Below are 56,934 nucleotides of genomic sequence, written 5' to 3' on the forward strand. Positions count from 1 at the left end.
ACGGTGAAGACGTGTTCCGGCCGAGAGGCATGTGGGGCATCGTCCTCGTCTCCGAGCGCTTCAAGCGCTTCGCCGAGCGACACGCCATGAGCCACATGGCGCTCATCCCCATCGAGAAATACGTCTGGGACCCGCTGGGCCTCCTACCGCCGCCACAGCAGCCTGGCGGCGGTTAGCGTCCGAAGCCTCCACACCGAAGCAGCGATGCCCCACCAAAGCCACCAGTCGCAAGAGCGCCACAGAGGACCGCACATGAAGACCACCTGGATGGTCCGCGCCGGGCGCGGCAGTGAGAACATCGACGAGTTCCTGCGCCACGGCATCGTCGCCATGGGTGACGCGAGGCTCGGCCCGCTGTCCCCCTCTCAGTCCAAGGCGGACCTGCTGCGCCTCTACGCGGACAAGTACCCGGAAGAGGGAGAGGGCACGCGCGCCACCTGGGCCAACCAGTCCGCCCGCTTCGTCAGCGAGATGAAGTCCGGCGAAGGAGTCATCACCTACGACAGCGAGCGCCGCCTCTACTTCGTGGGCACCCTGACCTCAGAGTACGAGTGGGCACCCCAGCTCATCGAGTCCAAGCCCCATATGCGCCGCGTGAAGTGGACAGGCCGCGTCTCCCGCGACGGACTGAGCACGGCGGCGCGCAACTCGCTCGGCGCCATCCAGAGCCTCTTCAAGCTGGGCTCCGACGTGGCCGCCGAACTGGTCGAACAGGCGGTCTCCCTCGATAAGGCCCCTGAAGAAACAACCCCTCCTGTCACTCCGCCCGTGGCCCGTGCCGTCGAAGGCAAGCCCCGCTCGGACGCGGAGCTGAGTGCGGAGATGTTCGACAAGGCCGGAGCCTTCGTCGAGGACGCCATCAGCCGGCTGGGCTGGGAGCAGATGCAGCACCTGGTCGCCGGCATCCTGCGCTCGATGGGCTACCAGACCCGCGTCTCCGAGCCGGGTCCGGACCGTGGCGTGGACATCTTCGCCTCCCCGGACGGACTGGGCCTCCAGGAACCCCGCATCTTCGTCGAGGTGAAGCACCGCCCCGGCACGCCCATGGGCACCAAGGAGCTCCGCGCCTTCCTCGGTGGTCGCAAGGCCAATGACAAGTGCCTGTACGTGAGCACCGGCGGCTTCACCAAGGACGCGCACTACGAAGCCGAGCGCTCCAACATCGCGCTCACGCTCATCGCCCTGCCGCGCCTGCGCGAGCTGCTCCTCGAACGATACGAGCAACTCGATGCGCCAACGCGCGCGCTGGTCCCGTTGCAGCGCTTCTACTGGCCGGCCCGGTAGTAGTCCTGGGCCCCGCTGGGCCTCGCCTACCCGGCTGCCGAAATCGCCGCCGGGCAGGGATTGGCTTCAGGAAGACGAGTACGCCGGAGCGGCCCTCGGACGCGACCGCTGTTCCACGTTTCCCAGGGTGGCCAGATGCCAGCACCTCATCATCTTCTCCTGCTCACCTCACTGCTGCTCAGCGGCGGGCCTCTGGAGCTCGACGGAGGGAGCGTCAGCACCGACGCGGGGGCTCCCACGCGTCGCCCCATCATCGCGGAAGGCATCGAGTGGCCAGAGGACGTGAAGCCCCTGGCCACTCTGGATGGGCCCGCGGTCCTCGCGGCCCATGCCGCGCTGCAACGCCTGCTCTCCAGCTTCCCGAAGGAAACCACAGGCACTTGCTCCCACTCGGCGAAGGCCATGGAGGTTGTCGTCGGGCAGGAACGGGGCCTCTACTTCGTTCGCATCAACCAGCGCGTGGAGAAGTGCGGCAACTTCGCCCCCGGCTTCAACCTCACGCTCGACTGGTTCGAGCTGTATGCCGTGTCGCCCGAGGGCAAGGTGCTGGCCCGCTATCCGTACCAGCCCTGACTACCGCCCGTACCCCGCGCTCTTCACCTCGATGAGCTTGCCGTTCTCGAACACCACGACCTGCATCAGACGATTCGGGCCGAAGTTGTACGTCCACTCCTCGAACGTCTTCTGCACCGTCTTCTTCGTCGAGGTGTCCCCGTCCCGCGTCTTCACCTCTTCCGACTCCGTGCGGGACTCCTTCGACACGGGCTCTCCGCACTTCGCCACCACGTCCGACTTCGAAGCCCCGTCCGACACCAGCCCCGTGCCGCAACGCATCGAAGCCGCCTGTCCCACCACGGGAATCCCTACCAGCGACACAGCCACGGCCATCCAGAGAGCACGCATTCGAATTCCTCCGTCCGGCCCATGACGTGGGCCCCTGGACGAAAATTCACTCAGGCGTATGGATTGTAGAACTTCGCGAACGTCGCCCTCGCGAAGTCGCCGAAGGTCATCCCCGGTTGGAACGCGCCCACCTTCTGCTCCTTCGGGTCCGTGCCCTCCGGCGCCCTCAGGTGCGCGTCGTTGTCCGGCTGCATGAACACCGCGAACGTGGAGCGCGAGATGTTCCGGCTCGCCGGATGCGCCAGCGCCTGCACCGCGTGCGGCGTCGCCCTCAACAGCCCGCCCGTCACAATCTGCGAGCTCTCGCCAATCTGGAACGCGAGGCAGTCCTTGGGGATGACCACCTTCCGCTCCTGTCCGTTGCGCGTGCGCACGTACAGGCCGGCCTCGGGGTCCGGCAGCGGAATATCCGACCGCGCCGGCTCGGGAGCGCCGGGCTCCGCCTCGAAGTACATCGCCGGGCAGAGCGCCGTCAGCGAGCCGTGGTCGCTGTGCCAGCCACACCACGAGTCGCGCGTGCGAGGCGTCGCGTCCTCGTTGATGGCGAAGTAGTAGAGCAGCCGCGCCTTGCACGCACGCGACTCGCGAATCGTCTGCGCCAGCCGTGCGTCCGGGAACAGCCTGTCTCCCAGCTTCGCGCGCACGTACCTGTCACACTGCTCGGCGACGAGCACGCCCACGTCCACCATCCGCTGGCCCAGCGTCATGAACGCGGGACGCAGCTCCGGGAAGTCCGCCTCCGGCCACACGTTGGGGTGGTAGTTCTCCGGGTACTTGTCCACCAGCGACGCGTCCGCCTGCGGCACGTCGTACTGGGGATTGTTGTAGTACGAGCCCTTGAACTCATCGAACTGGCCGGGCTTGAGCAGCTCCTTCCCGTGGCTCCAGCCGAAGGAGTAGCTGCTGCGCTGGTGGACATACTTGTCCTTCACCTCGTTGGGGAGCGCCGCGAAGCGGAACCCCAGCGGCAGCAGGCCGTTGCGCAGCTCCACCAGCCCGGGGATGCCCCGCACCACCAGCAGGCCGATGCCATCCGGTCCATAGGCGCGCTCGATGGCGGCCGACAAATCCACACCCGCCTCGAGCTTCGCGTAGTCGAGGACCACGACTCCGTCTTTCGTCTCCACCGCTTCGCTGCTCATCCCGAATGCCTCGTCTTCTCACGGCGCCACACCGGAGTGGGCGCGGACCGGGGGACGCGTAAGCCCCCCGGCCACTGGAGCCGGCGACAATACTGCCCGGTTTCGGAGTGTGACCGCCACCCACGCGTGCTCCCTCCCCTGCTCGCCGGGTGCGTCCGGATTCCACCGGCCGGATGGATGAGTCTCCTCGGGCCGCAATCCCAGACATGCGGCGACCAGGAATCACCGGCCCGCGCGTATCTCCCTCACGAGGAGGACGCGTCATGGGAAAGCAGTTGTACACCGGAGAGGTCCGCACGTTCGGCGAGAGCATGGCCCGCAGCACCACCGAGGCCGGCGCCTTCAAAATCTTCATGGACGAGCCCGTGGAGCTCGGAGGCCGCAACGGCGCGCCCAGCCCGCTCGACTTCATCCTCGCCGCGCACGCGGGCTGTCTGAACTACATGACCTTCTTCATCGCGAAGGAGCTGGGCATCCCCGTGTCCGGGACGGAAATCACCGTGCGCGGCTCGCTGGACCCCGCGAAGTTCGCCGGCACCGACCGCACCGTGCGCGCCGGCTACCAGTCGCTCGAAGTCGTCATCCACGTGAAGAGCACCGCCAACGCGGACCAGATTTCGAAGCTCAAGAGCGAGGTGGAGGCGCGCTGCCCCGTCAGCGACAACCTCGCCAACGCCACGCCGGTGAACATCACCCTGAAGGTCAGCGCGTAGCCGGCACCGCGCGCGGCACGAGGAAGAAGAGCTGCCCCTTCTGCTTCATCATCCCCGCGGCCAGCTCCGCCTCGGGGCCGGGGCCCCAGAAGACATCCACCCGGCCCGCGCCTCGGATGGCGCCACCCGTGTCCTGGTTGAGCATGAAGCGCGACAGCGGCCTCCACTGCACCGTCCCATCCGCGAGCCGCACGGGGTGCTCGGTGTGGATGTAGGCCAGCCCGCCCTTGGGGAACAGCCGCGCGTCCGTGGCGATGGAGCGCCCCGGCGTCACCGGCCTCCCCAGCGAGCCCTCCGCGGGGCCCTCCAGGTAGCGGAAGAAGACATACGACTCGTTGAAGTCGAGCACCCGATTGCACTGCGCCGGGTTCGCCGCCAGCCATGCGCGCAGCGCCTGCATCGACATCTGCTCCTTGGGGATGACGCCCTCCTGGATGAGCAGCGTGCCGATGCTCCGGTACGGCCGCCCGTTCGACGCCGCATAGCCGATGCGGCGCTCGCTCCCGTCCGGCAGCCGCAGCCGGCCGCTGCCCTGCACCTCCATGAAGAAGAGCGCCACCGGGTCCCTCGCCCACGCCAATTCCAGACGCCGGCCGTCCAACCTGCCGCCGCGAATCTCTCCGCGCGTCCAGTACGGCACCACCTTCCGCCCGTCGAGTCGCCCGAAGACGCGCTCCGCCTTGAAGCGCTCCGCGAAGGCCTCCAGCGGAATCTCGAGCAGGTCCCCCGGCGCCCCATGAATGGGCACCGAGTACTCCGCCGTCCGCGTGAGACTCGCCTCGAGCGTGGGCTCATAGTAGCCGGTGAAGAGCACCTGCCCGTCCTCGCCTCCGGCGGACTCCATCGGCTCGAACTCCTCGAACACGCGCGCCGTCAATTCCTCGGGCGACATGCCGTCCACGATGCGCGAGGACAGCCGCTCCAGCGCGGCCCGCAGGACGCCCGCCGTCACCTGACGAGGTCCATAGATGAAGACCTGGTCCGCGGGCCGCGTGCGCAGCCACGACACGCTCTGCGCGATGGCGGCCCGCAGCGCCGCAGGCTCTCCGTCGTCGCGCAGCTTCAGAGAGCTGGAGACGGGGATGAGCGCCTCCTCGGGCTTCGTGATGGGCGCGCGCGTGGGGCGAGGGCAGGCGGTGAAGAGGAGGGCACAGGCCGCCAGCAGGAGGGCTCGGACGTACGGCGTGGACATGAGGCCCTCGTACCTACCTCACCTGCCTCGCGCGCCGAAGCCCCTCGCCATGGCCATCCATGTACCGAGCCGGGCCTTCCACCGTGCGGCATGCGCTGGGGCGCGGCGGACGCTCGCCTGCCCCGCCGCCGGCCTTGGCCCACGGACCTCCCGAGCCAGGAAGTCATCCACAACTTCCGCTGGCGGCACTCTTGCGCGTGAGGGTGGGTTCGCCCGCGCACCAGTCAGGAGGACGACAGCGATGAACGCCAAGAAGCTGGCACGGGGACTCGGGTGGCTCAGCATCGGCCTGGGCCTGACGGAGTTGATTGCGCCTCGCGCGCTCGCCCGGTTCCTGGGTCTGAGCGAGGAGCGCACCGGACTGCTGCGCGTCTTCGGGCTGCGGGAAATCGCGGCGGGCGTGGGCATCCTGCTGTCGCCGGCCCGGCCCGCGCCGTGGGTCTGGGCGCGCGTGGGCGGAGACGTGCTGGACGTCGTGGGCCTGGGCAGGGCCATAAAGGACAACCCGAAGAAGGGCAGCGTCGGCTTCGCGCTGAGCAACGTCCTCGCGGCCACCGCGGTCGATGCCCTCTGCGCCCGACGGCTCAGCAGCAACTTCGTATGACCCGTTGACGCGCCTCCGCGCGTATAGGGGCTGGGCCCCCGAGAAGATTTGATCAGGAAATCGGGGCGCGGCGACATACAGCCGCCTTCGCCCCGCTCCTGATGATGACGCGCTTCCTACCCATCCTCCTCGCGCTGGCCCTGAGCGCCGCCCCCGCCTCGGCGCAAACGCCTCCATCAGCTGTCACCGGCGAGACAGAACAGGCGGCCCCGGACGCCACCTCCGCGCCCCTCGTCCCTCCCACTTTGCGAGAGGACGCGCCCGCGCGCATGCCGGAGGGCTTCACTCTCAGTGCCCCCGTGGTGGTGCAGCTCGAGCTCACCGTCAACGAGGCCGGCGAAGTCACGGAGGCCACCGTCACCGGTGACGCGCCTCCCGCCGAGCTGGCCTCGGTCGCGCTGGAGGCCGCGCGCCGCCTGCGCTTCAACCCCGCCACCTCTAACGGCGCTCCCGTCACGGTCCGCCTGCCCTACTCCTACCGCTTCGAGCCCCCGCCCCAGCGCGCCCTCCTCACCGGCCGCGTGCGCCAGAAGGGCACCCGCAAGCCGATTGCAGGTGCCACCGTGCAGGCAGGTGAGTCCACGGCGGAGACGGACACGCAGGGCCTCTTCCGCCTGGAGCTGGCCCCCGGGAAGACGCGTCTCAAAATCTCCGCGCCGGGCCACCAGCCGCTCTACATCGACGAGACGCTGGAGGCGCACCAGCACCTCGACGTCCTCTACGGCCTGGAGCCGCTGGAGGTGAATCCCTACGAGACGGTGGTGCGCGCGGACCGGCCCCGCACCGAGGTCTCCCGCGTCACCCTGCACGACCAGGAGCTGCGCGAGGTGCCCGGCACCATGGGCGACCCGTTCCGCGTCATCATGCTCATGCCCGGCGTGACGACGCTGGCCTCGGGCCTCTCGTACCCCGTCGTGCGCGGCGTGCAGCCCGCCGCCAGCGCCTTCTACGTGGACGGCGTGCGCGTGCCCTTCCTCTACCACCTGCTCTTCGGCAACGCCGTCGTCCATCCAGACTTCATCGACACGCTCGACTTCCAGGTGGGCGTGCCCTCGTCGCGCCATGGCAGCCTGCTCGGCGGTGCGGTGGATGCGCACGTCAGCCGGCCTCGCGAGGAGGACGGCGTGCGCGGCAGCGTGTACCTCGACCTCATCAACAGCGGTGCCTTCCTGGAGGTGCCCTTCCCCGAGACGGGCACCACCGTCACCGCCGCCGCGCGCATCAGCTACACCGGTCTCATCGTCACGCGCGTGGCCAACGCCACCACCGCGCCCAGCGTGTACACGGCCCCGAACGGAGCGCAGTACCCGGACGAGGGCGAGCCCGCGCTCTACGCGGACTACTGGGACTACCAGGCCCGCGTGGAGCAGCGCGTGGGTGACGAGGGACGGGTGCGGCTGCTCGTCATGGGCTCGTCGGATGCGGTGGGCATCACGGCGCGCCATCCCGACCACGAGAGCGGCGGCGTGGGGCTGCTCTTCCACCGCGTGGACTTGCGCGGCCGCCATCCGCTCGCGGGCGGCGAGGCGGAGGTGGGGCTGACGCTCGGATATGACCGGCTCGGCCTCGCCTTCTCCGAGAGCGGCGGCGTTGCCAGCGGCAAGTACGAGCTCACCCAGGGCAGCATCGCGCTGCGCACCGGCTTCACGCGCGAGCTGTCCTCCTCGCTGACGCTGGAGGCCTTCGGCCAGCTCGAGCGCCGCAGCGCGAGCCTCGAGGCCACGGGCCTCTTCCGTCCCATTGGCCCCATCGACGACCGCGACGCGTACAGCCGGCCGGACATCTTCGGCACCTTCGCGGGCGTGGGCGCGCAGGCGACGTGGCGGCCCACCGCGCGCTGGACGCTGGTGCCGGGCCTGCGCCTGGACAGCTACCACGGCTTCGGACTGGACACGTACCTCGCGCTGGAGCCCCGGCTCGCGGTGCGGCACGCGCTCACGGACGCGCTCACCCTCAAGGGCGGCGCGGGCCTCTACCACCAGCCCGCCACCATTCTGCTCCCCGTGCCCGCGGGAGAGATGCTCGCGCTGGAGCGCGGCCTGCAGCGGGCATTGCAGTTCAGCGCGGGCGCGGAGTGGCGGCCGTCGCAGGACTGGGAGCTGTCCGCCGAGGCCTACTTCAACCCGCTGCTGCGCACGCTGGAGTTCAACTTCGAGGACGTGGTGAGCAACGTGCGCCGCCGCGGCCTGGAGGCCGAGGACGTCCAGAGCCGTGGCTACACCTACGGCGTGGAGTTGATGGTGCGCCGGCCGCTCGGGAAGCACTGGTTCGGCTGGCTCACGTATGGCTTCAACCAGAGCCGCCGCTACGAGCACTACACGCGGCTGGGGCCCAACGGTGAAGAGCTGGGACAAGCGGAGGGCTACCTTCCCTTCGTCTTCGAGCAGGCGCACACGGTGAATGCCGCGCTCAGCTACCGCTTCTCCTTCGCCACGCTCGGCGCGGTGGCGCACTTCAACACCGGCCGTCCGGAGACCGGCCAGTTCGGCTACCGCACCCGGCGCGAGGGCGTGGGCGCGGACGGCAACCCCGAGTGGATGCCCGTGGACCGCGGCGCGGTGGGCCGGCTGCCCGGCTTCTTCCGGCTCGACGTGCGCGCCTCGCGCAGCTGGGTGTTCGACAACTTCGTGCTCGATGCGTACCTGGATGTCTTCAACATCACCGCGCGCAAGGAGGTCCTCTCCTACGAGTACGGCTACGGCAAGCCCACCGGGCTGAAGAAGACGGCAGTGGGCGTGCCGGTGATTCTGCCCACCCTCGGCGTGAAGGGGAGCTTCTGACCATGCGACTGTCGCGACTGCTTCCGCTCTGCCTCACCCTGTCCGGCTGCGCGCTGGAGCCGGATGACCCCATCTACCTGTCCGGCACCGCGCTGGAGGCGGACGGCTCGCCCTGGCGCGGAGGGCCGCTCACGCTGATGCGCCCGCGCAAGGTGGACGTCCACTACAACGAATACAACCAGGAGCTCTATTCGACGCGCTTCGAGCCCTGGGCCGAGGTGACGGCGGACGCGGACGGCCTCTTCCTCCACCACGTCACCGCGCGCGACGTCGGCGCGGACGATCTGAAGCACCCGCACCCGTGGACGTCCGACACCCTCTTCCAGCTCCACCTGCCGCGTGCGGATGGAGGCAGGGACTTCCTCTCCTTCGAGTTCGCCAGCGACATGGACCTGCCACCGCTGCGCCCCTGGAACAGCCGCGTGCACACCGTGGACGAGGCGGGCGGCGTCCGCCTGTCCTGGGAGCCGGTGCAGCCCACGGCGGACCTCCCCGAGCCGGAGTACTTCGTGCGCCTTCTCGGAGAGGACGGCATCGCCTGGCAGGTCCACGTGGGCGAGCGCGAGCCCTGGCTGAGGCCGGAGATGCTGGAGGACTTCACTCGCGAGGCCCGCGTGCAGGCCCGGGCCCGAGGCTCGCGCCACTGGTTCAAGAACACGCTGTATTACGACGCCGTCTCCGAGTCGCCTCCGGTGCCATTGTCCTTCGCACCCGTGGTGCCCGCGAGCCGTGGCGCGGGCTGCTCGGTGACGACTGGGAGCTTCAAGACGTGCCCCTTCACGGATGGAAAGCTCGAGCGCGCCCGGGTGGCCGTCAACGAGAACCCCCTGCCCAAGGAGCTCTTCCTCCAGTTGAAGCAACCCGTGCGGCCCGGGAGGGTCATCGTGCGGGGGCTCGAGGCCTACGCAGACAGGCTCTACGTGGAGGGCTCCGTGGATGGAAAGACGTGGCTGCCGCTGGGGGACGGCTCCATCTCCTACCGTGTCCTGGACTACCCGCCCTACAACGATGACCCGGCGCGGATGTCCGACCAGGAGCAGTACGTGGACGTGACGCTGTCCGCGGATGCGCCCGCGGTGAGCCACATCCGGCTGCGGATGACCGCCACGTACACGAATGGCGAGACGGGCGCGGGCCAGTTCTCATACCTGCGTGAGGTGTCTGTGTTCGGCGCGTCCGGCGCCGAGTGAACCGTCGTTCGTCCTCGAAGGCGGAGCGACATTCGTGGCGCCTCGACCGGCGGGGCAGGCCCGCGTCCGGTGGCGAGAGATGTCATGTGCGGGGACTCCGCACGGCGGCACACGCTGCTTACGCTCCGCGTGGGGGGTTGCGTGAAGCGCAGCCGTTTCGAGGGGGCACGAAGATGCAGGGAAGGTATGGAGAGGAGACGCGGCTGACGCCGCAGGGCATCACGGACACGATGGCGTCGGGGTACGGGGGCACGCCGTCCAGTGGGCGCCGGGGCCTGGGCCGCGGGGAGGTGGCGCGAAAGAGTCCGTCGCCCCGGGCGAGCGGCGCGCGCTCGAAGCAGCCGACGAAGCAGACGTCGGTGAAGTCCAAGGCGAAGCGGGCCACTGGCACCCGCACGACGGCGAAGAGCGCGGCGACGACCCGGGGCCTGGGCACCGGGGCGCGCGGGGCGGAGAAGAGCGCGACCTCGGGCGGCAGGAAGGTGCTGAAGCGGGAGACGGGCGCCGCCGCCGCGCGCAAGGCCGCGGCGACGAGGAACACCGCCATCCGGCGAGCCACGAAGACGGGCGCCACGCGCCGCAAGGTGAGGTCGCGGCGCGGTTGACGGTGGAGCCGCTCCGGTCCGCGCCGGAGCGACGCCCCGGCGACTCAGAGGAAGTAGTCGGGGAAGAGCTCCGCGCCCGGCACCATCTGGTACTTGTCGAAGTCCTTCACGCCCTCGGCGCGGAGGACGTCCTCGTCGATGCAGAAGTTGCCGGTGAACTGGCGGCTCGGCTTCGTCAGGATGGCGTACGCGGCGTCGGCCATGATTTCCGGCGAGCGGGCGCCGCGGATGGTCTCATCCCCGCCCAGCAGGTTCTGCACCGCCGCCGTGGCAATCACGGTGCGCGGCCAGATGGCATTCACCGCGATGCCGTCCGACTTGAGCTCCTCGGCCATGCCGAGCACGCACATGCTCATGCCGAACTTCGCCATCGTGTACGCCACGTGAGGCGCGAACCAGCGTGCCTCCATGTTCAGCGGCGGCGAGTTGTTGAGGATGTGCGGGTTGCTGGACTTCTTGAGGTGCGGAATGCACGCCTGCGAGCAGGCGAATGTCCCGCGCGTGTTGATGCCGTGCATCAGGTCGAAGCGCTTCATCGGCGTCTCGAGCGTGCCCGTCAGGCTGATGGCGCTGGCGTTGTTCACCAGGATGTCGATGCCGCCGAACGTCTCCACCGCCTTCGCCACGGCGGCGGCAATCTGGCTCTCGTCGCGGATGTCCACCATGCAGGGCAGCGCCTTGCCGCCGGCCTTCTCGATTTCCTCCGCGGCCGTGTAGATGGTGCCGGGCAGCTTCGGGTGCGGCTCCGTCGTCTTCGCGGCGATGACGATGTTCGCTCCATCCCGGGCGGCCCGGAGCGCGATGGCCTTGCCGATACCGCGGCTGGCGCCGGTGATGAAGAGCGTCTTTCCCTTGAGGTCGGCCATGTGAGTCTCCATGAGCGGCGGGTGACACGTGTCACTTCACCGTGTGTTCCTGGTGCTTGAAGCTGCTGGCGGCCGACTGTAACCGGGAGTCGCCCGTCCTTCGCTCCGGGAATACGCCATGGAACCCCCTTCGCGCATCCTCCTCGTCGAAGATGATGAACGGCTGGCCCGGCTGGTCAGCTCCTTCCTGGAGGGGCAGGGCTACCAGGTGCGCCGCGTGGGCAACGGCCCGGACGCGCTCGCCGCACTCCGGAGCGAGCCCCCGGACTGCCTCATCCTCGACATCCTCCTGCCAGGCATGGATGGCATCGAGGTCTGCCGGCGGGCCCGCGACCTCTACTCCGGCTGGATTCTCATGCTCACCGCGCAGGACGAGGACATCCACGAGGTGGTGGCGCTCGACACCGGCGCGGATGACTACCTCACCAAGCCGGTGCGCCCCCATGTCCTGTTGTCGCGTCTGCGGGCCCTCTTCCGGCGCTCCACGCGCGGGGCCGCTTCGCCGCAGTCACGCGACAGCCGGTGGATTCCGTCCGTGGACCTGCGCATCGACGGGACGCTGCGCACGGTGAGCCTCGCGGGCGAGCCGGTGCTGCTCACCGACGCGGAGTTCGACCTGCTGTGGCTGCTGGCCCGCCGCGCGCCGGAGGTGCTCACGCGCGATGATTTGCTCTCCGCGCTGCGCGGCATCGAGCACGATGGACTGGACCGCTCCATCGACATGCGCATCTCCAAGCTGCGCCGGAAGCTGGGTGACGAGCAGCCGCCGCACCGAATCATCAAGACGGTGCGCGGCCGTGGTTACTTCTGCGCGCCGGACTGACCGGCACACGACCTCAAGCACGGCGGCAATCCAACCGGCTGGGACAACATCACGGGGGACGTGTCTTCGGCATCGTGGGGGCCCTTTCGCACAGCGAATGGGAGTCCGCGCAAACGAGGCAGCTTCAGCGCGGTGTTTTTCCCCTCGGCTTGAGCGCCACTTCCACGACAGCTTCATCACCGCACGGCTCGCCATGGCGCGAGGCCCATTGCACCCAACAGGTACACCACCGGCCCGGCGCCCTGTCGGACCGGCCGGGGAATCTCTGTCCCTTTTCCCCGCCGGGGGGCCTTCACAGGAGGCGTGTATGCGCATGAAGCGCGGTTGGACCGCCGTATTGCTGCTGCTGTTATTGCCTTGGGTGAGCTGGGCGCAGGAGTCCACCACGCCAGTTGGCGTGGACCTGGACGAGACGCTCGTCCTCGAGCCAGACGCCGAGGCCTTCGCGGAGCCGCCTGAAGACGACCAGTCCGAGCCCGACTCGTTCGCCCCCACGTCAACGCGGCGCCAGCGGAAGTACCTGCTGCGGATGGAGGCCACGACACTGACGCTGCTGCCACGGCATGGCGTTGGTGAGAATGAAGGCTTCCTCCAGGTGGAGCCCACGGCGGTGTTGGACGGCGGCCCGGAGCTGGGCTTCAACCTGGGCGCGCCGGTGCGGCTGCGGCTGTGGGGCGGCGGTGAGGGCGCGGGCCTGGTGCGCAAGGAGGACTGGGACACGCTGTCCGACTGGGGGCAGTGGGTGCGCTTCTTCCGGCTGGGGAATGAGTCGTCCCGGGTGGCCCTTTGGGGAGGCGCGCTGGACAACTACAGCCTGCTGTCCGGGCACCTGGTGCGGCACTACGTCAACCGGGGCAACCCGGACTACCACCCGGCCGGGGCGGTGCTCACCGCGACGGCTGGGCCGTTGTACGTGGAGGCGTTTACCTCGGACGTCCTTGGCGCACGTCTCATGGGTGGGGAAGTCGCGCTGGACGTGCAGCACGTCCTCGCCGGCCGGCCCCGGCAGCCCGGGCGCTACACGCTGGCGCTGTCTGCGGTGCATGACTGGGGACCGGCGGGCGGGACGTCGAAACCCGTGACACTGGCGCACGTGGACGGCACGGCGGTGCTGGTGGTGCGAAGAGGCCCGGGCGGCGCCCTCGATGCGCAGGTGTTCGCCGGGTGGGGAGGACGTCCCGGAGAGGGCGGCGCGTGGGGCGCGGTGGCGGGCCTGGGCGTGGACGCACTCTCTTCGACGCTGGACATGCGTGCGCGGCTGGAGGTGCGCCGTCAGCACGGGGGCTTCCGGCAGGGCTACTTCGGCCCCGACTACGAGCTGGCGCGCTTCCAGGCCGCGGGCACCTCCGGCCTGCCATTGGCGGAGGCCTCCTTCCCCGAGGGGTACTCGGCCTACGGCGAGCTGCTGCTGGGGTGGGACGCGGTGCACCTGGGGGAAGTGGTGCAGCGGCACCTGCACGTCATGCTGGGCGTGGAGGCCTTCAGTTGGGGCCGGGTGGACGCGGACGGGCGCCTCGGGCTGCAACTCTTCAACCGGAACCTGGACGTGGCCCTGCGGGGATTGGCGGTGGGCGCGTGCCAGCCGGGCACTCGCTACCTGGCGGCGGGAGAGGTGCGCTGGCGTTTCCTGGGTGGAAGGCTCTACGCGCAGGGGCAGGGCGGGACGCTGCTGTACCCGACACCCGAGGGAGCGCTGCGCCCGGGCGGCTTCGTCGCGGTGGGCATGGGGGTGGACAATGCGCGCTGAGCCTCTGCTGCTCCGTGGGGCGGGCCTGGTACTGGTTGCCCTGCTCACCACCGGCTGCGCCACGCAGGCCCCGAGGCCCGGTCCGGGTGGCAGCCTCTCGCATCCCTCGCTCCTGTCCCCCATGCGGCAGCTGAGGGACACCGCCACCGCGAGCCTCCCCGAGAGCACCGGGCCCGAGGCCTCCTTTGACACGGAGGTGGGAGGGGGCGCGACGCTGCTCCGCGGTCGCCAGCCAGCACGCGCGCAGGGGGCGGCCGTGGGGGAGGTGTCTCCGCTCAGGGTGTCCGGCACCCGGGCGCTCTTCTGCGGTGACGTGCCCTCCGGTTGGCCACACCTGGACTCGGAGGAGGAGGTGCTGGCGCCCTTCTTCGGGTGTACCAGCCTCGCGGCCTTCGTCGCCCTGCAGCGCGCGGTGGACATGCCGCGCCTGGTGGAGTCCCTCTCCGACTGGAATGCCGTGCGGCTGGGCGCCCTGGGTCCGCTGGACGCGAAGTCCTCAGGAATTCTCAACCGCAAGCGGGCCGCGTTTCTCGTCAGTGCCACCGAGAAGTACGGCCTTCTCCGGGCGGAAGTCTTTGCCCTCTTCGTCCTCCACTCCTCCTTCGACGATGAGCTGCGCCAGCTCCTGCGCCTGCTGACGGATGACAAGCAGCTCGGCGAGACGCTGGGGCAGATGGCCCTTGTCCGTGAGGAACTGCAGCGGCGTGGCCTGAAGCTCGCCGAGTACCCCGACCGAGCAGAGCACGCGGCGGATGTGCTCCGAGGGCTGGGGCGCGCGGGCCGGGACGCACTCTCCAGTTCCTCGCTGAGCGACGGGGCTCGGTACCAAGAGCTCACCGCGAAGCGAGAGCAACTACCGCCCCCCTACCGGGCCGCCCTCGACGAGGTGGAGCGGGCACTGATGGAGCGGCACTACGCGCCCGGAAGCACGGCGCTTGGGGCCTTCGACCACCTGACGTTTGGCGTGCCGATGGGCTTCTACCACCTCGTGGCTGGCGCAGGGCACGGGGCGTACTCGGCGTACCAGGGCAGGTACGAGCAGGCCACGCGAGAGCTGGCGCCGGCCGCATTGGCGGTGGCGTTGTACGCCGGAGGGAAGGGGGCTCGCGCCATCGCGGAGTCCAGCGGCGCCGGGCGAGGCGGGCTGGCGCGACTGACGGCGCTCGATGCGGAAGCACTGAAGGCCGTCGTGAAGGACCTGGAGGAAAGGCTCGGAGGCGATGCGGCTCGCGAGCTCAGCGCGCTCATCCGGGGCGAGCGTGCCATTGGCTATTTCGTGGCGGCCGAGGGACTGGAGGGCGCGATAGCCATCCACGAAACCCGAGGCAATGTGCCGAAGGCGCAGGCCCTGTTGGCGGAGGCGTATCGCGAGCGCCCGAGCGCTCCGTCCGCGCGGGGTGGCACCGGGAAGAGCCGCATCACCGCGTCCGCCCTGTCGCCAGAGTCCGCTGGACTCGCCCCCGAGGTGGCCGAGGCGAAGCTCCGGCAGGTGGAGGCCGAGGCTGGCGGGCCGCGCCTGCCGATGGACGTGGAGGTCCTGAAGCAGCATCGCGAAGCGCTACTCAAGACGGCTCCTCCCGGTGCCGAGGTGCATCCGCTCTGGCCCGACTACCTGTCGTATCTCGAGAGGAGGGCCGTTGAAATCGAGCAGGGCGTAGCGCAGAAGGGGCCACTGAAGTGGGCGGGCTATCAACGGATGCGCGGGGAGTTTGCCCGCGGGCTGGCATTCGAGCGTCGCATGTTCTCCCTCCTGGAGGAGGATGCGGCTCGGCCGCGTGCGCAGCGCCGTTGGCTGAAGGACTTCGACGAGCCCCGAATCGAGACGCACGTGGGCGTGGCGAAGGCGGACATCCGCTTCGCGGATGTGCTCGTCATCGAGGGGCGGAAGGCGGCCGACCGGCCTCCCCGTGTGGAGACGTTCAGCTTCAAGAGCCGGGACCTTTCACAACTCGAAGACAAGGCCCTCCAGGCGCAGATGACCTCGGATGCGACAGTTTCTTTGAGGTACTACGGCGAGACGCTGAACATCCTTCGGGATGGCCTGAGACAGCAGGCCCGCGTTCAAAGGGTCCACCTCATCTACGAGGGCGGCATGCTGAAGTCCAAGGATTCTGATGCTTTCCAAGGAATAGCGAGGGGCGTAGAGAGTGACGTCGCCGGGGTGGAGGTGTCAGTCCAATGAAGGTACTGAAGTTCAACGACTTGGAGGCGGAAGACCGCCTTCGGGTCTTCTTCGACGCAAGCTACGACCGGAATGCGGCGCTTGAATCCGTTCTCGAGCCCTTCCTCCAGGCGCTTGAAGCGAATGCTGGCGAATGGATGCCAGAGGTCGTCGAAGGAAAACGGCGACGTCGATACTCGCGCGTTTCCGTCTTCAAATCGCTGGACGAAGAGCGTGGGGGAAAGAGAGTGATAATCGGGCTCTATCGCGCAAGTCCACCTGCTTTGGACATGACGTTGAACCTTGCGTTTCCGCCTCTTCCTCCCGAACTGGGTATCTCGATTGCGGTTCAACCGCTCTCGACATTCAAAGGGGCGGCTCAGAGCCGCAACCTTGTCGACATGGTCCGTTCATGGGCTGCCTACTTCCCAGTGACCTATGCCGTGGCGCACAGCATGGCCGACCGGCAACTGGCGGACGCCCCCGACTTCGGACGTGATGAGAGAACGTCGCGACGCGATGGCTTCGACAAAGTCTACGAGGTGTTCTGGCTGAACGTCTTCGGCCCCCAATTGGTGGAAGCCATTGGCCGGGAGCGGGTGTTGTCCACTCCGGCCCACCGGGTGGAAGAGCTTCCCAACGGCTCGGTTCTCCTGGTGACGTGGCCCACCGCCGCGGACTTCGCCAGCGAGGAGGCGCGCGTCGCCCAGGCTCGCGCGCATGTTCACCTGCGGCCGGACCTGGACTTCGACACCGTGCTGCGCACCCTACGAGCGCGCAGCGTAGCCCTGGCCCCTGTCGAGCCGCGCTTCCACCCGGACGTTGCGCCACTTCTCTCGCGCTTGCCTGACGAGTTCGTCATCAGCGAGAAGCAGAGCAGGATTGCCGAATTCAACGCGTACCGGCCGCCCGAACCGGACGAGTGGCTCCCTTCTGCTCTGCCGACGGACGTGAAGAACCCGGACGCTGTCCGGAGTCAGTATGGCGACCTCGCGGAGTACCTCGTGGTGGTCCTCCACGCGCAGGTGCCCTCCGTTTTCGAGGCAACGCCCGAGGCGCTGACGGACATCGACTTCCATCTCTGGCGCAACAACATCCCAGAGAGGTACGTGCGCGAGCTCATCGACGAGCGGGTGACACCCGCGGTAGGGGCATACCTGGGCAACGTGCTCGTGCGCAGGCTCGGTGGACAGTGGATACCGCGCAACAAGCTGGAGGAATCCCAGGTGCGCGTCGGCAGCCGAGTCTGGCTGCCCTTCCTCCGTGCCCGCCGTTACATGCAGTCCCACCAATCGCTGCTGGACTACTCCCTCACGCAATTCTTCCGCGAGGCGGAGCGGCACCGCTCCTGAGCAAAGACATCATCCACCCGCACGCTGGGAGTGTCTGCAATCTTCCCTGTAGTTCCGCAGCAGGGACTTCACGTACCACGACAGTGCATTCGTGGCTGAGAGAGGCGCCTTTGAACCACGAGGTGCAATTCCGACCCACAAGACGGGAGTCCCGGGAAGTTTTGAATAGAGGTAGAATCGTTGCGTGCCTGCTATTCAGCCGCGCTCCTCGAACTTCGAGTTCCTGCGCCCCCACGACCCGCTCCTGGTTGCCTTGGGGGCCCAGGCGGAGCGCTACTTCGCGGAAGACCCCAACACCTGCCTGATGAAGCTCCGGCAGTTCGCGGAGGTGCTCGCAAAGCGAGCCGCCGCGAACCTCGGCCTGTTCGCATCCGCAGACCAGAGCCAGGTGGACCTCATCCGGGCCCTGGATTCACGCGGCGCGCTGACCCCTGAGGTCCGTCAGGTCCTCCACGACCTGCGTCGAACCGGGAACGTCGCCGCACATGAGGCCACCGGGACGCACAGCCAGGCCCTCCACGCGTTGAAGCTTGCCCGCGTGCTGGCGGTCTGGTTCCACCGAAGCTTCGGCAAGGAGCGCAGCTTCAGCCCCGGTCCGTTCATCCCGCCTCCCGACCCGGCGCAGGAGTCCAAGGCGCTCGCACAGGAACTGGAACGGCTCCGGGGCGACCTCGAGCAGGTCAAGCTCAGCGCCGAGGCAGCCAGGGCCGCAGCCGAGGAAGAAGCCCGGCGACGCCTCAGCGCCGAAGAGCGGGCACGCAGAGACGCCGAGGAGCGCGAGGTCTGGCAGGCGCTCGCCGAAGAGGCCGAAGCGAAGCTCAAGGCCCGCCTCGATGCGGCGCAGGTCCAGGCAGTGACGATGCCCGCCCAGCAGCTCGACCTGATGGTCAAGCGGGCGCAGGCCGCCGGTACCGATCTGGACCTGGATGAGGCCGACACGCGGCAGCTCATCGACGAACAACTTCGTCAGGCGGGCTGGGAGGCGGACTCGCAGAACCTGACCTTCGCGGCGGGCGCCCGGCCGCAGCGTGGCCGCAACCTGGCCATCGCGGAGTGGCCCACCGCGAGCGGCCCGGCGGACTACGTCCTCTTCGCCGGCCTCGACGTGCTGGCCGTGGTCGAGGCCAAGCGTCGCCGCAAGGATGCGGCGGGCGCCATCCAGCAGGCGAAGCGGTACAGCGAGGGCTACCAGCGCCAGGGCGAAGAGGTGCTGCCCGGAGGGCCCTGGGGCAAGTACCTGGTGCCGTTCCTCTTCGCGACGAACGGCAGGCCGTACCTGCGGCAGCTTGAGCTGAAGAGCGGAATCCACTTCCTCGACGGGCGGCGCCCCACCAACCATCCCCGGGCGCTCGCCGGGTGGTATTCCCCGGCGGGCCTCCGGGAGCTGCTCCAGCAGGACCGGGGTGCGTCCGAAGCGGCGCTGCACGCGGAGCCGACCGGGTACCTCGGCCTGCGCGACTACCAGGTCAACGCCATCCAGGCCGTCGAAGCGGCGCTCGAGAAGGGGCGCCGCGACTGCCTCATCGCCATGGCCACGGGCACCGGGAAGACGCGCACGTTCATCGGCCTCGTGTACCGGCTCGTGAAGACCCGGCGCTTCCGCCGGGTGCTCTTCCTCGTGGACCGGAGCGCCCTCGGGGAACAGGCCATCAACGCCTTCAAGCACGCGCGCCTGGAGAGCCTTCAGACCTTCACGGACATCTTCAACGTGAAGGGCATGGAGGATGTTCGACCGGACCCCGAGACCAAACTCCACTTCGCCACGGTCCAGGGGATGGTGAAACGAATCCTCTACAGCGAGGACGGCGAGCAGCCGCGGGTGGACGACTACGACTGCATCGTGGTGGACGAGTGCCATCGCGGCTACACGCTCGACCGGGAGATGAGCGACTCGGAGCTGAGCTTCCGAAGCCAGGACGACTACATCAGCACGTACCGCCGGGTCCTCGACCACTTCGATGCCGTGAAGATTGGTCTCACGGCGACGCCCGCGCTGCACACGACCCAGATTTTTGGCGACCCCATCTACACCTACAGGTACACGGAGGCCGTCATCGACGGCTGGCTCGTGGACCATGAGCCGCCCATCCGCATCAAGACGGAGCTGTCCGAGAGCGGCATCCGCTGGGCCGCCGATTCGGCGGTCCCGACCTACAACACCCGGACCCAGCAGCTCGACCTCATCCACATGAAGGACGAGCTGTCCTTCGACGTGGACTCGTTCAACACCCGGGTCATCACCGAGAACTTCAACCGGGTCGTCTGCGAGGAGCTGGCCCGGCAAATCGACCCTGCCGGCGACGGGAAGACGCTCATCTTCTGCGCCACGGACTCTCATGCGGACACGGTGGTGTCCCTCCTCAAGAAGGCACTCGACGCTCGATATGGTGGGGTGGACGACAACGCCGTCGTGAAAATCACCGGCAGCTCGGACAAGCCTCTCCAGCTCATCCGCCGCTTCAAGAACGAGAAGCAGCCGAGCATCGCCGTCACCGTGGACCTGCTCACCACGGGCATCGACGTGCCGCCCATCGTGAACCTCGTGTTCCTGCGCAGGGTGAAGAGCCGCATCCTCTACGAGCAGATGCTGGGCCGGGGAACCCGCCGCTGCGACGAAATCGGCAAGGAGGTCTTCCGCATCTTCGATGCAGTGGACCTCTACGGTGCACTGGAGCCATTCACGTCGATGAAGCCCGTCGTCGTGAACCCCTCCTTCACGTTCACCCAGCTCGTCGAGGAGCTGCTGAGCGTCAAGGACGCGGAGGCTCAACAGCAGGTCATCGACCAGCTCGTGGTGAAGCTGCGGCGGAAGCGACGGGTCCTGGAGGACAAGTCGGCCGAGCCCTTCGAGGCGGCGGCCGGGATGCCCGTCGGAGAGGTGCTGCCCTTCCTCCGCAAGAAGTCCCCGGCGGAAGTCGCGGCCTGGTTCTCGGCCCACAAGCAGGTGGTGGAGGTTCTCGACACCGCCATGGGTCCGGCTCCGGTCCTCTACGTGAGCGCCCATGAGGACAAGCTCAAGTCCGTGGAGCGCGGCTACGGGCCCGGTCGCGTGCGGCCCAAGGACTACCTGGACGAGTTCGGGACCTTCATCCGGCAGAATCAGAACGTGCTGCCGGCGCTGATGGTGGTCTGCCAGCGGCCCCGCGAGCTGACGCGGCAGCAGCTCAAGGAGCTGAAGCTCGCGCTCGACAAGGCCGGATACAACGAGGCCTCGCTCCAGACGGCCTGGCGGGAGATGACCAACCAGGATATCGCCGCCTCCATCATCGGCTTCATCCGCCAGCGGGCCCTGGGGGAAGCGCTGGTCTCGTACTCCGAGCGCGTGGAGCGCGCCCTACGCAAGGTGATGGAGTCGAACGCCTGGACGCCACCGCAGCGGCAGTGGCTGGAGCGGATTGCCAAGGCGCTCAAGGCAGAGACCGTCATGGACAAGGACGCCTTCAATCGAGGTCAGTTCGAGGCCAGCGGCGGCTTCACGCACATCAACAAGGTCTTCGATGGCCGGCTGGAGCAGGTACTTGCTGACCTGAGCGACGCCCTCTGGCAACAAGGTGGCAAGGCAACGGGATGAACACGAACGCGAACGACCTCGTACAGAAGCTCTGGAACCTCTGCTCGCTCCTTCGCGAAGACGGAGTCACCTACCACCAGTACGTCGCCGAGCTGGCCTTCGTGCTGTTCTTGAAGATGGCGAAGGAGACCCGGCGTGAGGACCAGCTCCCCAAGGGCTACCGCTGGGATGACCTTGCCAGACGGGATGGCATGGAACAGCTCCGGTTCTACCGGGAGCTGCTCCTCCACCTCGGCACCCACGGCAGCGCCCGCGTGCAGGACATCTACGCGAACGCCAACACCTCGCTCCGGCACCCGAAGAACCTGAACGCGCTAGTGAAGTCCCTCGATGCGCTCGACTGGTACGGAGTGGAACGGGAGAACCTTGGTGACCTCTACGAGGGGCTCCTGGAGAAGAACGCCACGGAGGTGAAGTCCGGTGCGGGTCAGTACTTCACGCCCAGGCCCCTCGTGGACGCGATGATCGCCGTGGTGAAGCCGCAGCCGGGTGAGACCGTGCAGGACCCGGCAGCAGGCACTGGCGGGTTCCTCATCGCCGCCGACCGGTACGTCCGCGCGCAGACGGACAACTACTTCGACCTCCCGGAGAAGCAGCAGGAGTTCCAGCGCCGGAAGGCGTTCTACGGCGTGGAGCTGGTTCCGGAGACTCGGCGTCTCGCCCTGATGAACATGGCCCTGCATGGCATGGAGGGAGACCTGACGCTTGGCGACACGCTCTCGCCCGTGGGGCGCGACTTGCCGAAGGCGGACATCATCCTCACGAACCCGCCGTTCGGAACCAAGAAGGGCGGCGGCAAGCCCGAGCGCGACGACTTCACATTCCCCACCTCGAACAAGCAGCTCGCCTTCCTGGAGCACGTCTACCGGGGCCTGAAGCCTGGAGGCCGCGCGGCCGTCGTCGTTCCGGACAACGTGCTCTTCGAGGAGAACGTCGGTCAGGAGATCCGCGCCGACCTCATGGACAAGTGTGACCTGCACACGGTCCTTCGTCTGCCGACGGGAATCTTCTACGCGCAGGGAGTGAAGACCAACGTGCTGTTCTTCACCCGGGGCAAGACGGACAAGGGCAACACGAAGGCCGTCTGGTTCTACGACATGCGGACCAATGCTCCTGCTTACGGGAAGCGGACGCCGTTCCTGCGCGAGCACTTCGAGGACTTCGAGAAGGCGTTCGGCGATGACGCCCACGGCAAGAGCAAGCGCAAGGACCAGGGTGTCGAAGGTCGGTTCCGGAAGTTCACGCGCGAGGACATCAAGGCCCGGGGCGACAACCTAGACTTTCTCTGGCTCAAGAACGAGGGACTTGGAAACGGCGATGACCTCCCTGAGCCAGAGGTGATCGCTGGCGAGATCATGGAACAGCTTCAGGTTGCGCTGGGGGAGATCGAAGCGCTCACCGCTCTGATGGGTCGATCGGAGGGGCGCCCATGACGAACCTTCCCCACCTTCCGCCCGGGTGGGCGTGGACTACAGTTCATGCCCTCGGCGAGGACGGCGAGCAACCAGTCCTAACCGGACCGTTCGGTACGAATCTCTCGAAGGATGCTTTCGCGAAGCACGGGATCCCGGTCCTAACAATCGGATGCCTCACCGAAAATGGCATCGACTTAGGAAAGGCGATGTACGTGAGAGAGGAGGCCGCCAACGACCTCTCCCGCTACCAGCTCCGCGAAGGCGATTTCCTTTTTTCACGTATGGCGTCGGTTGGACGAGCGGGATTCGTTACGGCTTCGCTCGAAGGCGCACTCTTCAACTACCACTTGATGCGGTTACGACTCTCCCGCCGTCTATACGAACCGAAGCTGTTCCTAGCTTATGTTCGGGGTGCGCCCAGCGTTCGACATTACCTCCGTCATGTGAATCATGGCGCAACACGAGATGGCATCAACACCGCACAGCTTTTGGACATGCCAGTCGCAGTGCCACCGCTAAACGAGCAGCGCCGCATCGTCGCCAAGCTTGAAGCCCTCCTGGCCCGCAGCCGCCGCGCGAAGGAAGCCCTGGACGCCATCCCGGCGTTGCTGGAGCGGTTCCGGCAGTCGGTGCTCGCAGCCGCGTTCCGGGGCGACCTGACTCGGGATTGGCGAGAGAAGAACCTCGATGTGGAGCCCGCCTCGACGTTCCTGGAGCGGCTCCGCACCGAGCGCCGCCACCGCTGGGAAGAGGCAGAGCTGAAGCGGATGCGGGCCAAAGGCAAGGTGCCGAAAGACAATCAATGGAAAACGAAGTACGAAGAGCCGGCACAGCTCGACGAGAGCGACTTGCAGGAACTGCCCAGCGGTTGGGCCTGGGCATCAATCGAAGAGGTTTGCCCGCTCAATGCACCTGTAGTGTACGGAATCATCCTCCCAGGTGATGATGTGCAAGGCGGCGTGCCGTATATCCGGCCCGTAGACATGAACTCCGACGGGACGATCGACTTCACGTCTATGAAGAGAACGTCACCGTCAATTGCGGCGCAGTACCAAAGGGCGAGCCTTCGAGGCGGTGACATCGTGCTTTCAATTGTGGGCACGATTGGCAAGGTGATTGTCGTACCGGACGAACTGGACGGCGGAAACATCACCCAGTCGTCCGCACGGCTTCGGCCGCCCGATTGGCTATCAGGTGAGTACCTTCGCCTTGCACTTCTTTCGCCCATTCTCAGGAGCCAGTACGACAAGTTCAGGTTCGGGAACGCGGTCCAGCGCTTGAACATTGAGCACGTTCGCAAGTTGGCCATCCCGATTGCACCAGCGGAAGAGATGAAGCTCATGGTGACACGGGCTGCTGCCGCTCTTGCCCGCGCAGACAAGGTCCAGACTGTCGAGCAGCGCCAACACCTCGACAAGTTGGAGCAATCAATCCTCGCCAAGGCCTTCCGAGGGGAACTTGTGTCCCAGAACCCGACTGACGAACCGGCATCGGTACTCATCGAGCGCATCCGAGCCCAACGAGAGCAGGCCGAACAACAGCAGACGCCAGCCCGTTCGAAGCGGCGCCGAGACACCAAGGTCGCCTGACCATGCCCATCCCCGACTTCCAAAGTGCGATGCTCCCGGTCCTCCGGCTCGCCCAGGACGGCAAGGACCACACGCTCCGAGAGGCTGTTGAAGCCCTCGCCGTGGAGTTCAAGGCCACCGCGGAGGAGCGCAACGAGCTGCTCCCCAGTGGCCGCCAGCGGCGGCTCCACAACCGAGTCGGCTGGGCGAAGACCTACTTGCAGAAGGCCGGCCTCATAGAGCCAAACGGGCGCGGACGCTTCCGCATCACGCCCCGTGGCCAGGAGGTGCTCCAGAGCAAGCCGAGCCGCATCGACATGAAGTTCCTGGAGCAGTTCCCGGAGTACAACGCCTTCGCGGCACTTCGGCATGACGCCGCTGAGGAAGAGTCGTCCGCACCAGAGCTTCCGTCAGCCACAGAGACTCCGGAGGAGATTCTCGAAGAGAGCTATCAGGCCCTGCGGAAGCGCCTCGCGGATGAGCTCCTGGACCGCATCAAGGCCTGTGACCCGAAGTTCTTCGAGAAGCTGGTGGTCGATCTCCTTGTCACCATGGGCTACGGCGGCTCCCGCAAGGACGCAGGGCAGGCCGTCGGGCAGAGCGGCGACGAGGGCATCGACGGAATCATCAAGGAAGACCGCCTCGGGCTCGATGTCGTCTACATCCAGGCCAAGCGGTGGACGAACACGGTCGGCAGGCCCGTGGTTCAGGCGTTCGCGGGCAGCCTCGAGGGTCAGCGGGCCCGGAAGGGCGTGCTCATCACGACCTCGGACTTCAGCCGGGAAGCCCGCGACTACGTGCGGCAGATCGAAAAGAAGATCGTCCTCATCGACGGCGGAGAACTGGCCAAGCTGATGATTGACCACGGGGTTGGGGTCACCGAGGTCGCCACATACACGGTCAAGAAGCTGGACCTCGACTACTTCGGCGATGAGGAGTGAGGGTCTGTCACGCGCTCAAATGACACCCCCAACGAACCAACCCGTTCGAGAGCATCCTTGACCTCCTCTGAAACAATGAATGCAGGCGTGAATCGAGCCGGTCGGAAGACATGCGAGCCCTCTGTCTTCGAAGGGTCAATCCGCAGTCCGTAAATCCAACGGTAGTTTCCTCGTCGCTCGGGGATTGAGTCCTCCTTGGAATGGACGTGCACCTCTCGGCAATGAGCCTCGTCGATGCAGTCTGGCGTTTTGGCGACATTGACAATGAAGTACGGTCCGTCCTCCCCCTCAATCTCTACAGGGAAAAGCTGCACGTCGTCAGGCGCCAGCTCCCGGAAAACGCTAGCGACCTGCGCATTTCCGACGGGGATGCCTTCTGCCCCAACGAACATGAAGCTGCGTCTCTCGCCTTGCTGCTTCACGGCAGCTTTGGTGGGCCCCGGGTCCGGAAGGCGGCGCCCCCCTCTGAACATCTGTGGCACCTTGAGCTTCTCACCGGATGCCAGCGTAGGTGTTGCGATGAACCACTGCGGAACACTTGCAATCTCTACCCAATAGTAATGACGCACCGTCTCGCCCTCCTACTTCACCAGGTAGCCCCGCAGTTCTGAACCCTGGGTAAGCAGCTCGCTTGCGATTTTCGCCAATTCCTCCGTCAGGGCAACCCGACACGCCTCCGTGGTCTCGCAACTCTCAACAGCCGCTTGTAGGCGGCCCATGATTTTTCGGTGGTACGTTTCAGGATGCGGCCCCTCGTGTCCCCGGAGGCGCACCTTGTTTGCAACGTCTTCGAGGCTCATGCCTGCCTTTTCAAATATGGCCTCGCAGATTGGCGTCCAGGGACCACCGGACGCCGCGGATTTCGTGTTCTTGTTCGTGCAGATGTGGTGCACCTGCCCGTCTGCATCACCCGGAATCTGATTGTCCGCATACATCGCAATCGCTGCGACGGCTCCCGGAGCGAGCGCGACGTTGAGGACACCGGTAGCCGACACGGAGATCGAGCGCACCCCGCCGTTCAGCGCAGCCGCGAGCTGAAACCCACCTTCGGCCTGCGCGCGCAGAGCCGCCTGGGAGAAGCCGGGGAGCTTGGGGCCCTGGGCCGCCATCGCGCTCTTTCCGCCAAGGGCCACGGTGACAAGTAACACCAGCACGCGCGCGCCGTTCGTTCCCAACACGCGCCCGAACCGGTGTCCGATGGTCTGCAACTCGATGACGCTCGTCGCAGTCCCCGCCTCGTCCCACAGCCGACCGAAGCCTTTGCCGATCTCCCAGACCGGAATCACACCGAGGTAGGCCACCATGGCCGCGGTCAACGCGACCGTGAGGACTTTGGTGACGGGCTCGGGCAGGGCCATCGTAAGGAGAATGGTCAGCGCAGCAGACGTCAACAGCGCCTTGAGCACCGCCGGGTTCAGCATCTTGCCGACCTCTGCCTCGACGCTCTCCCAGACGATATCGAGTGCGAAGGATAAGGCCATCAGCGTCCGGTCCTTCCGCCCGAACGGTAACCCCGTCCCCCCTACCAGGGGGAGGCATGATTCCGAGTCAGGGCAGATGCGCGCGTACAACGACTCGGGGGAGCCCTCCGTCCCCGAGTCAACGATGCCCTTCGAGATTGCGAGGAGCGTTCTGGACCTGGCCCATCCTCGTTCGTCCGCCTGCTCCGTCTCGCGGAACGCGACGTCCATACGCATGTCGAGGATGAGCCGCGTGAGTGCCGCCTTGAACGCGTCCTCTCCAATCTCGACTGGATTGGTCTCGACCGGGGTATAGGCGAGCTTGCCTTGCCCGGTGTCGAGGTGGATGACCCGTGTCGTCGCGCATCCAGACAGGAGCGCGAGCAGCAAAACGATTTCGTGAATCCGCATGAAGCCCCCCAGAGGCGTAGCTCCCCACCGGGGAGTGGGACCGCCACCTATCAGCTTTATCCGGAAAAACGGAATACCAAGCGCCCGGCATTGCTCCCAGCGCCAGGGACTCATCGGTCATGGAGGGGCGTTCACGCACCGGCGACACGGAAGGCGTCAGCTGCGGTCCATCGAAGAGCAGGTGCGCCAGCTTCCCGAAGAGGAATGGACGACGGTGCGCTGGAAGGCATCCGCAGCCAGCAGTCCTCGCGGTTTGCCGCCATCACCTGCCGCGACTAATAGAGGAACGCGCGCAGGTTGGTGCCCTGCTCCACGTACACCTTCAGGGCCAGGAGCATCTGCGACCAGCCCATGCAGTTGCCGTAGGAGTTCTTCAGCCCCTCCGGCGTCTTCTTCCAGCCGGACTCGGCGATGCGCACCAGCGTCGACGTGTCGTCGAGCGCCTCGAACTCCATGCGGACCCGAGTGAGGTAGTCGCCGTCGCCCGCCTTCCACTCCAGCTCGATGAAGCGGTTGCGCTCCACCTTGCGCACGTACACGGGGAATGCGCCGGGAAAGTCCGCGAAGTCCCACGTCACCGTGGTGCCCGCGTCGAGCGGGGCGCTCGCTCCGTTGGTCGTGAAGTAGCCGCTCAGCTTCTTCGGGTTGTAGACCGCGTCGAACACCTCGGAGACCGGCTTCGCGACCTTGGCGTAGACCTGGAACTTGAGGTCCATCCCTTCCTGCGCCCACGCCTTCTCGCTCTGTTCCTGTGCCATGCGTGCCTCCGAAGCTCGTGCGTTCAAGGTCAATATGTTATAGATTTATAACATGTCAAGCGACGAGGCCCATGACGCGGTCTTCAAGGCACTGGGAGACTCCCGGCGTCGGGCCATGCTCGACCTGTTGAAGGTGCGGCCGATGACGACGGGCGAGCTGGTGGAGCACTTCCCGGAACTGGACCGCACCACGGTGATGCAGCACCTCGGCGTGCTGGAGAAGGCGGGGCTGCTCATCGCGAAGAAGGAGGGGCGGCAGCGGTGGAACTACTTCAATCCGGTACCCATCCAGGAGATTCATGACCGGTACATCAGCCGCTATGCCCAGGGCGCGGTGCACCTGCTCGCTCGGCTGAAGGCGGACCTCGAGGAATGAATCCGCGCGTCCGTTCGCTCCGCCGGCTGGGCGGTCTCTTCTTCCGGATGTACGCCGGAATCATCGTCGCCATCGTCATCGCGCTCCTGGTCATGGTGCGGATGTCCACGCAGCGGCTGCCGCCCCAGTCGCTCGACGCGGCCGAGGCGGAGGCGCATGCGGAGACCTCGGGCCGTGAATTGGAGGGGCTCACGCAGGGGCTCCAGTGGCTCATCGAGCGTGAGCTGCTCTCTCAACCTCGGGAGCGGTGGGAGGAGACGGTGACCGGGTGGCGGGAGCACTTCGACTATCCCATCCTGCTGCGTGCGCGTGACGACGTGCTGCGGATGAATCCGCCCGGGCGCGTGCGTGAGCGGCTGACTCGGGGCGTGCCGTCCGCGTGGCTGAAGTCCTCGGGGGTGACGGGGGACGAGGTGTACCTGTTCCTCCCGCTGCGCGGCTCGGAGCAGGTGTTGGTGCAGGAGTTGAGGCTCGGCCCGAGTCCGCGGCGGGCGCTGGAGTTCCTCGCGCCGGAGACGTCCGTGCTGCTGGCGGTGCTTGGGCTCGCGGTGCTGGTGCTCACGTGGCCGCTGTACCGGCACGTGACGCGGCTGGCGGCCACCGCGAATGCATTCGGGCAGGGGGACTTCCAGGCTCGCGCGGAGGCTCGGGCACCGGAGCCCATCGGGCATCTGGCGCGGACGTTCAACGACATGGCGGAGCGCATCCAGCGGATGAGCCAGGAGCAGCAGGCCAGCCTCCAGGCCATCTCGCACGAGCTGCGCACGCCCATCTCCCGGCTGCACTTCGCTCTGCACCTGGCTCGCGAGACGCCGGACGTGGCCGCGCTGCATGCGCAGCTCGCGGACATGGAGCAGGACGTGGAGGAGCTGGACCAGCTCACCGAGGAGCTGCTCACGTATACGCGCCTGCACCGCGATGCTCCGCCGCTGGAGTGGGAGCGCGTGGACCTGACGGAGCTGGTGACGGAGCTGTTCCGCCAGCTCTCCGTGCTCAGTCCGCACCTGCGGTTCCAGGTGCATGGCTCCGGCACCGTGGAGGTCGAGGGCTCGCCTCGCTACCTGCGCCGGGCCATCAGCAACCTCATCCGCAATGCGCAGCGGCATGCGAAGGCGGAGGTGCACGTGCATCTGGCGCGGGATGCGTCGGGGCACACCGTCTCCGTCGATGATGATGGGCCCGGCATTCCCGCCGCCGAGCGGGAACGACTGTTCCTCCCGTTCACCCGGTTGGATGAGAGCCGGGACCGGAAGACGGGCGGACATGGGCTGGGGCTGGCCATCGTCCAGCGCGTCATGCAGGCGCACCAGGGGCAGGCGCGGATGACGGAGGCACCACTCGGAGGCGCACGCGTCGTCCTGTCCTGGCCGCGACTCCCGGTGCGCGAGCGGTGACAGGCGCACCGGATGCAGGCGCTGGCGATGAATGCGCGCGCCAATAATACCTGACATTCCCCTGTCACTGCGGGCGTGCAGATTCCTCCCATCAACCCGATGCGGTCCAGGAGGACTGCCATGAAGCTCTATTTCCATCCCTTTTCCGGAAACTCGCGCCGCGTGCTGCTCGTGGCCACCCACCTCGACGTGCCTCTCGAGCGCATCGTGGTCGACCTGCCCAAGGGCGAGCAGCGCGGGGGGCCGCACCTGGGGCGCAACCCCAACGGGCTCGTCCCGGTCCTCGATGACGACGGCTTCGTGCTGTGGGAGTCGCGCGCCATCATGCAGTACCTGGCCGAGAAGACGCCGGGGCAGACCCTGCTCCCGACGGACGCGCGGGGCCGCGCCGATGTGAGCCGCTGGCTCTACTGGTGCACGGCCCACATGTCCCAGGCGAACAACATCCTGGTCCGCGAGAACTTCGTGAAGCCGCTGACCGGCGGCGCGCCGGATGCCGCCGAGGTCGCGCGGGGCGCGGCGCTCTTCGCGCAGTACGCGCCGGTCCTGGACGCGCACCTCGCGGGAAGGACGTGGGTCGCGCAGGAGCGCCTGACACTCGCGGACTTCTCCCTGGCCGCGGGGTTCGCCCTCGCCGGTCCTGCGCGCCTGCCGCTCAAGGACTACTCGAACATCCAGGCCTGGCTCGGGCGCGTGCAGGAGCTCGAGGCGTGGAAGCGCACCACCCCGCCCGCGCCGCCAGCCGCCCGCGGCTGACCGCCATCGGTGCCCCGCGGCGGCATCCGGGGACGCGGGAGCGACGAGGCCACGCATGGCTTCCCGCGAGCGCGATGACAAACGGTGACAATCGCTGACGCGACTCCCACGGCCGTGTGCACGGCGCGATGTGAAGAGTCCCCGCGAGCCCGATGTACGGGCCACGGGAGACACCGATGCACCACGAACGTTCCGACACAGGGCGGCACACACGCCGCTGCCTCCTGGCGCTGCTGCTCACCTGCGCCTTCGCCTCCGCCTGCGATGACGACGACCCGCCCTCTTCGCAGGGCGCGGACTACTCCGAGCTGAAGCGCGAGCTCGGGCGTGAAATCCCCCTCGCCCTACAGCAGGCCGGAGTGAAGGGACTGAGCCTCGCGCTGGTGGACGGCGACGAGGTGGTCTGGGCCCGGGGCTTCGGCATGGCGGACGCGGAAGCCAACATCCAGGCCTCCGAGCACACTGTCTACCCCGTGGGCTCGGTGGCCAAGGTGTTCACCGCGTCCGCCGTCATGCAGCTCGTCGAGCGGCAGCGCACCAGCCTGGACCGGCCCATCGAAGAGGTCATCCCGGGCTTCAGCATGCAGGCCCGCTTCACCAGCGAGCCCATCACCCTGCGCAACCTGCTCACGCACCACGCGGGCATCCCCGAGCAGCTCGAAGGCGGCTTCTCGCCCCGCCCCCTCACGCTCGCCGAACGCGTGGAAGCGCTCCGCGACGAGTACCGCGTCTGGCCCGTGGGCACCGTCTACGCCTACAGCAACACCGGCTTCGTCATCGCCGGCCGCGCGGTGGAGACGACCTCCGGGAGCGACTTCGACACGTATATGCAGCAACAGGTCTTCCAACCTCTGGGCATGCGACACTCCGCGTTCCGCGTGACGCCCGCCATCGCCGAGCGGCTGGCGAAGGGCTACGGGACGCTTCCTTCCGAGAGCCTCCCTCCCTACTGGCTGGAGAGCGAAGGGCCCGCGGGCGGCCTGCGCAGCTCCGCGGAGGACCTGAGCCGCTACGTCCGCATGCTCCTCAACGAGGGCCGCTTCGAGGGACAACAGGTGTTGCGCCCAGAGTCCCTCCAGGAGCTGTGGCGCGAGCAGAACGCCGGCAACCCGCTCGACGTCGGCACGCGCATCGGCCTCACCTGGGACCTGTTCGACTTGCCGCTGGAAGGCGGCGGCACCGTGCGGCGGGTGGAGCACGACGGCGGCGCCTACCAGTTCAACGCGGACATGGCCCTGCTGCCGGAACACCGGCTCGGCGTGGTGGTGCTCTCCAACACCGACAGCTCCGGTGGGCTCGTCAACGGCCTCGCCCGCGAAGTGCTCGCACGGGCGCTCGAAGCGAAGACGGGCCGGAAGGTCGCCGCATCGACTCCCATCAAGGCGGAGCCGGAGCCCCAGACTCCCGAGGCGCTCGCCAGATGGGCGGGCCTCTATGCGACGGACGCGGGCCCCATGGTCATCGAAGTGCAGGGCACCACGTTGAAGGCCACTGCCGGAGACCTCGTGCTGGAGCTGGTGCCGCACCAGCAGGGCTACTTCAAGGCCATGGTGCAGGACTCGCCGCTGTGGCTCTCATTCCAGCAGGCCGGGAGCCACACCCTGCTGCTCGGCTACTCGGAGACGCAGGGCGTGGGCGTGCTGGGCACGCACATCGACCCCGTTCCCATGCCGGAGCCCTGGCGCGCACGACTGGGGACGTACACCGCTCCGCCGGGCGCCTCGCGCGAGCTGCTCGATGCCTTCGTGCTGAGCGAGGAGAGCGGCCTCCTCGCCATGGCCTACACGGGCGTGCTCTACGCCGGACAGGTCGTGGCCGTGCTGAATCCCGAGGGAGAAGACCTCGCCGTGGTGGCGGGCCTGGGCCGAGGCCGGGGTGATGCCGTCCGCTTCGAGCACACGACCGACGGCGACTGGCTCACCTTCAAGGGCGTCCGTCTGCGACGAGAACCGTGACGGGCGCACCGCAGCCCCCTTCTCACTTACCGCGCCGCTGCATGCGCTCCATCTCCTCCACCAGCAGCTCGGACACCTTCCTCACGCGGGGGATGTCGAGCGCGGACTTCGCGCACACGAGGTGCGTCTCGCCCTTCGCGTACGGCCCCAGGTCGATGTCCAACGGCACCAGCCCCCTGTCGCGGCAGAAGCGGTGCCCGAGCCTGGCCAGCACCATGGCCCCCACGCCCGACTCCACCGCCGCCAACATCACCAGGAAGTTGTCGGCGGTGAACACGGGCGAGAAGCCCGGGATGAGCGACTCGAGCTGCGGGTTGGGCGGCACCGCCTCGAACGGCGGCGCCCACGCCACCCAGGGAAGCTGCTGGAGCGTCGGCTTCTTCGGCAGCTTCGCCTTGAGGGACTTCGACACCATGACGGCGTTCTGGGAGTGCAGCGTGTAGACGAGCTTCAGGTCCGCGTTCGTCGGCGGCTTCGTGCGCAGGGCGAGGTCCGCCTCGCCTCGCGCGAGGTCGAGGTACTGAATCGTCGACAGCACCTCCAGCCGCAGGCCCGGGTGCTTCTGCCAGACGTGGGCCGCGAAGGGCGCCAGGAAGTCGAAGCAGGCGAAGGGGCTCCCCGTCACGCGAACCAGGCCCCTGGGCGAGTTGTCCGCGGACTCGGCGGCGCGGTGCAGCTCGCCCGCCCACTCGGCCATCTTCTTCGCGGGCAGCACCAGCCGCTCGCCCGCCGCGGTAAGCGCCGCGCCGTCTACGCTCCGGCGGAACAGCGTGGTGCCCAGCGCGTACTCCAGCGCCGCCAGCCGCCGGCTCACCGTGGGCTGGCCCACGCGCAGCCGCCGCGCCGCATGGCTCAGGCTGCCCGTCTCCGCGATGGCCAGGAACAGCCGCGCGTCATCCCAGGAGATATCCATGAATGCATGACCCCATGCCGTAATCGCCGTTTTCCATCCATTCTGGCATCGATACCTTGCGCATGTCTCGACGTCACGGAGCACGCCCCATGCGCCCCAGGTACATCGCCCTTTCCATCGTCGCCGCCCTCGCCGGCACCCTCGCTGTCGCCGGTGCCGTCGGCTTCTCGGCCACCAGCCACGACACCCAGAAGTCCGCGCTCGGCGTGGCCCGTCCGACGAAGGACCTGCTCGCCCTGCTGGACCAGCCCGGTCCGGTGGAGCTGGAGACGGTCAACTCGGCCGACTGGGCGGTGGAGCGCGGCGGCCTCATCAACCTGAACCACCCCACCGCGAAGTCGGCGGGCCTGGCGAATAGTGACGAGCCCATCCAGGTCTACTTCCACGCGCTCCGTCATCCCCAGCAGGGGCTGTTCATCGTGGACACGGGCGTGGAGAAGGCGCTGCGCGACGCGCCCGAGCAGTCGGCGATGAGCGGGCTGGTGCGGAGCGCGATGCACATGGAGAAGCTGAAGGTGCACCTGCCGCTCGGCGAGTGGCTGGCGAAGCAGGAGCAGCCGCTGAAGGGCGTGTTCCTCACGCACCTGCACCTGGACCACATCACCGGCATGGCGGACGTGCCGGCGGGCACGCACGTGTACACCGGCCCCGGCGAGGCGGCCGCGCGCATGTTCCTCAACGCCGCCGTGCAGGGCAGCACCGACCGTTCGCTGGAGGGCAAGCCGGCGCTCTCCGAGTGGTCCTACTCGGCCGAGGCGAATGGCCTGTTCGACGGCGCGGTGGACATCTTCGGCGACGGCTCGGTGTGGGCGCTCTGGGTGCCCGGCCACACGCCCGGCAGCACCGCGTACCTGGTGCGCACGACGAAGGGCCCGGTGCTGCTGACGGGTGACGCGAGCCACACGCGCTGGGGCTGGGAGCACGACGTGGAGCCCGGCACCTTCACCGCCGATGGCCCGCGCAGCGTGGACAGCTTCAAGAAGCTGCGTGACTTCGCCAAGGCGCACCCCAACGTCGACGTGCGGCTGGGACACCAGCACTGAGTGATGCGCGGCACGGCGGCGGCACCAGGTGGAGCATCGGCTTCCTGCTCCCCGGAGCCCGCTGCCTGAAGCGAGCGAAGCACTGTCTCACCGCGCCCGCGCGCCGCGCACCAGCGACGTGGGCGTCACGCCGAGCACGCGCCGCATGCACCGCGCCATGTGGCTCTGGTGCGAGAAGCCCGCCTCGAGCGCCACCTGGCTCGCGGGCAAGTCCCCGCGCAGGAGCAGCGTCCTCGCGCGCTCCACGCGGCGCTGGACGACGTACTCGTGCACCGGCAACCCCGTGGAGCGCTTGAAGAGGGCCCGGAAGTGCGACTCGCTCACGCCCGCGACACCGGCCAATCGCACCAGCGAGAGGTTCCGGTCCAGGTGCTCCTCGATGTACTCCGTCACGCGCTTCAACTGTGACGAGGACAGGCCGCGCACGCTCTCGCCCGGCGCCGGGTAGCGGCCCAGCAGGTGGAACGCGAGCGCCAGCCCCAGGCTCTCCGTGTAGAGCAGCCCGCCCGGGTGGCCCTCCTCGCGGTCCGACTCCAGCGCCCAGGCGATGTGCTCGATGCGCGCGTCGCGGAAGTGGTGGCGCGGCTCCAGCCCGGCGCGGTCGGGATTCATCCCCATGTCCTCCGCCGCGCGGCGCAACAGCGTGGGAGACAGCCGCACGAGGAGCGACGTGTTCTCCGTCTCCTCCTGCCAGACGTCCGACTCTCCGGCCGGGAAGATGTCGATGTCGCCACGCGTGTAGACGAACCGCGTGGTGCGGCATGCGCCCCGGGTCGGAGCGCCCGCATGAATCTTCAGGCGGTGGTCCGGCAGGGCTTCCAAGGAGACCGTCCCGGGAGGCGTCGTGCGCAGGTCCACGCGCAGCCCGACCCGGGCCCGGGGCTCGTCTCGCGGTGGCACCGCGTCATCGTTGAAGGGCGGCGCGAAAGCGGCCTGTGTCCTCATGGCGTGCACTCCTAACGCCGAGTCTCCCCCAGCGCCCGCACGCCGTCGATGGCGTCGTCATCGGAACGTGTCCGGCGGTCATCGGTTCGTGCGCGAACGTCCGGAGCGCCGGAGGCACTGTGCGCGGGCTCGAACGCACCGGTGACTCCACCGGTTCTCCCGAGGACCGACGCATGAACACGAATACCCAAGCAACCTCCCAGGGCGCCCGCGAGAAGCGTGCCCCCGTCACCGTCATCGGCCTCGGCCTGATGGGCGCGGCGCTGGCGCGCACGTTCCTGAAGGCCGGCCACTCCACGACGGTGTGGAACCGCTCGGCGAAGAAGGCCGAGGACCTCGTCGCCCAGGGCGCCACCCGCGCGGCCACCCTCTCCGAGGCCATCCGCGCGAGCCCGTTGGTGGTGCTCTGCGTGCTGGACCACGACGCCGTCCGCGACGTGCTCCAGCACGCTGGTGACGCCTTCCAGGGCCGCATCTTCGTGAACCTCACCTCCTCGACTCCGGCGCAGGCTCGCGAGACGGCCGCGTGGGCCGCGGCGCGCGGCATCGACTACCTCGACGGGGCCATCATGGAGATTCCGCAGGGCATCGGCCGGCCCGAGGCCACGCTGCTCTACAGCGGCTCGCGCTCGGCCTTCACGGACTGGCAGCCCGCGCTGTCGTGCCTCGGAACCGGCACGTACCTGGGCGCGGATGCCGGGCTCGCGGCGCTGTATGACCTGGCCCTGCTGGGCATCATGTGGTCGACCCTGAGCGGCTTCCTCCACGCCGCCGCCCTGGTCGGCACGGAGAAGATTCCGGCGACGACCTTCCTGCCCATGGCGACCGGCTGGATCTCCGCCATGGCGGGCTTCCTGCCGCGCATGGCGGAGCAGGTCGACAGCGGCGACTACGCGACGGACGTCTCCACGCTCGGCATCAACGCCGTGGGGCTCGGGCACCTCGTCCACGCCAGCGAGGAGCAGGGACTCACGTCCGACGTGCCGGGCTCCCTCAAGGCCCTCTTCGACCGCGCCGTCGCGAAGGGCCATGGAGGCCACGCCCTCGCGAGCCTCGTCGAGGTCATCCGCCGTCCGAAGCCGTAGTGACACCTCACACCCAACCCATCAACAGGAGACACCATGGACAACAGGTACGCAGGGAAGAAGGCCGTCGTGACGGGCGGGACGATTGGAATGGGGCTCGCCACGGTGAAGGCGCTCCTCGCCGGGGGCGCCGAGGTGCTGCTCACGGGGCGCAACGAGAAGAACCTCGAGGCGGCGCGCCGTGAGCTCGGGCCCCGGGCGCACGTGGTGCGCTCGGACACGTCGAGCCTCGCGGACATCGACGCGCTGGCCCGCGCCGTCGAGGAGAAGCTCGGCCGCGTGGACTTCGTGTTCATCAACGCGGGCATCGCGCAGCTCACGCCGCTGGAGAAGACCTCCGAGGCCGAATACGACGACATGTTCGACGTCAACACGAAGGGGGCCTACTTCACGGTGAAGAAGCTCGCCCCGCTGGTCCGCGAGGGCGGCTCGTTCGTGTTCACCACCTCGGTGTCGAACGTGATGGGCTACCCCGGCATGAGCATCTACTCGGGCACGAAGGCCGCGCTCCGCTCGTTCGCGCAGACGCTCGCCGCGGAGCTCCTGCCCCGGAACATCCGCGTGAATGCGGTGAGCCCGGGCTTCATCAAGACGCCGACGCTGGGCGTGGCCAAGGCCACCCAGGAGGAGCTCGTCGCCTTCGAGAAGGAAGGGAACATCGTCACCCCCATGGGCCGCATCGGCACGTCGGAGGAGGTGGCGAAGGCGGCGCTGTTCCTTGCCTTCGAGGCCACCTTCACCACCGGCGCCGAGCTGCCCGTGGACGGAGGGCTCGCCTCCGTGAACGCTCCGCACCGGTAGCACGCCTCGACACCGCGCGTGCCCTCTGGTACGCGCGGCGCCCTGGTGCGCCCCGACAACTCCAAGCCCTCCTCCGCCCCCACCTCGCCACGCCTGCCCTGGTGGCCGCTGTTACTCATCGCGGCAGCGGCCTGGCTGGTACGGGCCGCGGGCTTCTTCCACCGGAGCGGAGCCTTCGGCTATCCGGTGAGCTACGACCAGGGCGTCTACTTCAGCGCCGCCGCGCTCCTGTCGCACGGTGTGCTGCCGTACCGGGACTACTTCTTCGTCCACCCGCCCGGAATCGCGGTGCTGCTCGCGCCCGTGGCCGCGCTCACGCACGGCTTCGACACCACGGCGGCCTTCTCGGCGGTGCGCTGGCTCATCCCCGGGTTCGGCGCGCTGAGTACGTTGCTGAGCGGCCGCATCGCCCAGGAGCGCTGGGGCACGCGCGCGGGCGTGGTGGCGGCGCTCGTCTATGCCCTCTATCCGGAGGCCACCGAGTCCGAGCGGAGCCCCTTCCTGGAACCACCGCTCAACCTCGCCTGCCTCGCGGCGGCGTGGGTGTGGCTGCGTCCCGGAGAGGAGCGGCGGCGGGACGTGTGGGCCGGAGTGCTGCTCGCCACCGCGTGCGCCGTGAAGCTGACGGCCGGGGCGTGGGTGCTCGCGGCGGTGTGGGCGCGCGGTGGGGCGGGTGAGTGGCGGCGCGTGCTGCGCGTCGTGGGCGTGGCCGCGGGCGCGGGTGTGCTGTGGCTGGGCCCCTTCTTCGTGCTCGCTCCGGAGGCCATGGTGGAAGGCCTGCTGCGCTTCCAGTTGCTGCGTCCGCCTGACGGAGTGCTGGACGTGTGGCAACGGCTGCTCGCGGTGGTGGGAGGGCGCCACGTCGGCGTCTCCGTGCTCGGGGCCGTGGGGCTCGCCGTGGCCCTGGCGCGGCTGCACCGGAGGGAGGCCGTGGCCGAGCGCCTCTTCAGCGCGGCCTGGCTGCTCACGCTCGCGACGTTCCTGTCCTCGAAGAGCTACTGGCCCCACTACAACGTGCAGCTCGCGACGTCGCAGGCGGTGCTCGCCGGGCTGGGAGCGTCGTGGGCGCTGGGCCTCGTGGAGCGGTACTCGCGCAAGGCGGCAGCGGTGGCGGCGCTCGCGGTGGCCTTCGCGGTGCTGTATCCGGTGCCGGCCGTCATCGAGCTGACGAAACAGAAGGACCCGGGACTGCTCGCGCTGGGAAGCACCCTGCGGGCCTCCGTCCCGAAGGACGCCACGCTCTGCACCTTCGAGGCCTCGTGGGCCCTCGCCGCGGAGCGGCTGCCCGGAGTGCCCCGCGGTACGCCCGCGCTCGTGGACTCGTATGGGCTCATGCTGCACGACGCCCTGGAAGGCCCGGAGCGCTTCTCCCACGTGCGCGCCGCGTTCGACGATGAGCGCTCGCAGCGCTCGGTGCTTCCGCTGCTCGCGCGCTGCGACTACCTCGTCCTGAGCGACCGGGGAGAGATGCAGCTCACCGCCGAGAGCGAGCGCTGGGTGCAGGAGCACTACACCCGCGACGGTCTGCTGTGGAAACGCAGGAGCCCGTAGGTGCGCCCGCTACGCGCTCGCGAGCGGTTGCCGCAGCGCCGCCTCCAGGTTGTCCAACTGGATGCGTGTCCCCTCCTCCCGCTCCTTCGGAGAGGCGAGCCCGTCCAGGAAGGCGCCCTGCTCGGTGAAGACGAGCCGCGTGCCCGCGCCCTCGCGGTGCAGCTCCACCGTGGCCAGTGAGACGGAGATGCGCTGGGCATCCAGGTGCATGTCATACGTCCAGACGATGCGCCGGTCCGGGACGATGTCTTGATACACGCCGTTGAACGCATGCACCGGCCCACCCGCCGGGCCGGTGTGCAGCCGCTCGCGCCCGCCCACCCGGAAGTCGAGCTCGTAGAGGCTCGGCTGCCAATCGTCATGACACGCGAACCAGCGCGCCTTGAAGGCGGGGTTCGCCCACGCCGCGAACACGCGGGCAGGTGACGCGGCGTAGGTGCGCTCGATGACGAAGGTGGAGTGCGTGACGGTGCGTTCACTCATGGCACGCGGGTTCTACTGCGGCCGGAGGATGGCGTCCCGCGGCCAGTACCCCACCGCCACCCAGGGGAAGGACTTGTCGTCCAGCCGGAACCCTCGCAGCGTGTCCCCCACGACGAGCTGCTCGGGCTCCCAGCCCGAGGAGCGATGCTTGCGGTAGTAGATGGACCTGGAGTTGCCCTCTTGCCGCTGCCACGCCACCCACGGCTCCCGCATCGAGTCGATGACCAGCCGTGGCGACTCCATCTCCAGGTAGAAGGAGGGAGTCACTCCCTGCAATTGCTCCGGAGGCGTCCAGTTGCCACCCAGGGCACCTGACTTCCAGAACGAGGCGAACACGTAACCATCCTGGATGTTGGACGCGGACTCGTTCCACACGACGACAGGGCTGCCCTCGAGGCCCCCGCGTAGCGCGATGGCGCTCTTCCCCGTGCTGCCGTCGGGCAGGCCCGAGAGCGGCTCGCCCAGGGGCTTCCAGCTTCCGCCCTGGGACTCCCAGAACTCCATCACGAAGACGCGCCGGCCGTTCCCCTCCAGAGGCGTCTCCGACCAGGCCACCACCACCCTCGATTCGTCGACGGCAATGGCCGGGTACTGCGCGGGAGTCCAGGCCGTGGAATTGCCATTGAGGACTTCCCCGAGGTACCGCCACGCGGAGCCGTTCCACCGCGCCACCCTCACGTCGAGCTCGCGCTCCACGTAGACGAGGGCGGGGCTCCCGCTCGAGTCCAACTTCATGTCGAAGTAGACAGAGCGCCCGCCGGTCTCGAAGGGTGCTCCCAGGGGCGTCCAGGCGGTGCCGTCGAACCGGGAGACATGAATCCGGTCCAGCTCGGTACGGGTGTCGGTCTCGGTCCAGGCGAGCACCAGGACTCCGCCCCTCACCTCGAGGTGCAGGTCCCTTGGCGAGCCCGAGCGCGCGTCCTCCGCCCGGGGCGGCGGGAGGCGCTCCCACGCGCTCCCCGTCCAACGCGACACGGCCAGCTCGCCCGTGGTCAACCGGGTCTGGGCGTCATTCTCGAGGAAGGCGACGACGGGCGTGGAACCCTCCATGGCGAAGGCCATCCAGCCACTGTCATTCCTCGCGGTCATCGACACCGGGCTCACGGCCCGGACGAAGGGCCAGTAGGTGACCTGCCGCTGGTAGTAGGACTCGGCGACCTCCGTGACGAGCGGATTGCCAGCCCGGTCGGTCATGTCCCGCTGGACCAGCTCCGCGTGCAGGGTGACGGGTGGACGGAGCGGCGATGACGGCACGAGCCGCAGGACACGCCCGTCCTCGCTGAGCACCGCCTGATGCGCCACCGTGAAGCCATTGCCATCTCGTAGCAACGTGGGCGCGACCAGGAGCGACTCGGGCAGGAGGGGCTCGGAGAAGACGAACTCCACCGGCGAGTCCGTGCTGGGGAAGAGCTCCGGCGGGTACTGGGACTCCAACCCAGGCGGGTCGCGGTCCACCACCACCGAGGTGCTCGCGCTCTCGAAGGTCTGCCCCTCCTGCACGGCCCGCACGACGAAGGAGAAGGTCCCCTGCTCATGGGTGGTGCAGTCGATGGTGTGGTGGTACGGGGCGTCGAGCCGCGTGGTGTCCCGCCTGTTCGTGACGAGCTCCACTCGCTCCGGATTCCCGCCCTCGACGTTGATGAAGAGCGTCCACTCGCCCTCGCGGCAGAACCCCGGCCCCCTTGCCGCCACGGAGACGCGGAGCTCGGGGGGAATCGGGTCGACAGCCATGGGCGGCCACCCGTGCGGTTCCGACTTCAGGAAATCACAGGCGGCGAGCCCCAGGCAGAGCAGCAAGGACACCCAGGAGCGGGAACGGCGGGAAGGCATGAGGGCCCTCGTGGAGGGGAGGCGTGTGACATGTCCTTGGACACGCGAGGCAGCACTCCTGGGACTTCAGTGCAACCAGCCGAGGCCAACACTTCCACCCAGGGACGGCGCGCCTCGAATACCCTCTTCCCTCCGCACCCACGTATGGCCCGCGTTGCCCAGCAGCGACACCGCGAAGGGCCCGCCCACCGGCAGCCACACCCCGCTCGCCACTCCGACGTAGGGATGTAGCGCGAGGCCCGTCTCGCCATTGCTGTACTGCCGCTGGCTGGACAGGGTGGCGCCAGCCTCCACGGCGAGCTGGAGGTGCAGCCCATGCCAGTCGCGCACGAGGTGGCCCACGCCCAGCCGCAGCGAGTGGTCGTTCTGCACGAGGTCCCCGGTGGGGTGACGTCCACGACGCACGTCGAGCGTGGCCGTCGCCAGGTTCACCGGGGACGCCGCCCAGGCCCGCTGGAGCGCGATGGTGCCGCCCACCATCGTCCCGAAGGAGTCGATGAGGGGCACGCCCACGCCGGCGCCGAGATGAGCCATCCACTGCGGGGACAGCGCCCCCTTGAGCGCGTGGGCCGCCAGCTTCTGGGGACGGAGCTGGGCGCGCGTCACCTCCGCGCGGCCGGCGTCGGGCACCTGCACGCGCGCCACCAGGGCCGAGTGCTCGCCACGCATGGTGAGGATGTAGCTGCCCGCGGGAAGCGCCAGCGTGGCGGAGCCCGCGCCCTTGCGCACGTGTCCGAGGATGGGCTCTCCCGCGAGCGTGGACACCGTCCAGTCGCCGGGCTCGTCGATGGCGAGCGTCAGGAGCGACGTGGCGCGCGCGGGCGCGGAGAGGACGAGGTCTCCCTTCCCCTGGAGGTCGAAGTGGAAGGAGGGGTGCTGCGTGCCCGCGCGGGACAGCAGTGAGGACTCCACCGTCCGGGCATACGAATACGTATAGGCCTCCGCGAGCGTGACGCGGCCGTCCCCGGACACGTCCGCCGCCCCGCGCAGCGCGGCCACCAGGTGGTGCGTGAAGATGGAGCTGGCGAGCGAGTCCGACTCCTGCGCGGACTCGTCCGCGGCGGACGCGGTGATGATGACGCGCCCGGCGAGCTCCGGCCGCTCCAGATTGACGAGCACGCCGGGAATGGGCTTGAGCCCCTTGAGGCGCGCCGCCTCGCCGGACTGGCACGAATCCACCACGAGCAGGGCGACACTCACGGGGGCGCTCTCGAGGAAGCGGACGATTTCTCCCAGGGGAAGGCGCGTGCCGCCCAGGTGCAGCTCGCCCGCGTCCGCGTGGCTGGAGACGTAGACGAAGAGCTGGTCTCCGGGCCGGGCGTGCTTCTGGAGGTGGCGCTCGAGGCGGGCCAGCGCGTCTCGCACCGCGTCCGCGTCGGTGCCGAGCACCAGCAGCGCATCCTCGCGACGAAGCCCGCCCACCTCTTCCAGCACGCCCAGCACCGTGCGCGCGTCGCGCTCCGCGTAGCGCAACCGGGCATCCGCGCCGGTGCCCCGGTTGTTGCCCACCGCGATGGCGAACCGGCGCGGCGTGGTGTGCACCTCCCGCGGCGCCTCCTGCGCCACGGGCTGCGCCGCCACCACGGCCGCGAGCAGCAACGCGAGCGTCACGGCCGCGCCTCGACCTGGAGCGACACCGCCGCGTGCGCGGCTCCCGGGGGAAGCCCGGCGGGCTCCTGGCAGGCCGCCGTGCCCGAGGCGCCGGAGCACTCCGGCGCGTGCGTGACCAGCCAGTCGCGGACCTCGTCGAGCCGCAGCGGCGTCTCCGAATAGATGGCATGCACGGCGAAGTCCCCTCGAGTCACCTGGAACAGGGGCGCGGGCTGACCGGCGTCCAGCTCGCCGCTGCGCACGGCCCCCAGGGGCCACAGTGCCTCCACGCGTCCCCCACCGTCCATGGAGACGACCAGCGCGTAGCGGCGGCCTCCGCTCCTAAGTCGCAGCGCCACCTCGTCTCCTTCGCGAAGGACGGAGTTCACCTCGCCATCCACCAGCCGCAGCAACTCCACGCCGGGCGGGCCCTTCACGCGGAGGTCCGGATGCGGCGGTACCGCCGACACCGGGCTCGCGGTGTCCGCCGCCAAAGAGCCGCGGAGCACCACCACCGTGGCCAGGGTGACCAGCACGGGGACGAGCAGCCATGCGGCGAATCGTGACGCCTGGGGCCGCGAGGGCCGTTGTGCCGCCGCCTCCGAGAGGACGTGGGCACGGGCGCGGGAGAAGCGGAGCGAGGTCCGGACGCCCTCCGCGTGGGTCCGCAGGAGGGACTCGCGCTCGCGGCAGGCGTCGCAGGTGTCCAGGTGCTGGGGCCTCGGGCCGCCGTCCAGCACCTCGTCCAGGGCGAGGTCCGACAGGTGTTCACTCATCTGCCACCTCCTCGCACGTTCCTGGGTTCACCCAGGGCACGGGCCAGGTCGCTGATGCGCTGCACGTCGCGCACGATGGTCTTCCGGGATAGCCCCAGCACCTGGGCAATCTCCTCCTGGGACAGCCCGTCCAGGTAGTACAGCGCCGCCACGGTGAGGCCGCGCTCGTCCAGCTCGCGCGACAGCTTCCGCAGGAAGTCGCGGCACTCGGTGGAGGCGAGCGCGTCCACCGCGCCCTCCGGCGCCTCCTCTTCCCCGGCGGCCACGTCGCGCAGGGCGCGCGAGCGGAGCATGTTGAGGCAGACGTTGGTGGTGACCCGGTAGATGAAGGTCATCGGCCGGGCCTCGCGCCGGAACTCGGAAGCGGACTGGATGAGGCGGATGTACGCCTCCTGCACGGCGTCCCAGGCATCCGCCTCGCGCTGGAGCAGGGAGATGGCCCTCCGGTACATGCCTGGGGCATACCGGTCATACAGCTCCTGGAGCTCCGCCGCGCTCAACGCCTGGGACATCGCTGCCACATTGGACACGTGGGCCACGAAAGCTGGGACATCAAAAGGTGCGGAAAAGGCGTCCGGCGCACTGAGCCGCACCGGACGCCCGCAGTCCATCAGGGATTGAGGATGTGGACCTCGGAGGATGCCGGAGCATTCCGGTTGATGGCCACGAGGTCCGGCCCGTTCCCGAGGAGCTCGAAGCCGAGGATGCTCGGGTCATCCCACCGGACCATCTCGAACGTCCAGTTCGCGTTCGTCGGGTGGAGCGCGGTGCCGGCCTGCAACACGAAGTTCGTGAAGCCGCTTGCGCCGGACACGGCGTGAATCTCGGTGGAGTTGGTGGCACCGGAGCGGAGGATGCCCACCAGGTCCACCGTGAGGTCGCCGTCGACTTCGGCCAGCTCGTACTCCCAGCTTCCCGCGCTGGGGAGCGCGGTGGTGGCATGCAACAGGAAGGTCTGGAACTGGTCCGCGCCGTTGAGGATGTGGATGTCCACCAGGCCCCCTGCCCCCAGGATGTTGATGGCGACCAGGTCCAGCGAGCCGTCCTTGTTCCAGTCATTCAGCTTGAAGTCCCAGTCACCCGACGTCGGATGCAGGCCGGTATTCGTCTGGAGCAGGAACGTCTGGAAGCTCGAGGCCCCGGAGAGGATGTGGACCTCCGACGACGCAGACCCTGCCCGGTTGATGGCGAACAGGTCCTGGCTCCCATCCTTGTTCCAGTCGCCCACCTCGAAGACCCAGGACGCGTTCGTGGAGTACAGCCCCGTCGCGAAGTGCCCCAGGAACGTCTGGAAGCTCGAGGCCCCGGAGAGGATGTGGACCTCCGTGTTCCCGGACTGCCCCACGGGCTTGACGTAGAAGAGGTCCGGCCGCTTGTCGCCGTTCCAGTCCGCCGCCTCGAAGTGGGCGTCGTTGCCCACCGGAGACAGGGCGCTGTTCACCTGGACCAGCCAACTGTCGATGACGCCAGTCGAGAGCAGCCGGTCGGGAGAGCCGGCCGTCAGCCCCGTCAGCTTGCCAGTCGTGGCGTTGTTCACGAGGAAGTCGCGCACCTCCTGCTGGGTCGCATTCCGGTGCACCTGGAGATAGAGGGCCGCGGCGCCCGTGACATGCGGGGCGGACATCGACGTGCCACTCTTGAGGCCATTCCCATTCACGGGATTCGCCAGGGTGGAGCGGATGCTGTCACCCGGAGCAAAGAGGTCCACGCAACTTCCCTGGTTGGAGAAGCCGGCGACCGCGTCCGACGAGGTACTGGCACCGACGGTGATGGCGGCGGACAGCCGCGCGGGGGACTTCGTGCAGGCATCCGCGCCATTGTCGTTGCCGGCGCTGACGATGGTCACCACACCCGAGTCGATGAGTCCCTGGACCGCCTCGTCGAGGGCCTGACTCGCGCCGCCGCCCAGGCTCATGTTGGCCACGGCGGGAAGCAGGCGGTTCTCCGCCACCCAATCCACGCCAGCGATGATTTCCGCCGACGAGCCGGCGATGCAGGGGAACACCCGCACCGGGTGGAGCGTCACGGCCTGGGCCACGCCGAACTGCTGCCCGCCGACAGTGCCCGCCACGTGCGTGCCATGGCTGGCATTCGCGCCCACGTTGCCACAGTCCCCCGTGCCTCCCACGTCACCGACGGCATTGAACCCCGCCGCGAGCTGCCCGGAGAAGTCGCTGTGCGTGCTGATGCCCGTGTCGATGATATAGGCATGCACCGCCGCCCCTCGGGCATTGAAGCCATACTGCTGATTGAGCGGCAGGGCCGCCTGGTCGATGCGGTCCAGGCCCCAGATGTTCTGGGTCGACGGAGGAGTCCCCACCGTCGTCGACCGGGTGGCGTCCGGGTGGATGACCGTGGCCTCCTCCACGTACGCGACCCGAGGGTCCTCGCTGAGGCGCAGGGCCTGCGCCTCGCTCATCTTGACGGAGTACCCCTGGAGCGCCGCATGGAACACGCGCTGCGTCTTCCCTCCATGGCGCGCGTCCAGTTCCTTCGCGAAGCGGCTGACGGCGTCCCGGGCGCTCTCCTGCGAACGCAGCGCCTCCCCGACCGCGTCCTTCTTCAAGACGACGATGTACGAACCGGGCATCGCCTCCTTGACCTTGAACAACTTCTGGCGCGGCGCGACCTCCTTGGGACTCGCCGCGTGCGCGGTCATGCACGTCAAGGCCAGAACACCCGCGGACAGCAGACTGCCTTTGAAACGCCTCATGTCGTTGTCTTCCCTGGTTGTTGTCTGACGACTGGAGTGCCCAGGCATGCCAAACCAGACGCGCGGCCAGGAATCGCCTGCGCGCTCGATGCCTGGGACGTCTCCGCCGCATTGGACACGCGGGCGACGAAAGCTGGGACATTCGAGAGGAGGTGGTCCATGCTAGCGGGTGCCCATGCCCGACCCGAGCCACCCGGAGCTGGAAGCCGCCATCCTTCGTGCACCGAACGACGCGGAGGCCTACCTCGTCTATGGCGACTGGCTCCAGGGCCAGGGACGGCAGGGGAATGCCGAGCCTTCGAACGCTCAAGCTGCACGACCTGGGGTTCTCGGACGTGCTCTGCAAGCAACTCCCTGACTCGGAGCTCCTCCTACAACTGCGGGAACTGATATCGAGGGCTGACCCGAATCATCGAAGCGCTCAGCGTGGCCCGCCCAGGGTCCGCACGAAGAACAGGAGCACGTCTTCGAAGTAGTAACGGTCCGCTGGCGGCACGGGGCCATGGGGCTGGCCCGGCATGATGAGCAGCTCGAAGCGCTTGCCCTCGCGGATGAGCGCCTCGGCCATGCGCATCGTCGTGGAGAGCGTCGCATTCACGTCGCTGGTGCCGTGCATCATCTTGAGCTGTCCCTGGAGCTTCCCCGCGAGCGCGACATTGGAGCCCGCCTCGTAGGCCGCCGGATTCACGCCCGGCAGTCCCAGGTAGGGCTCGTTGATGATGGCCTCTTCCTCCAGCGCGCCTGGAGCGCCGGCGTAGCCCGCCTTGAAGAACTCCGGCGCCGTCAGCATGCCGCGCAGCGCGAAGTATCCGCCCCACGAGTGGCCATGGATGCCCACCCGCTCCAAATCCATCCACGGGCGCGTGGCGGCGGCCTGCTTCAGTCCCGCGACGTAGTCGGGAATCTCCGTCTGGCCCACGCGGCCGTAGTTCGCATCCTGGAACGCCTTGCTCCGGCCGGTCGTCCCCCGAGGGTCCAGCATCACCACCACGAAGCCCATCTGCGCCATCGAGGCACAGAGCGACCCAGGCCAGCTGACGTAGGTCCAGGGCACGACCGTCATGAACGGTCCGGCATAGATGTATGCAATCACCGGGTAGCGCTTCGAGGGGTCGAAGTCGCGCGGCGTGTAGAGCACGCCATGCAACGGCGTCACGCCGTCGGCGGCCGTGACGGTGAGCGCCTCCGGAGGCTTGTAGCCCAGCTCCCCGAGCGCGCTCACATCGGCCGTCGTGAGGCGCACGCGCGTCTTCCCATCCGTGGAGGCCACGTCCCGCAGACGCGGCTGCGTCCGAGAGGACCACGAGTCGACGAAGTACTTCCCCGACGGCGCGAGGATGATTCGGTGCATCCCCGAACCCGATGACAGCCGCTTCAGCGCACCACCTTTCAGGCTGCCCCGGTAGAAGAGTTGCTCGTACGGCGCGCCACTGTCGGCGGAGGCCAGCACGAAGACCGCGTCCCCCTCCACGCCGAGCACCTCGTGCACCGGAAAGGCTCCACGCGTGACCTGCCGCACGAGCCGGCCCGTCACGTCATACAGGTACACGTGTCGCCAGCCGTCGCGCTCGGACATCCAGAGGAAGCTCTTGCTGTCCGGCAGGAGGCGGACCTGCTTCGCGAAGCCGCCCGCCTCCAGGTCCAACCCCACCACGAACGTCTCCGGCCGCTCCTCGCGCAGCACGCGCCGGCGCTTGCCGGACATCGGCTCCGCTCCGGTCAAATCCAACCGCTTGCCGTCTCGCGAGAGGTGGAGACTCAGCGCCTCGCCACTGTCGGGACGCCAGCCGATGAAGAAGTCGTGCGTCTCGCCCTCGGCGGGAGTGACGCCCGTCACGCGGCCCGTCGCCACCTCGATGATGTGGAGCTCGCGCTTCGGCAGCGGCGTCCCCGACTTCGCATAGGGCACCCACGTCACCTTCTCCAGCGCGGTGGAGTAGTCCACCACGGGCACCTTGTGGACACCGCGCAGGTCGTCGCGGAAGACCGCCAGGAAGCGGCCGTCCGGTGACCACGGGTCGTCCGGAATGCGCCAGCCGTAGTGCTCCTCACCACCGCGCTCCACCACCACGCCCCCATCCGTGCGGCGCACGGCGAATCCTCCGTCGCGCTGCTCCGCGACGGCATCTCCCTTCGGCGAGACGAAGTGACTCGGCGACAGGGCCAGCGCGGACACGTCGTCCGGAGCAACGGCGATGACGCGGCCATCCGTCAGCCCCAGTCCGAAGACCTTGCCCTCGTGGCGGAACACGATGCTGCGCTGGTCCGGAGCAATGGCAACGTCGGTGAACCGGAGCGAGGTGACCGGGTGCCCCACCAACCCGGAGAGCTGGGCCCGCAGCTCGGCACCGGGGAGCAGCGGCTTCATCGCTCCCGTCCGTGCATGGAAGACAACCCACGTCCCGGAGTCCTCCGACCAGAACACCAGCCGGTCTCCCTCGCGGAACCACTTCGGCGGGACGAAGCTGTCGCGGATGAGCTCCGGCATCCGGATGAACCGGTCGGCGAGCTCCAACCGCTCCTGGAGCTTCGCGTCCGGAGTCTGTGACGTCGCGACAGGCGCGCTCGCCAGGGTCGTCACCAGGAGACCGACAGCAAGGAATGGGCTGCTCATGCTCCAAGGGTACGGAGCCGGATTCTGTAATACCAATATCTCTTTCGACGCCCATCGAGACGGATATCGTCTCGATATGGAATTCCGTCAGCTCCAGCTCTTCATCGCCGTGGCGGAGGAGCTTCACTTCGGCCGGGCCGCCGCGCGGGTGGGCATGGCGCAGCCACCGTTCAGTCAGCAGATTCGCAGGCTGGAGTCGGAGCTGGGTGTGCAGCTCCTCGCCCGGACGAGCCGGCGCGTGGCCCTCACGCCCGCCGGGAGCCGGCTGCTGGAGGACGCTCGCGCGCTGCTGGCGAAGCGCGCGGACGTCATCACCACCGTCCGTCAGGCGGCGCGCGGAGAGACGGGGACGCTGCACGTGGGCTTCTCCGCCTCGTCCGCCTTCGGCGTGCTGCCCGACATCGTGCTCCGCTTCCGGAGCCGGTTCCCCGCGGTGAAGCTGGAGCTCGATGACCGCGGAGCGCTGAACGTCGGCACCGCCCTCACCACCGGCGAGCTGGACCTGGCCATCGTCCGCGCGCCCTTCCAGCACGAGGGTGTGACGGTGGAACGACTGCTGCGCGAGCGCTTCGTGCTCGCGCTCCCGACGAGACATCCCCGAGCACGTCAGCAGACCGTGGCCCTGTCCGCGCTGGCGAATGAGCCCTTCGTCCTCTTCCCCCGGAGCTCGGCGCCCGGCCTGCACGATACGGTGACGAGCATGTGCCTCGCCGCGGGCTTCTCTCCGCGCATCGTCCAGGAGGCCACCGCGTGGACGTCCGTCATCGGCATGGTGGAAGCGGGACTCGGGCTCACGATTGCGCCGATGTCCGCCCAGGCGCTCCGACCGAAGGGCGTGGTCTTCCGCGCGCTGCGAGATGCCTCGGGCCACGCGGAGCTGTCCATCGCCTTCGCGGGGAAGCAACCCTCTCCCGCCGCCGCGCACTTCCGCGCCGTGGCACACGAGGCCGCGGCGCGCCGGCAGTGAGGAGCCCCGGACCCACCGCGCCCGAGGCACCCCATTCAACACCTGGCTACGGCATGGGCCGCGAGCCCGCCGATGGCGCGGACGGAACCGCGGGCCAGCCATTGGGCCAGGTCATCGCATCCACGAGCATCACCCGCGCCGTGTGGGCGCTGTTCCACGCGTGGTAGACCATGTACGTCCCTCCGCTCGGCCCGGTGACAACGGAGTTGTGTCCCGGCCCCGTCCAGCCGCCGGCCGTCTTGAGAATCGGCGAGCCCAGCTTGGTGTACGGGCCCAGCGGGCTCGTGGCCCGCGCGACGCCCACGGCGTAGGTGCTGTTGTAGTACGCGTTACCGCTGTAGAAGAGGTAGTAGTAGCCGCCCCGAGCGATGACCCACGGCGCCTCGATGACGCCACCCTCCCACGAGAGGTTGTTGGTGATGAGCGTCTGGCGCGTGCCCACCAGCGACAGGCCATCCGCCGACAACTGCTGCCCGTAGATGGGCGTCGGCTGCCCCACGGCGTTGCCGTCCGCCTTCCACACCAGGTACGGCACGCCGGTGGTGCTCGTGAAGAAGGTGGCGTCAATCATCCCCATCCCCGTGTCGTGCACGAGCGGCCGGCCGAGGTCCGTGAAGGGCCCGAGCGCACTGGCCGACGTCGCCGCGCCGATGGACAGCTTCCCGTCCGAGTGCCGCGCGGTGAAGTACGCGATGAAGCGCGTCCCCACCTTGTGGATTTCCGGCGCCCAGAAGTCGCCCGTCGCCCACGTGGGCTTCGCCGCGGACGGGAAGATGGAGCCCGCGCTCGTCCACGTCACCAGGTCCGTCGAGGTGCGCAGGGGAAACGCATTGGCCGCGCCACCCGACGTACACGCCGCGACGTACCGCGTCCCATCATGGATGACGCCCGGGTCCGCGCAGTCCACGGGGACCACCGGGTTCACATACAGCCCGCCGCAGCCCGTGTAGCGGAAGGACATGCCGCACGCGTTGTTGCCGCTGAAGTACGGCGCCCACCCGTTGGAGAGCGTCGCGTACGAGTTGGTGCCCGAGTTCGTGCAGCCCCGGTCCCAGAACACGCGCCCGCCCACGTCGTCGTACTGCGCGGTGTGCCCCGACGGGTGCAGCCACGACGCGGCATAGGTGACGCGCGTCGAGCACGCGGTGGCCCCGGAACAGTCCGTGTCGAGCGCCATGACACACGCGTTGTTGCCGGTGAAGTACGGCTTCCACCCGTTGGAGAGCACCGCGTACGAGTTGCTGCCCTCGTTGACGCAGGTGCCGTCCCACGTCACCAAATCACTCGCGATGTCGTACTGCGCGGTGTGTCCCGAGGGACGAATCCACCGGTCGCCGTAGGTGATGCGCGTGCTGCACGCGAGCGGCGCGCTGGCGGTGCCGGCCGCGGTCTCCTCCGCGAGCGGAGTGTCGATGCGCTCGTCGCCACAGCCGGATGCAAAGGCAGAGACGGCACAGACCAGGGTGAGCGCCAGGATGCGAGGGAACTTCCTCATGCGAACCACCTCCAGATGGAGGGGCGCGAGCTAGCACGAAATTCAAGACAGGTCAGCCAGACACGCTTTTCGTGACCCGGGCAATGACCGTCAGTTGACGCAATATAACAGCGCTTATATATCTTCCCGCATGAGCACCGGGACCCGCACGCTTGGCACTTTGCTGCGCAACCTCATCGAGCAGCTCGACGGCGCCGTCGAGCAGGCCTACCAGAACGCGGGGCTGGACTACCGCCCGCGCTACACGCCCATCATCCGGACGCTGATGGCGCAGGGCCCGGTCTCCATCCGCGCCATCGCCCAGCAGGCGAAGGTCAGCCACTCCGCCGTCAGCCAGACGGTGTCGCAGATGGTCAACGCGGGACTGGTGGAGCTCCAGCCCGGCGCCGACGCCCGCGAGCGCATCGTCGCGCTGACGCCGCAAGCCAAGACCATGCTCCCCGCGCTGGAGCGCCAGTGGGCGGCGACCAACGCGGCGGCGGAACAGCTCGACAAGGAGCTCTCCGCGCCGCTGTCCCGCGTCCTCGTCGAAGCGCTGCAGGCCCTGGAGCGCGAGCCCTTCGACGCGCGGCTGGAGAAGGCCGCCGCGAAGCTGAAGCCTCCTCGCAAGGGCAAGGCCCGCGAGTAGGCGCCGCACTCCGAAACCGCTTCCAGAGGAGCCCGCAATGAAGTCCCGACGCCTGACCGCCACACTTCCCGCACTGCTGCTCACGCTCTCCAGCGGCCCCGTACTGGCCCAGGCCGAACCCCCGCGTGCGCCGCGCATGCCCCCGCGCACGGCTCCGCCCACCGAGCGTCCCGCGCCGCGTGCCCTCTCGAAGGCGGACCGCGACGCCGCGCTCACGGCCATCGCCGCGGCCCTGCGCGAGTCCTACGTGTTCCCGGAGAAGGTCCCCGCCATCGTCGAGCGGCTGGAGCAGTCGCGGAAGGCCGGGCGCTATGACGTTGAGGACGCGGGGATTCTCTCGGAGCGCATCACCGCCGACCTGCAGGCCGCGAGCGCGGACCGGCACCTCTACCTGAACCACGACCCGGTGCAGTACGCCGCCGAGCAGCGCAGGGCCGAGCAGGCGCCCCCGGACGAAGGCACGGGCGAGGCCCCCGACGCGCTCCTCCGCCGCGAGGCCCTGAGAGACCACCACGGCCTCGCGGAGATGAAGCTGCTGCCCGGCAACCTCCGCTACCTGCGCATCACCGGCTTCGAGTGGGTCCGCGACGAGACGGGCGCCGTCTATGACGACGCGATGCGGTTCCTGAAGGATGGCGACGCCATCATCATCGACCTGCGAGGCAACGGCGGCGGCGAGCACGCGGCGGTGCGCTACCTGGTCAGCCACTTCCTCGACCCGGATGTTCTGGAGCTGACCTTCCTGGCGCACTCGAATCCGCCGGTGCAGTCGCGCACGCTGGAGCACGTCCCCACGGGGCGGCTGAAGGGCAAGCCGCTCTACGTGCTCATCGACGGCAACGTGGCCTCCGCGGGTGAGGCCTTCGCGTATGACGTGTTGCAGTTCAAGCTGGGCGAATTGGTGGGCGCGAAGACGGTGGGCGCGGCCAACAACAACCGCTACGTCCCCATCCGCCCCGGCTTCGTGCTGAGCGTCTCCTTCGGCCGCCCCGTCCACGCCGTCAGCAACACCAACTGGGAGGGCGTCGGCGTCCCGCCCACCGTGGAGGCCCCGCCCGCGCAGGCGCTGGAGACCGCCCAACTGCTGGCGATGAAGCGCCTGTCGAAAGCACCGGGCGTGGAGGCCGCGGCCCTCGCGGACTACGAGTGGGCGAGGCTCGACATCGAGGCCCGCCTCCATCCGACCACCGTCTCCGCGGCGCAGCTGAAGTTCCTGGCCGGGCGCTACGGCGACGTCGAGGTGGCCCTGCGCGAGGGCTCGCTCTGGATGCTGCGCCCGGGCCGGCCGGACCGCCGCCTGTCACCGCTGACGGCGGATGGCCTGTTCTCCGTCGACGGCTCCGACAGGCTGCGCGTGCGCTTCACGCCGAAGACGCTGGAGACGCTGTGGCGCGGCGACCCGGCTCCGCGCGTGTACCCGCGGAGCTGAAGCTGAGCCACCGCCGTGCTCGAAGACGCGCAGGCGCAGGCCCTTGGGGACGCGGATGGAGGAATACGCGTCGTTACGGGTCCAGTGCGTGGCAGCTTGAGCAAGCCGCGCGCCACGGTGTCACCGCATGCCTTTTCAGAGGGGAGCCGGAAGCGGCGCTCCACACCCCGGCGTCCGGGGGGAACGCGAGCGCGTCCTGCATGAACGGGCGCGACTCACTCCGCGGCCGTTACACGACAGAGTGCATCAGTCGAGCAGGTGCGGATTGCGGACGATGAGCAACCCGGCCTGCACGGTGGCCGTGTAGTCGTTGAGGTGGCCCGCGGCCATGAGCGCGGACACGTCGCGGCTGCCGCCCTTGGCGAGAGCCTCGTCCACCTTCTTGTCGCCCTGGTTGTAGGCCGCGAGCGCCAGGCGCCAGTCTTTATAGAGGGCATGCAGGTCGGACAGCAGGGCCGCGGCGGCCTGCGTCTCGCGCGTCACGTCCAGGCGCTCGTCCTTGGTGGCGCTGACCTCCAGGCCGTAGCGGCGCGCGGTGTCGGGGATGAACATCCACACGCCCGCGCCGCGCAGGCCCGGGGCCAGCGACGGGCGGCCGTCCGTCTCCGGCATGTTCGTCACGGCGGACTCGATGACCGCCACCGCGAGCAGTCCCTCGGGCAGGCCCTTCGCCTTCAGGCCCGCGAGCAGCGCCGCGCGATTCGCGCCCAGGTTGGTGAGCGCGCGCTTCATGAAGTCGCGGCCCTTCTCCGTGCCGATGAGGCGGTTGAGCTGCTCCACCACCTTGGCGTCCACCACCACGGGCACGTCTCCCGCGGGCTGGCTGGACTCGGCGAGCGCCTTCGCCTCGGCGAGCGTCACGGTGCGGCCTCGAGCCGCACCCTGCGCCACCGTGGCGAGGGGAAGGAGGACCAGGGAGAGCGCGGCCAGCAGCGCCGCGGCGCCGTGGGCGCGAAAGGGACGGGGTTGGAACAGCATTTCGATTCTCCTCGCGGTGGGGTGGGACATGCCGGTGGCTCCGGCGGGAAGGGGCGGCGCTCCCGGAAGGGTGAGCGCCGCTTGCAACAGACAGCGGGCATACGCGTGCGCCTGGGCTCGGCCGCCAGCGACCAGCGCCTCGTCACACGCCAATTCCTGAAGTGAGGCGAGCCAGCGCGACAGCACATGCGCGGCGGGGTGCCAGAAGAAGGCGCCGGTGAGGATGAGGCGCACGAAGGCCAGGTGCGTGTCGCGCTGGCGGTGGTGCTGCAGCTCGTGCAGCACCGTGAGGCGGAATGAATCCGCGTCGACGAGCACGGAGGGAGGCACCACCACCCAAGCGGAGGCTCCTCGCAGGCGCGGGAACCACGCGGAGAAGGCGGGCGTGCCCTCGTCGCCCAGCACCACGCGGACGCGGCCCACGCTCCGCACCTGGGGCAGGGATTCCAGACGCCGCAACAGGCGGCGGTGGCGCACGAGGGCGCGAGCCGTAAAGACAGACGCCCCGGCGGCAATGACAAACGCGGCAATGGGAAGCACGGGGATGGACGTCGGCGCTGTCTCACGAGGGCGCGCGGCGGGCTTGGACGCGGGAGCCTCCCACGCGGGCCCGGGGATGCGCCCCGCGTGCCTTGCCATGGAGCGCTCGAAGGTGAAGAGCGGCCCGGCCGGGGACACCGCGTGCGCCACCGTGGCCAGCAGCGGCAGGACGAGCGCCAGGAGCATCGCGCCCCGTCCCACGCTCAAGGACTGACGGGAGGACAGCGGCGCCCCCACCCCGGCGAGGAGGGCCAATGCCAGACGCGCCAGCAGCAGCGCCACGGGCAACAGCAGCGCCACGGCCATATAGAAGGATGCGAGCTCTCTCAGCGCGGCACTCATGACTTGTCCCCCTTCCCCCTGAGCAGCTTGCGGATCTGCTCCACCTCGTCCGGCGCCAGCGGCACGGCCTCCACCAGCCGGGCCACGAGCGCGGACGGCGTGCCCTCGAACAGGGTGTCCACGAGGTGGCGCACGCTCTGCGCCTCGTACGCCTCGCGCGGCAGCACCGCCGAGTACAGGTGCCCGCGCCCCTGCTTCCGGCTGCGCACCACGCCCTTCTGCTCCAGAATCCGCAGGACGGTGGACACCGAGGTGTACGCCAGCGCGCGCTCCGCCGGCAGCGCGGCCAGCACGTCCGCCACGCTCACCTCTCCCAGTTTCCACACGAGTTGCATCAGCTCGAGCTCCACCGGCGTCAACGTCCGGGGAGCCTCGGGCTCGGGTTTGTTGGCCACGTGAGTACCTCCGTGGCCAACAAACTACTAAGACCTTAGTTGCTCGTCAACTAAGGCCTTAGTTGATTTTGGGGGCAGAGGCGGCGTCGGGCATCAGACGCCCAGCGCCTCGCGCAGCGCGGGCAGGCGCTCCGCCTTCACCGCGCCGAAGACGAAGCGGTCCGGGCGCAGCACGACGATGTCCGCGGCCTGCTTGGAGAACCACTCCGTCAGCTTCCCGGTGACGTCCACCAGGGACATGGACTCGGACTTCGGGGCCCCCGCCTCCGGGCGGAACGTCACCAGACGTCCGCCCAGGGACTCCGCCAGCTCGCGCGCCTTGGCCAGCTCCGCCTCGGGCGCGTCCCAGCGGCACATCACCGTGAAGTCGTGCCCCAGCGCGTCGTCGAGGAGCACCTCTTCGCCCGACTCCAGCTTCACGCGGGGCTGGATGAAGTACGTGCCCTTGCCGCCGAAGTAGAAGCCCGTCTCGTGGACCGGGGGCTGCTTGAACTTGAAGCCCTGGATGAAGTCGCGGACCTTCGGAATCTTCTGAATCGTGCGCATCAGCGCGTCGCGGGCCGCGGCCACCAGCGGGTTGCGCGCCAGGAAGAGGTGCCCCACGCTGACGCAGAGCTTCTGCACGTCCGCCACGTGCGGGCGGCGCTCCTGCTCGTAGGTGTCCAGCAGCGCCTCCGGCGCCTGTCCGTGAATCACCCGCTTCAGCTTCCAGGCGATGTTGGCCGCGTCGCGCAGGCCGGACACCAGCCCCTGCCCCATGAAGGGCGGCATGGTGTGCGCCGCGTCGCCGAGCAGGAAGACGTTGCCCTCGCGCCAGCGCGCCGCGCTGAGGCAGTGGAACGTGTACACCTGCGCGCGCTCAATCTTCACCCGCTTCGGGTCGACGTACGGCTCGATGAGCTTCAAAATCGTCTCGTGCTGCTCCAGGTACTCGCGCGTCTCGCCGGGCAGCATCATGAACTCCCAGCGCAGCTGATTCACCGCGCCGGTGGCCACGAAGGCGGGGCGCTTCGGGTCGCACACGAAGCGGCAGATTTCGGGCACCGGCCCGTCGATGGTGCCGGACACCGCCAGCCAGGGCTCGCCGTACGCCTTGCCCGACATGGGGATGCCCAGCGCCTTGCGCACCGAGCTTCGCGCGCCGTCGCAGGCCAGCAGGTACCGCGCGCGAACCTGGTGCTCCTCGCCGCTCTCCACGTCGCGGTAGCGCACCGTCACCCCGCCCTCGCGATGCTCCACGGACTCGAAGGCCACGCCCTTGCGCAGCTCCACGTTCGGGAAGCGGCTCAGCCCGTCGCGCAGTGCACCCTCCAGCAACGGCTGGTGGAAGAACCACAGCGGCGTGTGCCCGAAGCCGAAGTCCGCGTCGCCCGTGTGCACCTCGGCGAAGCGCTTGCCGGAGCCGCCCACGTACTCCGCGAAGCGCGTCTCCCGCATGTCCTTCTGGAGCAGCTCCAGGAGGCCCGTGGCCTGGTAGATGCGCAGCCCCTCGTCGTCACACGAGAAGGCGCGCGGCTCCCCGTGCGGCGCCACGTCGCGCTCCAGGAGCAGCGTCCGGATGCCCATCTGCCCGAGCAGATTGCCCGTCAGTGCACCCACGGGACCGCAGCCGCTGATGATGACATCGACCTGCATGTCGGACTGTTGGCTGTCGCACCCCATGGGGGCCTCCTCGGGCAATAACTCGCATATTGATTAACCAAAGGGTGTGACCACGCTGTGACCGCGTTCACAGCCTGTCACATCGTCCGCCCAGAGTGGCGAGCTGCCGTATAGCGGGAATCCACATGACAAGGATTGTCAGTCCTGGGGCAATCCCTACCCGTGACGGAGGTTACGGCCCACCGTG

Annotated in this window: 47 protein-coding genes and 1 pseudogene (1 of these 48 cut by a window edge); 28 read left to right on the top strand and 20 right to left on the bottom strand. The window is 68.6% G+C overall.

What is annotated here, in order from left to right:
• The 3 genes from ACVTJA_RS51500 to ACVTJA_RS51510 form a co-directional block, all read left to right on the top strand.
• A protein-coding gene (locus ACVTJA_RS51500) for a hypothetical protein (protein WP_465832171.1) crosses the window boundary here: on the top strand, positions 1-176 show its 3' portion. Its footprint begins 361 nt before the window's first position; only the last 176 of its 537 coding nucleotides appear in the window; its start codon lies off the left edge, out of view; its stop codon occupies positions 174-176.
• 76 nt (positions 177-252) lie between these two features.
• A complete protein-coding gene (locus ACVTJA_RS51505; RefSeq protein ID WP_465832173.1) occupies positions 253-1,284 on the top strand; it encodes a restriction endonuclease in 1,032 nt (343 codons plus the stop codon).
• 135 nt (positions 1,285-1,419) lie between these two features.
• On the top strand, positions 1,420-1,857 hold the full coding sequence (locus ACVTJA_RS51510) for a hypothetical protein (protein ID WP_465832175.1): 438 nt from the start codon (positions 1,420-1,422) through the stop codon (positions 1,855-1,857).
• Here ACVTJA_RS51510 and ACVTJA_RS51515 read toward each other — a convergent pair whose 3' ends face one another.
• Together ACVTJA_RS51515 and ACVTJA_RS51520 are read right to left on the bottom strand one after the other, a co-directional pair.
• Entirely contained in the window at positions 1,858-2,187 is a 330-nt protein-coding gene (locus ACVTJA_RS51515; RefSeq protein WP_465832177.1) for a DUF2845 domain-containing protein, read from the bottom strand. It lies immediately after the preceding gene.
• A 50-nt stretch (positions 2,188-2,237) separates the two neighbouring features.
• On the bottom strand, positions 2,238-3,329 hold the full coding sequence (locus ACVTJA_RS51520; RefSeq protein ID WP_465832178.1) for a 2-oxoglutarate and iron-dependent oxygenase domain-containing protein: 1,092 nt from the start codon (positions 3,327-3,329) through the stop codon (positions 2,238-2,240).
• Between the two features lie 263 nt (positions 3,330-3,592).
• Here ACVTJA_RS51520 and ACVTJA_RS51525 point away from each other — a divergent pair, with 263 nt between their 5' ends.
• Positions 3,593-4,042 carry an OsmC family protein gene (locus ACVTJA_RS51525; RefSeq protein ID WP_465832180.1) on the top strand — a complete coding sequence of 150 codons (450 nt, stop codon included), beginning with the start codon at positions 3,593-3,595 and terminating at the stop codon, positions 4,040-4,042.
• Here ACVTJA_RS51525 and mltA read toward each other — a convergent pair.
• Positions 4,032-5,234 carry a murein transglycosylase A gene (gene mltA / locus ACVTJA_RS51530; protein WP_465832182.1) on the bottom strand — a complete coding sequence of 401 codons (1,203 nt, stop codon included), beginning with the start codon at positions 5,232-5,234 and terminating at the stop codon, positions 4,032-4,034. The genes ACVTJA_RS51525 and mltA overlap by 11 nt on opposite strands.
• A 241-nt stretch (positions 5,235-5,475) precedes the next feature.
• On the opposite strand from mltA, the gene ACVTJA_RS51535 reads away from it, so the two are divergent.
• The 4 genes from ACVTJA_RS51535 (at position 5,476) to ACVTJA_RS51550 (ending at position 10,413) form a co-directional block, all read left to right on the top strand.
• Positions 5,476-5,838, top strand: coding sequence for a hypothetical protein (locus tag ACVTJA_RS51535; protein WP_465832184.1), 363 nt, complete (start codon positions 5,476-5,478; stop codon positions 5,836-5,838).
• Positions 5,839-5,942: 104 nt separating this feature from the next.
• Positions 5,943-8,618: a TonB-dependent receptor domain-containing protein gene (locus tag ACVTJA_RS51540; protein ID WP_465840729.1), complete on the top strand. Its 2,676-nt coding sequence runs from the start codon at positions 5,943-5,945 to the stop codon at positions 8,616-8,618.
• Positions 8,619-8,620: 2 nt separating this feature from the next.
• Positions 8,621-9,808, top strand: coding sequence for a hypothetical protein (locus tag ACVTJA_RS51545; RefSeq protein WP_465832186.1), 1,188 nt, complete (start codon positions 8,621-8,623; stop codon positions 9,806-9,808).
• Positions 9,809-9,981: 173 nt separating this feature from the next.
• Positions 9,982-10,413: a hypothetical protein gene (locus ACVTJA_RS51550; protein ID WP_465832188.1), complete on the top strand. Its 432-nt coding sequence runs from the start codon at positions 9,982-9,984 to the stop codon at positions 10,411-10,413.
• A 44-nt stretch (positions 10,414-10,457) separates the two neighbouring features.
• Here ACVTJA_RS51550 and ACVTJA_RS51555 read toward each other — a convergent pair whose 3' ends face one another.
• A complete protein-coding gene (locus ACVTJA_RS51555; RefSeq protein WP_465832190.1) occupies positions 10,458-11,279 on the bottom strand; it encodes an SDR family oxidoreductase in 822 nt (273 codons plus the stop codon).
• Between the two features lie 118 nt (positions 11,280-11,397).
• Here ACVTJA_RS51555 and ACVTJA_RS51560 point away from each other — a divergent pair, with 118 nt between their 5' ends.
• The 8 genes from ACVTJA_RS51560 to ACVTJA_RS51595 all read left to right on the top strand — a co-directional run bounded on the left by ACVTJA_RS51560 (position 11,398) and on the right by ACVTJA_RS51595 (position 24,857).
• The gene (locus tag ACVTJA_RS51560; protein ID WP_465832191.1) at positions 11,398-12,102 is read left to right on the top strand and encodes a response regulator; all 705 of its coding nucleotides are present in this window, start codon (positions 11,398-11,400) and stop codon (positions 12,100-12,102) included.
• 307 nt (positions 12,103-12,409) lie between these two features.
• Positions 12,410-13,849, top strand: a complete 1,440-nt coding sequence (locus ACVTJA_RS51565) for a hypothetical protein (protein ID WP_465832193.1) — start codon at positions 12,410-12,412, stop codon at positions 13,847-13,849.
• Positions 13,839-16,031: a hypothetical protein gene (locus ACVTJA_RS51570; RefSeq protein WP_465832195.1), complete on the top strand. Its 2,193-nt coding sequence runs from the start codon at positions 13,839-13,841 to the stop codon at positions 16,029-16,031. The genes ACVTJA_RS51565 and ACVTJA_RS51570 overlap by 11 nt, the downstream gene beginning before the upstream one ends.
• The gene (locus ACVTJA_RS51575; RefSeq protein WP_465832196.1) at positions 16,028-17,362 is read left to right on the top strand and encodes a hypothetical protein; all 1,335 of its coding nucleotides are present in this window, start codon (positions 16,028-16,030) and stop codon (positions 17,360-17,362) included. The genes ACVTJA_RS51570 and ACVTJA_RS51575 overlap by 4 nt, the downstream gene beginning before the upstream one ends.
• Before the next feature lie 184 nt (positions 17,363-17,546).
• Positions 17,547-20,933, top strand: a complete 3,387-nt coding sequence (gene hsdR / locus ACVTJA_RS51580; protein WP_465832198.1) for a type I restriction-modification system endonuclease — start codon at positions 17,547-17,549, stop codon at positions 20,931-20,933.
• On the top strand, positions 20,930-22,366 hold the full coding sequence (locus ACVTJA_RS51585) for a class I SAM-dependent DNA methyltransferase (protein ID WP_465832200.1): 1,437 nt from the start codon (positions 20,930-20,932) through the stop codon (positions 22,364-22,366). Before hsdR ends, ACVTJA_RS51585 begins: the two co-directional genes overlap by 4 nt.
• On the top strand, positions 22,363-23,937 hold the full coding sequence (locus ACVTJA_RS51590) for a restriction endonuclease subunit S (protein WP_465832201.1): 1,575 nt from the start codon (positions 22,363-22,365) through the stop codon (positions 23,935-23,937). The genes ACVTJA_RS51585 and ACVTJA_RS51590 overlap by 4 nt, the downstream gene beginning before the upstream one ends.
• 2 nt (positions 23,938-23,939) lie before the next feature.
• Positions 23,940-24,857, top strand: coding sequence for a restriction endonuclease (locus tag ACVTJA_RS51595; protein ID WP_465832202.1), 918 nt, complete (start codon positions 23,940-23,942; stop codon positions 24,855-24,857).
• On the opposite strand, the gene ACVTJA_RS51600 is transcribed toward ACVTJA_RS51595, so the two are convergent.
• The 3 genes from ACVTJA_RS51600 to ACVTJA_RS51610 all read right to left on the bottom strand — a co-directional run bounded on the left by ACVTJA_RS51600 (position 24,836) and on the right by ACVTJA_RS51610 (position 27,486).
• A complete protein-coding gene (locus ACVTJA_RS51600; RefSeq protein ID WP_465832204.1) occupies positions 24,836-25,426 on the bottom strand; it encodes an imm11 family protein in 591 nt (196 codons plus the stop codon). The two genes, ACVTJA_RS51595 and ACVTJA_RS51600, sit on opposite strands and share 22 nt — an antisense overlap.
• A 12-nt stretch (positions 25,427-25,438) precedes the next feature.
• Positions 25,439-26,728, bottom strand: coding sequence for an AHH domain-containing protein (locus tag ACVTJA_RS51605; RefSeq protein WP_465832205.1), 1,290 nt, complete (start codon positions 26,726-26,728; stop codon positions 25,439-25,441).
• Between the two features lie 275 nt (positions 26,729-27,003).
• Positions 27,004-27,486 (bottom strand): SRPBCC domain-containing protein, encoded by a 483-nt coding sequence (locus tag ACVTJA_RS51610; protein WP_465832207.1) that lies wholly within the window; start codon positions 27,484-27,486, stop codon positions 27,004-27,006.
• A gap of 52 nt (positions 27,487-27,538) precedes the next feature.
• Between ACVTJA_RS51610 and ACVTJA_RS51615 the strand changes: the two genes are divergently transcribed.
• The 4 genes from ACVTJA_RS51615 (at position 27,539) to ACVTJA_RS51630 (ending at position 31,967) form a co-directional block, all read left to right on the top strand.
• Positions 27,539-27,862: an ArsR/SmtB family transcription factor gene (locus ACVTJA_RS51615; protein ID WP_465832209.1), complete on the top strand. Its 324-nt coding sequence runs from the start codon at positions 27,539-27,541 to the stop codon at positions 27,860-27,862.
• Positions 27,859-29,256 carry an ATP-binding protein gene (locus ACVTJA_RS51620; RefSeq protein WP_465832211.1) on the top strand — a complete coding sequence of 466 codons (1,398 nt, stop codon included), beginning with the start codon at positions 27,859-27,861 and terminating at the stop codon, positions 29,254-29,256. Before ACVTJA_RS51615 ends, ACVTJA_RS51620 begins: the two co-directional genes overlap by 4 nt.
• A 120-nt stretch (positions 29,257-29,376) precedes the next feature.
• On the top strand, positions 29,377-30,012 hold the full coding sequence (locus tag ACVTJA_RS51625) for a glutathione S-transferase family protein (protein ID WP_465832213.1): 636 nt from the start codon (positions 29,377-29,379) through the stop codon (positions 30,010-30,012).
• Between the two features lie 176 nt (positions 30,013-30,188).
• Positions 30,189-31,967, top strand: a complete 1,779-nt coding sequence (locus ACVTJA_RS51630) for a serine hydrolase domain-containing protein (protein ID WP_465832214.1) — start codon at positions 30,189-30,191, stop codon at positions 31,965-31,967.
• A 22-nt stretch (positions 31,968-31,989) separates the two neighbouring features.
• On the opposite strand, the gene ACVTJA_RS51635 is transcribed toward ACVTJA_RS51630, so the two are convergent.
• Positions 31,990-32,880, bottom strand: coding sequence for a LysR family transcriptional regulator (locus tag ACVTJA_RS51635; RefSeq protein ID WP_465832216.1), 891 nt, complete (start codon positions 32,878-32,880; stop codon positions 31,990-31,992).
• A gap of 89 nt (positions 32,881-32,969) precedes the next feature.
• Here ACVTJA_RS51635 and ACVTJA_RS51640 point away from each other — a divergent pair, with 89 nt between their 5' ends.
• Positions 32,970-33,923 (top strand): MBL fold metallo-hydrolase, encoded by a 954-nt coding sequence (locus ACVTJA_RS51640; RefSeq protein ID WP_465832217.1) that lies wholly within the window; start codon positions 32,970-32,972, stop codon positions 33,921-33,923.
• 87 nt (positions 33,924-34,010) lie between these two features.
• On the opposite strand, the gene ACVTJA_RS51645 is transcribed toward ACVTJA_RS51640, so the two are convergent.
• The gene (locus ACVTJA_RS51645; protein WP_465832219.1) at positions 34,011-34,868 is read right to left on the bottom strand and encodes a helix-turn-helix domain-containing protein; all 858 of its coding nucleotides are present in this window, start codon (positions 34,866-34,868) and stop codon (positions 34,011-34,013) included.
• A 173-nt stretch (positions 34,869-35,041) separates the two neighbouring features.
• Between ACVTJA_RS51645 and ACVTJA_RS51650 the strand changes: the two genes are divergently transcribed.
• From ACVTJA_RS51650 to ACVTJA_RS51660, 3 genes are read left to right on the top strand one after another with little or no spacing between them, the layout of a single operon-like run.
• The gene (locus ACVTJA_RS51650) at positions 35,042-35,953 is read left to right on the top strand and encodes an NAD(P)-dependent oxidoreductase (RefSeq protein WP_465832221.1); all 912 of its coding nucleotides are present in this window, start codon (positions 35,042-35,044) and stop codon (positions 35,951-35,953) included.
• 36 nt (positions 35,954-35,989) lie between these two features.
• On the top strand, positions 35,990-36,754 hold the full coding sequence (locus ACVTJA_RS51655) for an SDR family oxidoreductase (protein WP_465832223.1): 765 nt from the start codon (positions 35,990-35,992) through the stop codon (positions 36,752-36,754).
• 18 nt (positions 36,755-36,772) lie between these two features.
• Entirely contained in the window at positions 36,773-38,305 is a 1,533-nt protein-coding gene (locus ACVTJA_RS51660; protein WP_465832225.1) for a glycosyltransferase 87 family protein, read from the top strand.
• Positions 38,306-38,314: 9 nt separating this feature from the next.
• Here ACVTJA_RS51660 and ACVTJA_RS51665 read toward each other — a convergent pair whose 3' ends face one another.
• The 6 genes from ACVTJA_RS51665 to ACVTJA_RS51690 form a co-directional block, all read right to left on the bottom strand.
• Positions 38,315-38,788, bottom strand: a complete 474-nt coding sequence (locus ACVTJA_RS51665; RefSeq protein ID WP_465832226.1) for an SRPBCC family protein — start codon at positions 38,786-38,788, stop codon at positions 38,315-38,317.
• 12 nt (positions 38,789-38,800) lie between these two features.
• Positions 38,801-40,519: an Ig-like domain-containing domain gene (locus tag ACVTJA_RS51670; RefSeq protein WP_465832227.1), complete on the bottom strand. Its 1,719-nt coding sequence runs from the start codon at positions 40,517-40,519 to the stop codon at positions 38,801-38,803.
• Positions 40,520-40,684: 165 nt separating this feature from the next.
• Positions 40,685-42,229, bottom strand: a complete 1,545-nt coding sequence (locus ACVTJA_RS51675; protein ID WP_465832229.1) for a caspase family protein — start codon at positions 42,227-42,229, stop codon at positions 40,685-40,687.
• Entirely contained in the window at positions 42,226-42,984 is a 759-nt protein-coding gene (locus ACVTJA_RS51680) for a hypothetical protein (protein ID WP_465832230.1), read from the bottom strand. The genes ACVTJA_RS51675 and ACVTJA_RS51680 overlap by 4 nt, the downstream gene beginning before the upstream one ends.
• The gene (locus tag ACVTJA_RS51685) at positions 42,981-43,496 is read right to left on the bottom strand and encodes an RNA polymerase sigma factor (RefSeq protein WP_465832231.1); all 516 of its coding nucleotides are present in this window, start codon (positions 43,494-43,496) and stop codon (positions 42,981-42,983) included. Before ACVTJA_RS51685 ends, ACVTJA_RS51680 begins: the two co-directional genes overlap by 4 nt.
• Positions 43,497-43,594: 98 nt before the next feature.
• Positions 43,595-45,697 carry a S8 family serine peptidase gene (locus ACVTJA_RS51690; protein WP_465832233.1) on the bottom strand — a complete coding sequence of 701 codons (2,103 nt, stop codon included), beginning with the start codon at positions 45,695-45,697 and terminating at the stop codon, positions 43,595-43,597.
• 187 nt (positions 45,698-45,884) lie between these two features.
• Between ACVTJA_RS51690 and ACVTJA_RS51695 the strand changes: the two are divergent.
• A pseudogene (locus ACVTJA_RS51695) lies at positions 45,885-45,974 on the top strand (TIGR02996 domain-containing protein); the annotation flags it as partial.
• 144 nt (positions 45,975-46,118) lie between these two features.
• Here ACVTJA_RS51695 and ACVTJA_RS51700 read toward each other — a convergent pair.
• On the bottom strand, positions 46,119-48,311 hold the full coding sequence (locus ACVTJA_RS51700; protein WP_465832234.1) for a S9 family peptidase: 2,193 nt from the start codon (positions 48,309-48,311) through the stop codon (positions 46,119-46,121).
• A 76-nt stretch (positions 48,312-48,387) separates the two neighbouring features.
• On the opposite strand from ACVTJA_RS51700, the gene ACVTJA_RS51705 reads away from it, so the two are divergent.
• On the top strand, positions 48,388-49,278 hold the full coding sequence (locus ACVTJA_RS51705; protein WP_465832235.1) for a LysR family transcriptional regulator: 891 nt from the start codon (positions 48,388-48,390) through the stop codon (positions 49,276-49,278).
• Between the two features lie 46 nt (positions 49,279-49,324).
• Here the strand turns inward: ACVTJA_RS51705 and ACVTJA_RS51710 are convergent, their stop codons facing one another.
• A complete protein-coding gene (locus tag ACVTJA_RS51710; protein ID WP_465832236.1) occupies positions 49,325-50,773 on the bottom strand; it encodes a glycoside hydrolase family 43 protein in 1,449 nt (482 codons plus the stop codon).
• A gap of 130 nt (positions 50,774-50,903) precedes the next feature.
• On the opposite strand from ACVTJA_RS51710, the gene ACVTJA_RS51715 reads away from it, so the two are divergent.
• Both ACVTJA_RS51715 and ACVTJA_RS51720 read left to right on the top strand, forming a co-directional pair.
• Positions 50,904-51,401 (top strand): MarR family winged helix-turn-helix transcriptional regulator, encoded by a 498-nt coding sequence (locus tag ACVTJA_RS51715; RefSeq protein WP_465832237.1) that lies wholly within the window; start codon positions 50,904-50,906, stop codon positions 51,399-51,401.
• Between the two features lie 37 nt (positions 51,402-51,438).
• Positions 51,439-52,830 carry a S41 family peptidase gene (locus ACVTJA_RS51720; RefSeq protein WP_465832238.1) on the top strand — a complete coding sequence of 464 codons (1,392 nt, stop codon included), beginning with the start codon at positions 51,439-51,441 and terminating at the stop codon, positions 52,828-52,830.
• Between the two features lie 246 nt (positions 52,831-53,076).
• Here ACVTJA_RS51720 and ACVTJA_RS51725 read toward each other — a convergent pair whose 3' ends face one another.
• The 3 genes from ACVTJA_RS51725 to mhpA all read right to left on the bottom strand — a co-directional run bounded on the left by ACVTJA_RS51725 (position 53,077) and on the right by mhpA (position 56,747).
• Positions 53,077-54,690: a transglycosylase SLT domain-containing protein gene (locus ACVTJA_RS51725; RefSeq protein ID WP_465832240.1), complete on the bottom strand. Its 1,614-nt coding sequence runs from the start codon at positions 54,688-54,690 to the stop codon at positions 53,077-53,079.
• Positions 54,687-55,085 carry a BlaI/MecI/CopY family transcriptional regulator gene (locus ACVTJA_RS51730; protein WP_465832242.1) on the bottom strand — a complete coding sequence of 133 codons (399 nt, stop codon included), beginning with the start codon at positions 55,083-55,085 and terminating at the stop codon, positions 54,687-54,689. Before ACVTJA_RS51730 ends, ACVTJA_RS51725 begins: the two co-directional genes overlap by 4 nt.
• A gap of 93 nt (positions 55,086-55,178) precedes the next feature.
• The gene (gene mhpA / locus ACVTJA_RS51735) at positions 55,179-56,747 is read right to left on the bottom strand and encodes a bifunctional 3-(3-hydroxy-phenyl)propionate/3-hydroxycinnamic acid hydroxylase MhpA (protein ID WP_465832244.1); all 1,569 of its coding nucleotides are present in this window, start codon (positions 56,745-56,747) and stop codon (positions 55,179-55,181) included.
• Positions 56,748-56,934 lie beyond the last annotated feature (187 nt).

The sequence above is a fragment of the Pyxidicoccus sp. M6 genome (genome assembly GCF_055568925.1).

Bases quoted from the DNA above. Each gene is read 5' to 3' on its own strand.
- ACVTJA_RS51505 (WP_465832173.1), top strand. From the start codon at position 253: ATGAAGACCACCTGGATGGTCCGCGCCGGGCGCGGCAGTGAGAACATC.
- ACVTJA_RS51510 (WP_465832175.1), top strand. From the start codon at position 1,420: ATGCCAGCACCTCATCATCTTCTCCTGCTCACCTCACTGCTGCTCAGC.
- ACVTJA_RS51515 (WP_465832177.1), bottom strand. From the start codon at position 2,187: ATGCGTGCTCTCTGGATGGCCGTGGCTGTGTCGCTGGTAGGGATTCCC.
- ACVTJA_RS51520 (WP_465832178.1), bottom strand. From the start codon at position 3,329: ATGAGCAGCGAAGCGGTGGAGACGAAAGACGGAGTCGTGGTCCTCGAC.
- ACVTJA_RS51525 (WP_465832180.1), top strand. From the start codon at position 3,593: ATGGGAAAGCAGTTGTACACCGGAGAGGTCCGCACGTTCGGCGAGAGC.
- mltA (WP_465832182.1), bottom strand. From the start codon at position 5,234: ATGTCCACGCCGTACGTCCGAGCCCTCCTGCTGGCGGCCTGTGCCCTC.
- ACVTJA_RS51535 (WP_465832184.1), top strand. From the start codon at position 5,476: ATGAACGCCAAGAAGCTGGCACGGGGACTCGGGTGGCTCAGCATCGGC.
- ACVTJA_RS51540 (WP_465840729.1), top strand. From the start codon at position 5,943: ATGACGCGCTTCCTACCCATCCTCCTCGCGCTGGCCCTGAGCGCCGCC.
- ACVTJA_RS51545 (WP_465832186.1), top strand. From the start codon at position 8,621: ATGCGACTGTCGCGACTGCTTCCGCTCTGCCTCACCCTGTCCGGCTGC.
- ACVTJA_RS51550 (WP_465832188.1), top strand. From the start codon at position 9,982: ATGCAGGGAAGGTATGGAGAGGAGACGCGGCTGACGCCGCAGGGCATC.
- ACVTJA_RS51555 (WP_465832190.1), bottom strand. From the start codon at position 11,279: ATGGCCGACCTCAAGGGAAAGACGCTCTTCATCACCGGCGCCAGCCGC.
- ACVTJA_RS51560 (WP_465832191.1), top strand. From the start codon at position 11,398: ATGGAACCCCCTTCGCGCATCCTCCTCGTCGAAGATGATGAACGGCTG.
- ACVTJA_RS51565 (WP_465832193.1), top strand. From the start codon at position 12,410: ATGCGCATGAAGCGCGGTTGGACCGCCGTATTGCTGCTGCTGTTATTG.
- ACVTJA_RS51570 (WP_465832195.1), top strand. From the start codon at position 13,839: ATGCGCGCTGAGCCTCTGCTGCTCCGTGGGGCGGGCCTGGTACTGGTT.
- ACVTJA_RS51575 (WP_465832196.1), top strand. From the start codon at position 16,028: ATGAAGGTACTGAAGTTCAACGACTTGGAGGCGGAAGACCGCCTTCGG.
- ACVTJA_RS51585 (WP_465832200.1), top strand. From the start codon at position 20,930: ATGAACACGAACGCGAACGACCTCGTACAGAAGCTCTGGAACCTCTGC.
- ACVTJA_RS51590 (WP_465832201.1), top strand. From the start codon at position 22,363: ATGACGAACCTTCCCCACCTTCCGCCCGGGTGGGCGTGGACTACAGTT.
- ACVTJA_RS51595 (WP_465832202.1), top strand. From the start codon at position 23,940: ATGCCCATCCCCGACTTCCAAAGTGCGATGCTCCCGGTCCTCCGGCTC.
- ACVTJA_RS51605 (WP_465832205.1), bottom strand. From the start codon at position 26,728: ATGCGGATTCACGAAATCGTTTTGCTGCTCGCGCTCCTGTCTGGATGC.
- ACVTJA_RS51610 (WP_465832207.1), bottom strand. From the start codon at position 27,486: ATGGCACAGGAACAGAGCGAGAAGGCGTGGGCGCAGGAAGGGATGGAC.
- ACVTJA_RS51615 (WP_465832209.1), top strand. From the start codon at position 27,539: ATGTCAAGCGACGAGGCCCATGACGCGGTCTTCAAGGCACTGGGAGAC.
- ACVTJA_RS51620 (WP_465832211.1), top strand. From the start codon at position 27,859: ATGAATCCGCGCGTCCGTTCGCTCCGCCGGCTGGGCGGTCTCTTCTTC.
- ACVTJA_RS51625 (WP_465832213.1), top strand. From the start codon at position 29,377: ATGAAGCTCTATTTCCATCCCTTTTCCGGAAACTCGCGCCGCGTGCTG.
- ACVTJA_RS51630 (WP_465832214.1), top strand. From the start codon at position 30,189: ATGCACCACGAACGTTCCGACACAGGGCGGCACACACGCCGCTGCCTC.
- ACVTJA_RS51635 (WP_465832216.1), bottom strand. From the start codon at position 32,880: ATGGATATCTCCTGGGATGACGCGCGGCTGTTCCTGGCCATCGCGGAG.
- ACVTJA_RS51640 (WP_465832217.1), top strand. From the start codon at position 32,970: ATGCGCCCCAGGTACATCGCCCTTTCCATCGTCGCCGCCCTCGCCGGC.
- ACVTJA_RS51645 (WP_465832219.1), bottom strand. From the start codon at position 34,868: ATGAGGACACAGGCCGCTTTCGCGCCGCCCTTCAACGATGACGCGGTG.
- ACVTJA_RS51650 (WP_465832221.1), top strand. From the start codon at position 35,042: ATGAACACGAATACCCAAGCAACCTCCCAGGGCGCCCGCGAGAAGCGT.
- ACVTJA_RS51655 (WP_465832223.1), top strand. From the start codon at position 35,990: ATGGACAACAGGTACGCAGGGAAGAAGGCCGTCGTGACGGGCGGGACG.
- ACVTJA_RS51665 (WP_465832226.1), bottom strand. From the start codon at position 38,788: ATGAGTGAACGCACCGTCACGCACTCCACCTTCGTCATCGAGCGCACC.
- ACVTJA_RS51670 (WP_465832227.1), bottom strand. From the start codon at position 40,519: ATGGCTGTCGACCCGATTCCCCCCGAGCTCCGCGTCTCCGTGGCGGCA.
- ACVTJA_RS51680 (WP_465832230.1), bottom strand. From the start codon at position 42,984: ATGAGTGAACACCTGTCGGACCTCGCCCTGGACGAGGTGCTGGACGGC.
- ACVTJA_RS51685 (WP_465832231.1), bottom strand. From the start codon at position 43,496: ATGTCCCAGGCGTTGAGCGCGGCGGAGCTCCAGGAGCTGTATGACCGG.
- ACVTJA_RS51690 (WP_465832233.1), bottom strand. From the start codon at position 45,697: ATGAGGCGTTTCAAAGGCAGTCTGCTGTCCGCGGGTGTTCTGGCCTTG.
- ACVTJA_RS51700 (WP_465832234.1), bottom strand. From the start codon at position 48,311: ATGAGCAGCCCATTCCTTGCTGTCGGTCTCCTGGTGACGACCCTGGCG.
- ACVTJA_RS51705 (WP_465832235.1), top strand. From the start codon at position 48,388: ATGGAATTCCGTCAGCTCCAGCTCTTCATCGCCGTGGCGGAGGAGCTT.
- ACVTJA_RS51710 (WP_465832236.1), bottom strand. From the start codon at position 50,773: ATGAGGAAGTTCCCTCGCATCCTGGCGCTCACCCTGGTCTGTGCCGTC.
- ACVTJA_RS51715 (WP_465832237.1), top strand. From the start codon at position 50,904: ATGAGCACCGGGACCCGCACGCTTGGCACTTTGCTGCGCAACCTCATC.
- ACVTJA_RS51720 (WP_465832238.1), top strand. From the start codon at position 51,439: ATGAAGTCCCGACGCCTGACCGCCACACTTCCCGCACTGCTGCTCACG.
- ACVTJA_RS51725 (WP_465832240.1), bottom strand. From the start codon at position 54,690: ATGAGTGCCGCGCTGAGAGAGCTCGCATCCTTCTATATGGCCGTGGCG.
- mhpA (WP_465832244.1), bottom strand. From the start codon at position 56,747: ATGGGGTGCGACAGCCAACAGTCCGACATGCAGGTCGATGTCATCATC.